This window comes from Brevibacillus sp. NL20B1 (genome assembly GCF_018195675.1).
In the GTDB taxonomy this organism is placed as follows: Bacteria; Bacillota; Bacilli; order Brevibacillales; family Brevibacillaceae; genus Brevibacillus; species Brevibacillus aydinogluensis.
The window spans coordinates 1-57671 of the sequence record NZ_JAGTPT010000015.1 but is presented as its reverse complement, the minus strand read 5'-3'; the positions used below and the strand labels follow the sequence as shown (position 1 = coordinate 57671).

Here is a 57671-nt window from a genome sequence, read left to right as displayed (position 1 = left end):
AGTTTCACAAATTGCTCGTACGTCATGTACTCGGTCAGCTTCACTTCCGCGTTATGTTCTTCCAGGTATTTATCGTCAAGAACACCGCTTTTGGTGGCTTTGAAGGACTGGCTATGCACGGCCAATTTGTCAGCGTTCCCTTTTAGAATGGGTTCAGGATTTTTGTCGAGCGGCTTACTGTCGGCTTTTACCTCCGCGTACGCTTTCGGAGTGACTGCGTCCTCGTTTCCGTCGCCTTGAAATGCGAACGCATAAGCACCGACCGATCCAACCAAAACGAACGCGAGAGACAGCGAAAGTATCTTCCTGTTCATTTTGTTCATCTCCTTCCCACAGCTTTAAGACGTCAGGAAATTCCTATTCGTTCCAGTTCATTTTCGGATGTTCCCCTTACGCCGCCGTGTTGCCCGCTGTCATTGGTTGTTTTCACTGCCGTTCCGTTTACAAGTGAAAAAGAAGTGAAAAAGGAACCGCTTGACGTCCATCGCGGTTCCCCTGTGATTTTTGTATGGTGCGCTTTAGCGCAGACGATCAAATTGTTTGGCCCTCGGCTTGCGCGGCCCGAACATAGAGCGGCTGATATCGTTTACCCTGTGGAAGGAATCGAACATCTGGTCGAGCACTTCCACCAGCTCGCGAATCTGCACCACTTTGCCGTAGACACCGTCAAAATGGTGGCGAATCGTTTTGCTGTTCAGTCGTAACAATGACCGCACCTCCTTCGGTTCCTCTCTTATCACCCTATGCCGCATGGGCCTGAAAGGAAATGTGGAGGCAGCAGCCGCTATCGCCCATTTTTGGCGGCAGGTGTGCCGATCAAGTGCCAGCTGTTTGAAATGCGCGTCACTTCCTGGCCGCTCGCAGCCCGTGCCCAACAAGGCTGGTTACAGCTCGTACAGTTCAGTACGCCGATCGGCAAACACGGGAATCCGTCCCCGCACCTCGTCCACCAGCGCGAGGTCCAGCTCGGCGAACACAATCTCCTCCTGCTGCATCCCTTCCGCGATCACTTCCCCCCACGGATTCACCACCATCGAATGGCCGCAAAACGTGTTGCCGCCACCCTCGCCGACGCGGTTGCAGGCGACGACGTACATCTGGTTTTCGATCGCGCGCGCAATCAGCAGTTGGCGCCAGTGATCCAGCCGGGGGTGAGGCCACTGCGCGGGCACGCACATGACTTTGGCCCCTTTGAGCGCGTGGACGCGCAGCCACTCTGGAAAACGGATGTCGTAACAGATGACAGAACCCGCCGTCTGTCCGTCCAGTATGTACAATCCAGGCTTCTCTCCCGCCGCCAGGTACTTTTCTTCGTCCATCAGGCGAAACAGATGAGCTTTGGAATAGGACCCCGCCAGGTTTCCTTCCCGGTCAAACACAAACGTGGTGTTGTAGACGCGCCCGTCGCGGCGTTCGGCAACGGAACCGCCGATGACGTGGGCCTTCAGTTGCACGGCAACTTCCCGCAGCAGCGTTTTTGCGCGCTCGCCATTGTCATCTGCGATTTCGTCCAGGCGGGTCAGATCGTACCCCGTATCCCACAGTTCAGGCAAAACCACCAGATCCGGCTGCTGCTTGGCCTCCGCCAATTGGTTTACCAACCTGCGCACCGTTGCCGCATTCAGGTCAGGCCGGCCGAACGCGATATCCATCTGCAGCAAGGCAACATTCCACTTCATGCTTCTCCCCCCTATTAATATTGTCTTTATCGTAGCTTTCCGCTATCGGGAGTTCAAGTGTAATCTCGCTCGGCGCATGCGTCCGGTGCAAAAAAACCCCCGAGGAAATTCCTCGGGAGACGAACGGGTCGTTTACGAACGAGGGCGCGGGCGGCCTTCCAGACGGGTGACGCGCACTTCCAGGCGTTCCACACGGCGGTCCAGTTCGCGCACCTGTGCCTCCAGGCGGCGCAGGCGGCGGTCTACGTCATCACGCGGCGGTGTCGGCGATTCGCGGATTGGAATAAAAAGCGTCTGGCCAATGTAGATAAAGAATGGAGGCTGAAGGTTGTTGGCGCGGATCAGATCCTGCACCGACACTCCAAAGCGGGCAGCGATTGAATTTAGCGTGTCGCCGGGGCGGACTACATAATTCACGCATGACCATCTCCTTTTGGGATAGTAATTCGTTAATAACCTATTCCTGCCTGCGAAGCGAGGAGATAAACCAATACCCAATTTCAGCAGATTGGTCAAACACCCATGAAATTCGCCGTGACAGGCTCTGCCCATTCGATGTCGGCAAATGCCAGCGGTGAGGCAACGGATGAAGGTTGTTTCTTCAGAACGTCCCTTGGTTGCGGATGAAAAAAACCTTTGGCCCCCGCAGCAGGTGACCAAAGGTTTTTGACCGTATATCCGTTACGATTTGAAGACTGGCTCGGCAAACTGCGCCAGCTTTTCCTTCGAGCTTTTTTCCACATCGGCATGCAGGCTGTTGCCGTGTGCGTCCATCGTGACGATGGCGGCAAAGCCCTTGACGCGCAGGTGCCACATCGCTTCCGGAATGCCGAATTCCATAAAGTCGACGCCTTCCACTTCTTCAATACAATCGGCATAGTACTGAGCCGCACCGCCAATCGCATTGAGGTAGACGGCACCGTGTTCCTGCAGTGCCTTCAGCGTTTTGGCTCCCATGCCGCCTTTTCCGATGACGGCGCGGATGCCGAATTTCTTGATAATGTCGCCTTGGTACGGCTCTTCGCGAATCGACGTGGTCGGACCGGCAGCCTTTACGTGCCACTTGCCCGCCTCGTCTTTCAGCATCACCGGACCGCAGTGGTAGATGATGCCGCCGTTCAGGTCGACCGGACAGTCGTGATCCATCAGATACTTGTGCAGGGCGTCGCGTCCCGTGTGCATCAGACCGTTGATGATGACCACGTCGCCCACTTTCAGGCTGCGGATCTGCTCTTCCGTGATCGGCGCCTCCAGCACCACTTCGCGGCGTTCGCCGGCTGGCTGCTCGATGCTGGTCGGCGTCATGTCCATGGAGACCGCTTCATCCATGTACAGATAGCGGATGATCTCGCCCGTTTCTGCGTTGAGGCGCACACCCTGACGGCGGAACGCCCAGCAGTTGTATGCAACGGAGACGAAGAAGCTGGCCGGCAGGCGGTTTTCTACGCCGATTTTGCAGCCGAGGAGCGTGGAATTGCCGCCGAAGCCCATCGTCCCGATCCCCAGTTGGTTGGCCGCTTCCATGATGTAATTCTCCAGCTCAGCCAGGGTCGGGTTTGGATTGACATCGTCAACGCGGCGGAACAATTGATGCTTGGCCAGCGCGTAACCGGACGTCCGGTCGCCGCCGATGCCGACGCCGATGAAGCCGGCACTGCATCCCTGTCCTTGGGCCTGGTAGACGGCGTGCAGGATGCACTTGCGAATGCCATCCAAGTCGCGGCCGGCCTTGCCAAGCCCCTCCAGTTCACAGGGGAGCGAGTACTGGATGTTCTTGTTTTCGCAGCCGCCTCCCTTGAGGATCAACTTGACTTCGATCTCGTCTTCTTCCCATTGTTCAAAGTGAATGACCGGCGTACCCGGACCCAGGTTGTTTCCGCTGTTTTCACCGGTGAGGGAGTCCACGGAATTGGGACGCAGTTTCCCGGTTTTGGTCGCTTCGGCAATCGCTTCGTGAATCGCTTTTTTGATCACCAGTTGATTGACGCCGACCGGTGTTTTGATTTCAAAGGTAGGCATGCCGGTATCTTGGCAGATCGGCGAGACGTTTTCCTCCGCCATTGTGATGTTTTGCGCAATGGTGGACAAAGACAGAGCGGCACGAGTGCCCATATCTTCTTTCGCTTTCGCAGCGTTGATCGCGCGGCGCACATCCGGTGGCAGGTTGGTGGACGTCTCCGTAATCAGTTCCAGAATGCTTTGTTTTAGCTTTTCCATCTATGTCGCCCCTTTTTGACCAAGTGGTGTGTGCGAGGTAGCGTAAGCCGCCTACTATTATATCACACCCGCCCCCCTCTGTCCGTAGATTGTATGCACTTACATGGAGGAATGGAAAAAAGCAAGCATCATCTTTGACTTGTGAACCGGTGCAAACGGGATTATCATGTCAAGAGGGGCAGATCGACATAAAAAGAGTTCTCGCTAAGAAACAGGAAAATCAGCGCATTGGAAGAATATGTTAATACGAAGGACAAGGTTTGTTCATAGAGTAGAGAGGTAGGGTCATGAAAGAAAAACAGCTTGTACGAAACATCACCTACTTGCTTCAGGCGAAGATCGACTTCATCCTGCTCGTCGCCATCTTTGCCTGGAAAGTGCCGTTGTTTTACCGCATCGTCAACATGAATCTGGACATCATCGTGTACGCCATCTCCCTGTTGGCCGTGGCAACCCTGTTGATCTGTCGCAACGCGCTTCCGTTTGCCTTCCGATTCGCGTATGTGATGCTGGTCGACCTGGTGTTGAGCACGCTGATGTTTATCGATTCCATTTACCTCAGCTACTTCCACGACGTCACGTCGGTCAGCCTGCTGCGCCAGATCGGGCAGGTGAGCGAACTTGGCGGCAGCATCTGGACGCTTGTGGACGGAAGATATGCCTTCTATTTTGCCGACATTCCGCTGCTGATACTCTTGTACTATACCAAGATGAAGCAGATGCTGTCTGCACATCGCGGACCGGTCTGGAAGACGGCAAGCCGGATATTTGCGATGGTGATCGTGTTTCTGCTGGTGTTTGGTTCCACGATCAACATCGAGCGGACACTGGCAAAGGTGCCTTCCCTGCTGGACTCCCGCTATTCCAACAAGGCGGTCTTAAAGGAATTGGGCATCTACCACTATCACCTGTTTGACGTCTATCAATACGTGAACCGCGCCCTAAAGAACCGAAAGGCCACACCGGAAGAGATCAACGACGTGAAGAACTGGTTTGCCGCTGAAAACGTCAAATGGCAGACCGGTCCCCTATTCGGAAAGGCCAACGGGCAAAACCTGATCGTCATCCAGGAAGAATCGCTGCAGGCGTTTGTCGTGAATCTGAAGATCAACGGTCAGGAGGTAACGCCCAATCTGAACAAGCTGATTCGCGAAGGCGTTTACTATTCCAACTACTACGACCAGACGTACCACGGCCGCACGTCCGACGGCGAATTTACCTCGCTGGTGTCGCTCTACCCGTCTTCGGTGCCCGGTAGCATCTACTTTAACTTTGCCGAAAACGAGTTTGATTCGCTGCCCAAGACGCTCAAGCAAGCGGGGTACACCACCTTTTCGGCGCACGCCTATGCCGGCTCCTATTGGAATCGCGCGGTGATGCACCGTAATCTCGGTTTTGAACAGTCCATGTTTATGGAGAGTCTGGAAAAAGGCGAAAAGGTCGGCTGGGGCTTGTCAGACGGGGACTTTTTCAAGCAGATGGGCGAAAAGCTGAAGGAACTGCCGCAGCCTTTCTTCGCCTTCCTGGTCTCGCTGTCCAACCACCATCCGTACAACGAAGTGCCGGCTGCCTACAAAACGCTGCAGTTGGGCGAGCTGGAAGGAACGATGATGGGAGATTACCTGCATTCCGTGCACTATGCAGATCAGGCGCTCGGCGAATTTATTGAATCGCTGAAAAAAAGCGGACTGTACGACTCCTCCGTGCTGGCTGTGTACGGCGATCACGACGCCGGTCTGCCCAACGAGGAATTGGCGCGCATCGGCATTCAGCCGCAGTACGGCCAACAGTACGACAAAGTGCCCCTGGTGATTCACAGCTCTGCCCTGGGCAAGAAAAACGGGACCGTCGACGAACAGGTTGCCGGCCATCTGGATTTGACTCCTTCGCTCCTGTACCTGTTGGGCATACCTCAGGAAGGCCATTACTTCATGGGACAGCGGCTCTTCGATGTCCCCTCCGGCAACAACAAGCTGGTGGTCTTCCGGGACGGCTCCTACGTGACGCAGAACCATGTGTTCGTGGTTCAGAACGGCATGTTGGAGGAGGGGCGGTTTCTTGACAGAATCAGCGGCAAACCGGTCGACAGAGAAATGCCTCAACAAGATACGCTGGCGGCACAAACCCGGCTGCGCATCTCCGATTTGATCCTGGAGAGCAACCTGATTCCTTCCTTACAAGCAAAACAAGAACAGCAAAGCAGCGACGATTGACTGGACTCCTGCCGCTGACAGGACTCCTGCGCAAAAACCCGGCATGTATGCCGGGTTTTTTGCCGTTTTGGACGTGCTGAAACAATTTTTGTCGCTCTCCCGTCTTATGAGTATCGAAAGGGGGATGTGCATGAAAAAACCCGTCACGTGGTTCTTGGCCTGCGTTCTCCTGTATGCGGCCATGCCTGCTTTCGTCGCCCCGAGCGGGAACAGCATCCAACAGGCAGCCGCTGCAGGCGCAGATGAGCTGCCTGTCATCGGCACGTACGAGCATCTGAAACAGCTGCTGAAAACCAATTGGGAGCATTTCTCCTTTGCAGAAGCGCAGAAATCGGCGGCCGCTGCCCCTCCTGCTGCGGGCCGCGCCGACAGAATCGCTGCCTATTCCGCAACCAACGTCCAGGTGCAGGGCGTCGACGAAGCGGACGTGGTCAAGACGGACGGCACCTATCTGTATCAGGCGACACCAGATGACGTGCGGATCATCCGGGCCTCTCCCGCAAACGCCATGAAACTGATGAGCCGTCTAACCTACCAGGACGGTCAGTTTCGTCCGCTCGAACTCTACGTGGACGAGAAGCGGCTGATCGTGATCGGCCACTCGAACGCTCCCGCGCTGAGCGGGAATTCCCGCCTTGCCGCCCACGTGCCGGCGGCAGTGCAGGCGCTGGTGTATGACATCAAAGACAAGCAGAACCCGAAATTGACGCGGCGGTTGGAGCTGGACGGCGAGTACCTCTCCTCGCGCAAAATCGGGTCCAGTCTCTACCTGATCGCCAACAAGCGAATCAATCCCCACCTCATCCTGGAACAAAATGAAGAAGCGCCGGGACCTGTCTACCGCGACAGCGCTCGCGGTGATGACTATCAAACCATTCCCTATCAGGAGATCCGCTATTTCCCGGAGGCGATCCAACCGGCATACCTGCTGGCAGCGGGCATCAATCTGGATGATCCCCGTCATCCCCTGTCGGTGCACGCCTATCTGGGTGCGGGCGAAAACATCTACGCCTCTCCCAGCAATCTGTACGTCGCCGTCACCGCACAACCGGCTCCTGCCGAGGGCGTCAAAGCGTTCAAACGGGCACTCCTGCCCCAACCGCTGCCGCCCGACAACACAAGTACGGCCGTGTACCGGTTTGCGCTGAAAAACGGAACGCTCTCCCTTGACGGCAAAGGTATGGTTCCCGGCCGCATCCTCAACCAGTTCTCCATGGACGAACACGGCACATACCTGCGGATCGCCACCACCAGCGGCGATGTCTGGCGCACAGACGAAGGCATCTCGAAAAACAACCTGTACGTGCTGGACGAACGGTTGAACATCACAGGCAAGCTGGAAGGGATTGCACCGGGGGAACGCATCTACTCCGTCCGCTTCATGGGTGAACGGGCGTACATGGTTACGTTTAAAAAAGTGGACCCGCTGTTTGTCATCGACCTGAAGCAGCCCAATGCGCCCACTGTTTTGGGCGCGCTGAAAATCCCCGGCTACAGCGATTACCTGCATCCCTACGACGAGCACCACATCATCGGCTTCGGCAAGGATGCCATCGCTGACAAGGAATGGGCCTACTACCAGGGGATGAAAGTGGCGCTTTTCGACGTCACGGATGTGAACAACCCGAAGGAAGCGTTCAAGACGGTGATCGGCGATCGCGGCACGGACTCGGACCTCTTGTCCAACCACAAGGCGCTGCTCTTCTCTTTGGAGAAGCACCTGCTCGCCTTTCCGGTTACGGTGCGTGAGCTGACGGACGCACAGAAGACAGCCGGCGACTTCCGCGGGTACGGGCAGTTTGTTTTCCAGGGGGCGTACGTCTACCGGCTTGATCTGCAGCACGGTTTTACGCTGCGCGGCCGGATCACGCACCTGAGCGCGGCCGATTACAAGCAGGCCGGCGTCGACTGGTACGAGAGCGAGAAAAACGTACAGCGCATCCTCTTGATTGGCGATACGCTGTACACTGTTTCCCGCGCTGCTGTCGAGGCCCACGACCTGTCCACAATGCAGAAGCTGGGCAGCCTCTCTCTTTTCCAATTGCCACAAATATCTGTCACGTCTGCAAGATCTGTGCTAAGATGATTAGCAGATGCAGCAGTGAGAAAGGGTGTCAACCGCTTGGAATATTTAGACCTGAACGTCACATCGACACTGTCCGGCGTAGCGGCCGTGCTGCTCGTGGCTTTCTTCAGGCTACACTGGCCGTTTCGCTTTCAATACATTGGCAATCTGTACAAACGCCATCCGGAAAAGCGGATGCGCTGGCTGGACGCCTCCTACCGGCGGAACCGCTCCCGTTCCGTGGCGATGCTGGACAAATCAACGCACGAGATCATGGCCGGCAACTACGAACTGGCGGAAAGATACATTGTGCAGGGACTGAACATCTGCAAGGAACAGCCGTCCCTGTTTAACCAGGCGTTGATTCACTATCTGTTTTTCAATCTGGCCTACGTCTACTTCAGCCTCGGGCGTTACAGCGAAGCCCTGGAGATCGCCTTTCGCGTCTATCAGCGCGATCACGGCATGACCGACTCGCTCGGCGTGATCGCCTGCTCCCACGCCCGGCTGGGGGAAATCGACAGCGCGCTGGAAGCCTTTCGCCTGATCGACGGCAGACGTTCGTCGCGCGACTGGAAGTTGTTTTGTCTGGCCGAAATCGAAGCGGCCAAAGGCAACTACGAGCGGGCCATCACCCACGTGCACCAGTTGATGACCCATGCCGGTGTCGCGCTCTGTCTGAACCGGGCCGAGCTGGAAAAGCGGGTGCAAGAATGGACAAAAGCCTCTACCCATGCCGGGTGAGGCTTTTTTTTCGCTTGCTGGCGCTTTTTACGGCTGGCGGGCCAAGGCGATCAGTTCCTGCAGAAACGGAGCGATGTCGCCCGAAAGAACGGTGCCATGACCGGTGGCGAGCTGCTCAATCGGCCAGCTGAGCAGCATTTCCAGGCCTTCCGCCATGCCGGCCGCCTTCTCCGGCTCCTGCTCTTTCCAGCGAAGGAGAAACTGCCGCCACGATTCCCGCAGGTCCGCCCCGTAATCGACCACTCGCTGCATCGGCTTGGCAAAAAAGCTGAGGTGATCGCCGATAAAACAGACTTTGGTTTCGGGGTCAAAAAAAGCGACGGAACCTGCGGTATGAAACGGAAGTTGGCGAAATTGCAGCAGCGGCAGGTCCCCGCCGGTACCGGTAAATGTATGTCCGAACAAGGTTTGGGAAAAATCGTCCAGCTCGTAATAGTCATCCAGGTGAATCCAATTGTGACGGGAGGGGAACAGGTCGGCGTTTCCGATGTGGTCAGCGTGTCGGTGCGTGAAGTACACGTAACCGATTTGCTCCGGTTTGACTCCAATCTCCGCAAGCGCCTGCTGAAAATAGGAGCGGTGCTTGCGCAGATGGGAGTCAATCAGCACAAACGCGTTGTTTTTGGCGATCACATAGCTGTTGATGTAGCTTTTCCACGCTTCTTCATAGGTGAGAATGGCCCAGGTGGAATCGGCTATCAACGCGGTTACATTGGTCAAGCCTCCATCTCTCCTCTCCTTCCAAAATGTCATTGATTCTACCTAGTATTATACACGAATGCGGAGAGGCATGCCGTCGAAAAAGCGGCTAACAAGCGGACGACGTCTCTGCCAGACTGACCCAGGTCCTCCCCTGTGCCTGCCGAATCGCGATCGGCACACCGAAGAAGCGGCTCAGTTCGGCTTCTGTCAAGACGTCAGCCGTTCGCCCGGCCCGGTCCACCTCGCCGTTTTTCAGCAGCAGGGCATGCGTGAAGCACGGCAGGATTTCTTCGATGTGATGGGTGACGTACAAGAGCGTGGGACCGTCCGGCTGACGAGCGATCTGGCTGATCATGTCCAGCAGCTGTTCCCGGGCCAGCAGGTCGAGACCGGTACACGGCTCATCCAATATCAAAAGGCGCGGCGATGCCATCAGCGCCCGGGCGATCAGCACCTTTTGCCGTTCTCCCTGGGAGAGCGTCCGGTAGGGGCTGTGGATGAGCGATGCACACCCAAACATCTCCAGCAGTTCCGCTGCCTTTTGCAGATCACCCTCCTTAGGCGCCGTGTACAACCCGATGCTCGCCTCCCTGCCGCTGAGGACGACCCGCAGTGCCGTCTCGCGTTCGTGCAGTCGGGCCATCAGTGCTGAGCTGACCCAGCCGATTGATTTTCGCACCTCACGGAGGTCCACCGTGCCGTAGCGCTGGCCCAATACAGAGACCTGCCCCGCCGTCGGCCACTCGTAGCCGCAGATGATGTTCAGCAGGCTGGTCTTGCCGGAGCCGTTCTGCCCCACCAGACACCAGTGCTCTCCTTGTTTTACCTGCCAATTGATCCCGCGCAGGATATACCTCTCCTCTCGCTGCCAGGAAACATCCCGCAGTTCGATGGCCAGCTGTTCGTTCATCTCTCTCCACTCCTTTACGCGAAACATTTTGATTATTATGAGTATACAAGGATACGAGCGGAATCGCACGAATTTCTTTTTCCATCAAGTGCAGAGGAACATCTGCCAACCAGTAAAGACAAAACAGCCCTCCCGGCAATGAAGACTGCGGGATGGCTGTTTTTGGCGGCTGCCGGTTTCTTTAGGCCAATCCGTTATGTTCCAGGCAGGTCTGCTCCGTTCCCTGCGGCGCTTCCTTGATAAACCGCTCGTAAGGCAGATAAACCGCCAAAAAAAGCGTAAAGACATAGAGCAGCATCTCCACCACTTCCAGCAAACTGGTGACGAATCCGGTGCCGTTTACAAGCTCGGCCGAGTAATACAGCCAGGGAACCAGCCAGGTGGTCACACATGCAGCCGTCCCCACCTTAAACGGCGCCTGCTTCACCTTTTTTCCCGACAGGTGAACGATGAGACTGAACGTAACGAAATGGCACATCACGTTGAGCAGGGTCATCACCAATTGACCGGTTTGCTCGGGCGGCAGCGAGGCGGCCTGCCACAGCGTCACCAAAAGCGGCTTTACGGCGGGCTCGATCGCTTGAAACGCCAGCACGCACAAGGTAAACAGCAGGGAACTGAGGACAATCCCCAATAGCGAATACTGAGCCCATTTGCCCCAGGCCATCTTCCCTTCCCGGTTCCACCGCTGCTTGATCAAACTGTACGACATTTTCACAACGACGCCCTCCCTGGGTCAGTAAAGTTGAAAGCTTGACAGCAGACTTAACGTCATCAGGACAGCAAACAGATACGTCACCCAATACGCTTCCCGCCGCAGGATCAGCGTCAGCAGCAACAGGGTAAAGAAGGCGGTGCTGAGGGTATTGAGCCGCTCCAGCCGCATCTGAAACAGCGACAGTCCGTGGTACAAAAACAGAAAGAGGAAAAACAGCACAAACGAGATGCGCTTGATCCACAGGGACGCGGCGGAACCAAACGCAGTCTCATGCACCCGCCAGGTCCCCATGTAATCCGACACCTTGTCTGGTTCGGGTTTTCCGGAAAACCGGACATATGCCGGCTGCAGGTAGGGCGCGTTTCCCTGCTGGGATCGGTAGCCCCAGGCCAGCATTTCTCCCCCGACCATGAACGACTGGTACCCCTCAGGCACGGGGGGCTGAGTGTCATCCGGGTAGGCGGGGATCAGCGGCAGACTGCTGTCGAAGCTGAAGATGATCCGCTTGCCTTCCAGATTGCCGAAATAACTGCGGCCTGAGCTTCTCGTCCCGTAGCGGGTGACGAAGGCGAGCTGTTTCACCGGATTTTTCATCACGGCGGCTACGCTGGCATCAACCGGAATCCAGCCTACCCCGTCGACGAAAAACTCGTTCCACGCATGCGGCTGGAATGTACCAGTCGCCCATGCGCCGATCACCGTCCGGCAGGGAATGTCCAACGACCGGCAATAGGCTGCGAACAAAAACGCAAACTCGCCGCAGTCTCCTTTTTTGTGGCAGCGCATCGCCAGCGCGCCCCGTTCCTGCGGCGGCCAGTGATAGCGATAATGAGCGACAATGTGGTCAAATAATCTGCGCGCCTGTTCGATCGGCTCGCGAGCGTCTCCGACGATGCGCAGCGCCTCTTCGCGAATCTCATCGGTCACCGGTACGAGCGGGGTGGAGCGCAGGTAAAACTGCCGCTCCTCATCGGTCAGTACCGCCGCCCCGTCCGTTTCGCGCACCGTCTGGTCCCCCGACGCTTTAACAGGGACAAGCCGCGTCTCGTACGCGTCAAAGGAAAACGAAAGCACGACCCGCTGCCCCGCGCCAATTTCATAGTAGGCGAGCGGGTTGCCGGTCGGCAGCAGAGCCGTTTCCTGCGGAGGCGTCTGCGACAGGATGCGGATGTTGCGCTGTGACATACTGGGTGCGGGCAGGGCCAGCCACAAATCCACCTGCGAACGCTGCCGATTATCGTACGTGTAGTCGATCCGATATGTTTTTGTCTTCTTGTACACGAGCTGGTACCGCTGTTCCATCATAGCCCTCCTTTTGTTCTTGCTGCGCTCCTGCCGTATGCGAACGAGGCCGTATCACGCCTTGACTTACGCGTCCTTCTGGTTACGCGTCCTGTTTGGCCGGGCGCGCTTGCGGCAAATAGCAGGCGTCATCGCAGCCGCCGGCAGGCAGGATCGTCCGCCGGGAAGCGACGAAATCATACGCCTTCTGGCCGATGCCGAGCAGGTTGGCCAGGCACAGGAGCGGACTGATCGGCCACATAGGCACCAGCCGCTTGCTGATCTGGATGAAGGCGTGGATGCCGTCACGCATGACCATGTCGTTCACCCGCCTGCTGTGCATCCGCTGTTCCGCCTTTTGCGGGTCCAGGCCGTACATGTCGCAGACGCCAGGTTCCCGGAACGAGACAAAGCGCAGCAGTCCGAACCAGTCGAGCTTCTTCAGCGTCCGGACCGAGGCTTGACACATCGGGCACCAGCCGTCGTAAAACACGATCACCCGCTGAGCCCGTACCGGCTCCATGCGCCCGAGCCTACGGGTGCGGGTCAGAAGCGCCAGACGGACGCGGCGCCACAGCCGGGCCAGGCCATTATGCATGCGCAGGTACTCCCGGTCGGTAATCAGCAAAAAGTCGATCATGCACATAATCGCCGAGAAGGTGATCAGCCCCATGACGACGGCGATGCCGGTGTGAAAGGCAATCACGCCGCCGACGACCAGGTACTTCGTGATGCGGTTGAACAACAGGAACGGAAACGCCAGCTTGACGATGATTGCAGCGTATGTCGACAGCACGATGAGGACGTCGTTATGAAGGATCAGGTCTCGGAAAAACGGGTGGCTGTACTCGTCCACCTGCAGGATATAGTACACCGCCGTTCCGTTGTGCCAGACCTCCCCCATCACCTGGTACAGGCCGGAGGCGAGGTACATGATGCACAGGTTGACGATGCAGAACAGCACGGCGAAGTTGTGCAGCACCGCCTTGATTTTGTACCACATGGTGTGTTCCACCAGCGGACGACGGCGCCAGTATTCTTTTGCATCTGCGGAAAAGTAGGCGGTCGTGTTGGCAAACAGCAGATAGAACAGCACCAGCCGCAGGATGTTGTCGCCGCCGTCTGAAATGAGCACGTTGCGGTCCATCAGCGAGATGGTGAAGATAAAGTTCAGCACCGAGATGATGCGCCCTTTCCAGCCGATCAGGTAGAGGATGGTGACGACAATTCCCAGGTGATAGATCAGGTCAAAATAGGCCAGCGAAGGACTGAACATGTACAGCGAGTACGAATGGTCTTTCATGGAAGCGGCCACGTAGGTCTCGTGGTCAATCAACCCCGCGTCCGACCAGAGCAGGTAGCGCTGCGCGTAATGGATCAGGTACATGTACAGAATGATCAGGCCAAATCCGATTCGCGCCAACGACGCCCCGATCAAAAACTCTTCGCGGTACAGCCAATCCAACCAGTGACGCTTGGTGTTGGCGCGCAAGGCGTTACCCATGTACGGACTCCCCCTTCTCTATCAGATTGAAGACACCACAGGTTCATATCGTTTCCAGTCAAACTCCACGTACTGACTTTCGACCTCATAGTTGGGATTGTGGCGTTCCGAAAACGGCTTGCTGGAGCGGATGAGGACACGCAGGCGAATCGAATCCACGTCCTGGCCGGCAAAGTACTTGGGTACATTGGAAAAGCCGTAGCGGTACAACAGGTGCACCCCTTGTTTTCGATATTCATCCAGAAGCTCCAGATCCTCTTTGGGGAGCTTCAGATCTTCCTTGTTTCGCTTTTGTTTCTTTTCTTCAAACATGTTGATCACGTCATCCTGATGAAACGCCTGCGTGAACGCGCCCCCGCCGAAACGCATGATGCGGTTGATGGGCGAAAAGCGATCTTCCCAGTTGGCGGTGATCAGCGGGGTGGTGATGTCGACCCAGTCGCTTTCCACCAGGCTGCCGTTGGCGTCCTTTACTTTTGCCTGTATGTAAATCGTTCTGTTATGGCTCACCGGATTGGGAGCAAACAAGTGCCAGTTTTGCGAAAAAAGCGGATGGGTATAGCTGTCGACGATGTGCCGCCATTTGTTTGTCAGCGGGTTAAACGGTATCACGTGCAGCAGGACCATGCTGAAATGCCACAGCATCAGGGCAACCAGCAATACGGGAAAACACACAAGCAGTCGCTTTTGCCATTTGCCGAGTTCCACGCGAATTGACCACCTTTCCAGACAGGTTGGAGAAGGGAAAAGAGAGGGAGAGTCCTAGACACGGACGCTCCCCTCTTTTTTGTCAGTCAAACCGGGTTTAGTTGTCAAACACAACTTCCAGGTTTTGGTTGGCGTGCAGAGGCACAGTGGACCATCTTTGTTGATACTTTTTGTGCGCCCATGCAGCAGCTTTCTCGCCGACGTATTTCCCGACACCTGCAGCTACGCCGGTCAGGGCGGCTACGCCGATGGCAGGAAGAACTTGCGGCTGGACGGAACCGACCTTTTCAACCGACGCGAAGTTGGCAGAGGTTTGAACGTTGGTGGAAGCCGCGCCGACCGATGCGGACAGCATGCCGCCGGACACGAGGGTAAGAGCAAGGGCGACCGTGACGACCTTTTTCACGAACAATAACCTCCTCATTATTGATGAACAGATAAAATCGATGTGTGTTCCCTTCATTCATCAATCCGCCCTAAGCCGGGTGGGCTGGCCAGCCTTTTTTCAAGGAAGTACACGAAAAGACACCCTTATCCTTATTTGGCGAATTTTTGAAGATGCGGGAACAATTTCATTATAGACCACTTGTCCAAACGACGTAAATTTCTAATTTTCGCATTTTACTAAAAATAGTTCTATTCTCTCATAATTGCATCTGAACGTATGACTGTCAGCACAGAAACAGCCCCTCCAAGATTGGAAGGGCTGGTCGTTTCCGCTCATTTTTCAAACCGTGACTCCTGTCGCTTAATCTCCTCCTCCGACGTGTCGAGCGCTGCCTGCGGCCCCGGGAAGTGACGGCGATAGTAGGCCAGATCCATGACCAGCAGGAGCAGGAACATGCCGATCAAGGCGAAACCTGCGTTTTGATTGGGCGGAATTACCATTACGATGCTGATAAAGACGATCCAGATGAGACTGATCACGTTAATCGGCTTGCTCCATGTACCGAGATTCCACGGGCCGTAATGCTCGGGCCGGAACAGACCTTTTGCCTCCGCCCGCAGTTTCAGGTAGAGCGGGATGCCGTAGGCAACGTACAAACCGACGACGCTCACCGCGGTCAGAAAAGCGAGCGTGGTGTAGCTGGTATCCGGATTGATCCGTTTCAAAATGTAGTCGAAAAGTGCCAGGGCAAAGGACAGGATAACCACCAGCCAGATCGCCTTGGCCGGCGTGCGGTACCGGACGGAGATTTGTGCCCAATGGCGGCTCCACGGAATACCCTTGTCGCGGGAAAACGCGTACAGCATCCGGGAAAACGAGGTGACAGACGAGAGGCCGCAAAACCACATCGCAAACGTCACCAGCCAGAGCAACGCCGTCCCGAACGTCCCGCCCAGCGCTTCGCTGATGACGTAGATAAAGGCGTTCTCCGCCCCGCTCGCGGCGGCCGCGTCCTTGATGGAGAGAGTCACAAAGGCCAGCATCACAAATCCGAAGATGAATGAAAAGGCTACGGAACTGAAAATGCCCCAGGCGGCGCGAACCCGCGGGTTGATCGTTTCCTCGATCGTGTGGGCGGATGCGTCGTAGCCGGTAAATGTCCACTGCGCCTGCAGCAGACCGATCAGGAACGCCAGGGCGTACGGTTTGTCAGAGAACGTCTGCCCCACCTGGAACAGATAGTCCAACGGCTGCAGTTCGTGCCGGGAGAAGAAGGCCAGGCTGCCTACCAGAATGACGACGACGCCGATGTGGTACCAGGCGGAAAAGTCGTTCAGCCTGGCCACTAGGCGAATCCCGATGTGATTGAACACGCCGTGCAGCAGCAGGGTGATCCCAAACAGCACCAATGTCGTCGTCTCCGTGGACGTATACCCGAACGTGCCGGCCAAAAGCGGATCGGCAAACAGGGCGAACGAGTAGTCAATCCCGGCGACGATCCCGATCTGGCCGATCAGGTTGATCCAGGCGGTGTACCATCCCCAGCGCTTGTTGGCGAGGATGGCTGCCCAGTGGTACAGCGCCCCCGCAGTCGGGATGGCGGAGGCCAGTTCGGCCATGGAAGCGGCGATCAGCAGGACGAACAGGGCGACGATCGTCCAGCCGAAGCCCATCATGCCCGGCCCGCCGTAGGTAAGGCCGTGGCCGTAGAGCGACACCGCTCCGGTGAGAATCGAGATGATGGAAAACGAAATCGCGAAATTGGAGAATCCCCCCATGTCACGCAGCAGTTCCTGGGCATATCCGAACCTGTTCAGGTCCTTCTTGTCCTCCAGAATCTGTTGCTGTTTGTCTCGTTGCATCCGCGACTCCTCCTTTCGCTCAGGTGTTCCGGTTGGAACCGATAAAACTCTCGTGCCGGCTTTCGTCAAACCGGCGAACGCTTTCATTGGCGCGGTAGCCGATCGCGACTGCCACACCGATTGTCAGCAGTAACAGGACCAGGCCCAGCAGCAGCATCCCGCTTCCCTCCCCCTGTCGTTATGAAGAACGTCCCGGACCAGCCGGGCTGCTTAAAAGTAGTTGCAAGTGATGCCGCCGTCCACGTTCAGAATCGCCCCGTTGGTCCAGTCGGACTCGTCGGAGGCGAGATAGACGGCACAGTGAACGATGTCTTCCGGTTTGCCGAAACGGCCGGACGGCTGCCGGCTCAGACGGATGCGCCGGGCCTCTTCGTCGTTTACCAGCCATTCGGTCAACAGCGGCGTTTCGATCGGACCGGGACAGATGGCGTTGGCACGGACTCCTTTGGGACGGAATTGGATGGCCAGTGAGCGCGTCAGCGAAACGACCGCCCCTTTGGAAGCGGTGTAGGCATCCTGCGGGACGCTGCAGCCCATGAAGGCCACAAATGAGGCAATGTTGATAATCGAGCCTTTGCCCTGCCGGATCATCGCCGGAATCACGTGCTTGCACATCAGAAACGTGCCGCGCACGTTGACGGCCATCACGCGGTCCCACACCTCGACGGGCGTATCCAGGACGGAGTGATCCTCCGCAGGCATGATCCCCGCATTGTTGTACAGAACGTCAATCCTGCCATACCGCTCCAGGGTGGCGTTTACAGCCGCCTTGACACTCTCCTCGTCAGCCACATCGCAGACGAACAGCGACGCGTCGCCGCCCGCCGCCTGTACCCGTTCCACCGTCGTCCTGCCAGCCGATTCGCTGATTTCAAAGACGGCCACCTTGGCTCCTTCAGCCGCAAACATGGCTGCCGCCGTTTGTCCCATGCCGCTGCCTGCTCCGGTGATGACGCACACTTTGTCCTGCAAACGCATATTTGCCTCCTCCTCATCCCTGTTCGAAATAACGGGCCCGCTCCCACGCCGTCACCACGGTGTTGAACGCCTGCTGTTCCACCCGGGCCATGTTGTAGTAGTGCTCGGCAACCGTTTCGCCAAATACGCGGCGAACCGCTTCGCTCTCCCGCCACAAATTCATCGCCTCGTAAAGCGAGTACGGCACCCGCGGAACGCCCTCGGCCAAGTAGGCGTTGCCCCGCCACTCCCCTGGCAGCGGCAGCCTTTCCTCCACGCCGAGCAGACCTGATCCGATCATCGCTGCGTACGCCAGATACGGGTTGATGTCCGCGCCCGGAATCCGCGACTCGATCCGCAGGCTGCTGCCCTCACCCACGATGCGGAAACCGGCGGTACGGTTGTCGCGGCTCCACACTGCGTGCACCGGTGCCCAGCTATCCGGGGCATAACGCTTGTACGCGTTGACTGTCGACGCATAGAAAAGCGAAAACTCCCGTACGTGGGCCATCACTCCGGCGAGGAAATGCTGCATCAGCGCCGACATGCCGTACGGCTGGCTCTGGTCATCAAAAAACAGATTGGACCTGCCGTCTGCATCCCACAAGCTGAGGTGCAGGTGGCCGCTGGAGCCGGTCCACTGGTGGTGGGGTTTGGCCATAAACGTAACGGCGCAGTCTTCCAGGATGCAGATTTCCTTTGCCCCGTGCTTGAACAGCACGTGCCAGTCGGCCGACTGCAGCGCATCCGCATAGTGGATGTTAATCTCGTGCTGGCCGACATACGCTTCTCCCTTGGACGATTCGACGGGAATGCCCGCTGCCAGCATCAGATTCCGAATTTTCCGTAAAATGTGTTCATTTCTCGTTCCCTGCAGCAGATTGTAGTCCTCGTTGTAATGGCCGGCCGGCTGCAGCTCCTCGTACCCGCCGCGATGAATCTCTTCGTACGTCTGCCGGAACAGGTAAAACTCCAGTTCGCTCGCCATGAACGGCCTGAATCCCAGCTTTGCCGCTTTTTTCAGCTGCTGTTTCAGCACACTGCGCGGCGCGATGGGAATCAACTGGCCGGTCTGTTCATCCACTGCGTCGGCCAGGACGAGTGCCGTCTTCTCCTGCCAGGGCACGATTCTAAGCGTGCTCCAGTCAGGCATCGCCAGCCAATCGCCATACCCGCTCTCCCAGTTCATCAGCGCGTAGCCGGGCGGCGTATTCATCTCCATATCGGTCCCCAACAGGTAGGTGCAAAAGTGCGTCCCTTTGCGCAGACCGCTGCGCAGGCAGTAATCGGCCGTCAACCGCTTTCCCATCAGACGTCCCTGCATGTCGACGATGGCGATCATCAAATTGTCAATCTCGCCTCTGCGCATGGCGTGCTCCAATTCTTCCACGCTCAGCAGTCCTCTTGCTGATTCCGTCATCGATACCCACTCCTCTCTATGGCATCGTCAGGTTGACCTTCCCCTCTCAATCAGGCAGTGTCAAAGCAACGTATTTGACGTCCATGAATTCGGCCAAGCCGTGATGCCCGCCTTCGCGCCCAACGCCGCTTTCCTTGATCCCGCCGAACGGCGCCTGCGGAACGCTGAGCGACGTGCCATTTACCGCCACCATGCCAAACTCCAGCGCTTCACTCATCCGCCAGGAGCGGCCCAAATCGCGCGTGAAGACGTACGCTGCCAACCCGTACGGGGTCTCGTTGGCCCAGCGGAGCACCTCTTCCTCTGATGCAAAACGGACAATGGGGGCAATCGGGCCGAAAATTTCCTCGCGGGTGACGGCCATGGCACGGGTGACGCCGTCCAGCACGGTGGGTGCAAAGAAATGGCCGCGAGCATACGCCCCCGCCGTCAGCCGGTAACCGCCCGTCAGGACGCGCGCGCCTTTTTCACGGGCGTCCGCCACCAACTGCTCTGCCCGGTGAACGGCGTTCTCGTCGATCAGCGGCCCCACCTGCACGCACGGTTCCGTCCCCGCACCCACCCGCAAATGGCGCACCCGGGCGACGATCCGCTCGGTCAGCGCGTCTGCGATCTCCTGGTGGGCGTAAATGACGTTGATCCCGTTGCACATCTGTCCGGCATTTTCAAACTTGTTGGCGACGATGGCTTCGGCTGCCCGCTCCAGATCGGCATCGGGAAAGACGATCACCGGGGCGTTTCCGCCCAGTTCCAGCGAAAGCCGCTTGACCTGGTCGGCCGCCCTGCGCATCAACTGCTTGCCCACTTCCGTAGAGCCGGTAAACGAAATTTTGCGTACACGGGAGTCAGACAGCCACGTGCCGCCAATCGCATCGGCCGCGCCCGTCACCAGGTTGGCCGCTCCGGCGGGCAGCCCCGTCTCCATCAGACGATCGAACAGCGCTACGGCAATCAACGGCGTCTGCCGTGCCGGCTTCAGCACTGCGGTGCATCCCGCCGCGAGCGCCGGAGCCATTTTGCGCGCCACCATCGCGGCCGGGTAGTTCCACGGCGTGATCAGCGCGGCTACACCTACGGGCTGGCGCAGCACCATGATGCGCTGCTGGTGTCTGGAGGCGGGAATCACCTCACCGTATGCGCGTTTTCCCTCTTCGGCGTACCAGCGGATAAACGCAGCGGCACCTTCGAGCTCGTCACGCGCTTCATCCAGCGGCTTGCCCTGTTCCGCTGTCAACAGTTCCGCCAGCACGTCCCGGTCCCGGACGATCCGCTCGGCCCACTCCATGAGGTAACCGGCGCGCGTTTGGGCTGGAAGCTGAGCCCATTGCGGAAAGGCCTGTGCCGCCGCATCGACGGCCAGCCGCGCTTCTCGTTCGCCTCCCAGCGGCACCCTGCCGACCATCTCTCCCGTCGCGGGATTCGTCACGTCCAGCGCAGTCGGCAGGCAGTGTTTCTCCCCGTTGATCCAGCAGTGATTCCACTGATCCTGCAATCCGTTCGTCACTGCCATTCCTCCTCTCGGCACGACATTTCTACAGCTTGTGCAGCGATTAGTACATTGTACGTGCCATTTGACCGGCTATACCTGAGAAGTGAGCCAAGCAGACAATCCCATATTTTTACATAAAAGCAGAGCAGCCCCTGTCGGGCTGCTCCGCACAAACTGAAGACAACGTGCTTTTTTATCGTGGAGGTTGCATGGAGGTTGGCAAGGCCTGCACACCGATCAACCGAAGGTGGAGAAAAAGGACATGGCATGGAGTGATGGACCAAGCGAGCTCCTTTGACGACCTGCCCAGCGGAAAAACGAAAGACGCGGGGAAGACAGGGGGTACAGGTCTCACTTCCTCGAAATACCCAGATGTTTGCCCCCTGCCCGCGTCGCGTTTTGAAGCGGACGCTATCTACTTTCTTTGCTGGTCGTCAAGAGAGCGAGCGGTCCCGATCACCCATGCGCCACGTACTTTGTCTACACGCTGAGCTTTTTTTCTTCCATGACCTCATGGATCAATATGACGCCGTGCGACAGCGTCGTCCCCCCACCGAACGCCCCTGCCACTGCCACAGTCTCGGTAATTTCTCGTTCGCTCGCGCCTTCCGCCAGCGCCGCTTCCAGGTGATAGACAATGCAGTGCTCATTTCCGGCGAACAGCGAGATGCCGAGTGCCATCAGGTGCTTCTCCTTTGACGACAGCTCGCCAGGGGAAAAACACTCGCTGGTAAACCGGTTATAAGCGTTCAGCGCTTCGGGCATCATTCGTCCAAACGCCTGCAATCCTTCCCGATACTGCTCTGACAAGTAGTGCTCCATTTCCAGTCTCCTTTGATGATTCGTTGATTCGTTTGGCAGATAGGTTTCCCCAAACGAACCGCTTCATGCAGGAGCGCGTCACGCAAAAACGCCGCTCACTGGGAACGGCGTCTCTGCGTATTATTTGTTTAGGAGCGGCACCGGCCACCGCAGCCGCAGCCGCAACTGGAACTGGAGCGGTAGGACGACGAGTCGCATCCGCACGAACTGCAACCCGTGCTCTCATACATGCAGCGTTCGTAGTAGTGGCGCATTCTCCGTTTGTGGTGCGAGTACAGTTCGTAGTACTTGCCGTATTTTCGGCGATGATGACGGTACTGCTCGCATCTTTGCTTGTAGTGATGCATCCGCTCCTGGTGGTAATAGAATTTTTCCCAATCGCGGTCGCTGCCCCTCCTTCTGTCATGCCTGCGCCATTCGGAACTGGGCGGGTGCGGCATATTGGGGCTGACGTTCGGCGGCCTGAAGGGCACGTTGGGCCGAACACACGGTGGTCTCCTCGGTATGTTGGGCGATGGCATATTCGGCGACGGCATGTTCGGCGACGGCATGTTCGGCGACGGCATGTTCGGCGACGGCATGTTCGGCGACGGCATGTTCGGTGACGGCATGTTCGGCGACGGCATGTTCGGCGACGGCATGTTCGGCGACGGCATGTTTGGCGACGGCATGTTCGGTGACGGCATGTTCGGCGACGGCATATGTGGCAGCGGCTTTTCCTTCGGCTTCCGTTTGGGCATTGGCATCGCCGGAGGCATCGGCGGAATCTTGCGTCGTTTCTCCACAGTCACACATCCTTTCTGGTAAAATCGCACAGTACATGGTATGACATTCACCCTCTCCGAGAAACGACACCTGCCTACTTATACCGAATTAGCTGAGCCCGTTTTTTGCCTTTGCCGAGCAAACGCCGTGACGGGATTCCCCCTTGACTGCTTGTCTCGATCAGGTACAATTAAAAAAGATGAAATCATCTAAATATTCGAGAGGACAGAAAGTAGGGAAACGCATGCCAGGCGGGCGTCTCGCACGTTTTGCCAACTGCATAGATACCCTGAAAGAGGGGATAGGATCAAACATCCTATCCCCTCTTCCTTTTTGTTCTCTGCTTTGCTAACGCAGAAAAAACCATGTGCATGACACACTAATTGGTAAAAGGAGGACAAACATGAGCAATCAACAAACCGTCATTTTTCTGGATGGCAATCATTTGTCGATTGATCAGGTGACAGCCATTGCCCGCTGCGGGGCAAAAATCCAACTCACCCCCGAAGCGGCAGAACAGGTCCGCCGCTCCCGCTCCCTGGTGGACCGCATGGTGCGGGAACGTCGCGTGGTGTACGGCATTACCACCGGTTTTGGCAAATTTTCCGACGTCGTCATTCCCGACGCGGACATTCACCAACTGCAGGAAAACCTGATTGTCAGCCACGCCTGCGCCATGGGGGAGCCCTATCCGGCAGAGGTGGTCCGGGCGATCATGGCCCTGCGCATCAACGCGCTGGCCAAAGGGTATTCCGGCATAAGAGAAGAAACGCTGCAATTGTTGGTCGAGATGTGCAATCGTGGCGTCCACCCCATCATCCCCCAACAGGGATCACTCGGCGCCAGCGGGGACCTCGCCCCGCTCGCCCACATGGTGCTGGTGATGTTGGGCAAGGGAGAAGCGGAATATCAGGGCAAGCGCCTGTCCGGCGCAGAGGCACTGCAAGCCGCCGGCCTGGAGCCGATCCGCCTGGAGGCCAAGGAAGGATTGGCACTGATCAACGGCACGCAGGCGATGACAGCCTTGCTCGCCATCGCCCTGCATGACGCCCGCATCCTGATGGAGAGCGCCGAGGTGATCGCCGCGATGACCGTGGAGGCGCTGCGCGGCATCCCGAAAGCGTTTGATCCGCAGCTCCATCTCACCCGCCCGCATCCGGGGCAGCAGGAGTCAGCGCGCCGGCTGCTGGCTCACCTGCACGGCAGCGAACGAACAACCGCTCCGGGCGAACTGCGCGTCCAGGACGCGTACAGCCTTCGCTGCATTCCCCAGGTCCACGGAGCGACGCGCGACGCACTGGAATACGTCTGGACGGCCGTCACACGGGAATGCAACAGCGTTACCGACAATCCCATCCTCTTCTCCGACACCGGAGAGGTGATCTCGGGCGGCAACTTCCACGGTCAGCCCATGGCGCTGGCAGCCGATTTTCTCGCCATTGCGATCGCCGAGTTGGCCAACATTTCCGAACGGCGAACAGAACGGCTGGTCAATCCGCAGCTCAGCGGTCTGCCCGGTTTTTTGACGGAACACGGCGGACTGCACTCCGGGTTCATGATCACCCAATACGCTGCGGCGTCGATCGTCTCGGAGAACAAGGTCTTGTGCCATCCCGCTTCAGTCGACTCGATCCCCTCCTCAGCCAACCAGGAGGATCACGTCAGCATGGGCACGACAGCTGCGCGCAAACTGCGCACCGTTGTCGCCAATACGGCCAAGGTGCTGGCGATCGAATACCTGGCGGCTGCCCAGGCAATCGAGTTTGGCAGCGGCCGATTGGGAGAGGGCACACAGCGGGCCTATGAGCTCATCCGTCGCGAAATTCCGCGCCTGACGGAAGACCGGGAGATGCACGTCGACATGGCCAAAGCAGAAGAGCTGATCCGAAGCGGTGTGCTGGTCTGGTAAGGTTTTATGAAACCGCCTCCATCGTTTCCAGACAATGGAGAAGCAGCCGCAGATCTGGTATGCTGAAAGGGGGAGGAAACTGCGGCGGCTCGCAACCAGATGATGCCGTCTGCGGTTGGCCTGACACGTTCATGCCCCTCCTCTTTCGCACCGATTTTACGTGACAGGAGGCGCTTACGATGAACAAGCCGCCCCGCTCGGAAGTCATCCTGCTGTTTGACGGCGTCTGCAACCTCTGCCACGGCGCTGTCCGGTTTATCATCCCGCGCGATCCAGCCGGACAGATCCGCTTCGCTTCGCTTCAGTCGGAGACAGCCCGCCATCTGCTCGCCGGACACAGCTTTCTCGCAGACGAGCTGCGCACCGTCGTGCTGATCGATGGAGACCGGCTGTACACCCGCTCTGACGCAATCCTTCGCGTCGGCCGCAAGCTGAACGGGTGGTGGCCTCTGCTCTCCTCGCTGGGACTAATGATTCCCCGTCCTGTACGGGACTGTGTGTACAACTGGATTGCCCGCAACCGCTATCGCTGGTTTGGACGAAAGGAACAATGCCTGCTGCCCACACCGGAGATCCGAAAGCGTTTTGTGGAGTGAGAAGGTCATGAGACAGGCGAGGTCTTTCCCCGCCCCTCCGACGCGATCCTGTTGACACAAATGAGAACAGCATCCACAGATGACACAACAAAACCCCGCCGGATGTGATGAACATCCGCGGGGTTTTTTCTGCTGTGACAATGCGGGTCAAATGTTTTTCTTGATGTTTAACTGGCCGACGAACGCTTCCGTGCTGCGCTTTCGTTCCTTGCGCATCTGCTTCCGCTCTTCGGCGGTCTCAAACAGGTACTTTTCCTCTTCTGTTTCCGGAATGACCGGCGGAACCGGTGTCGGCTTGCCGTCTTCGTCGAGAGCGACGAAGGTCAGGAACGAGGTAGCAGTCAGGGCACGCTCCCCGGTCATCAAGTTCTCGGATATGATTTTCACAAACACTTCCATCGACGTCGTACCCGTCGAGGAGACGATCGCCTCCAGGCAGATGGATTGGCCCATCTTGACAGGGGTCAAAAAGTCGATGGAGTCGATGGATGCGGTGACGACCGGCCGACGGCAGTGGCGCATGGCGGCAATGGCTGCCACTTCGTCGATATAGGACATCATTTTCCCGCCAAACATCGTATTGTGATAGTTGGTATCGGACGGCAGTACCAGAGAAGCCTGGATGGTTCGGGACTCTTTTGTCGTCTTAGCTTTCATCGCTGTTGCTCCTTTGCCAATCAACTCTAGTTGACGTTCTCATCATACCACAATGCACACAGGTTTCAAGCGCGTGACCATCGTGATCATCCGCCATTTCCTGCCTCCTGTCGCATGCAGCCAAACTGGCCGTTTATTGCAAGTGTACAGAACAGCCGGTTTCTTATCGTTTCAGGACGATCTCAGCTTCCGTGCCGAAAATGGAAAGACGCCCGTCGACAAAAGCGGCCAAATCCTCTTCATCTGCTGGAATCTCCATGAGGATGTCCACGACCTGGTCGCCGTCAATCGCAAACGACATCTGCAAATCCTTTTCCCCAAACTCGTTGTCCGACAGCCGCACGTCACTCAACTCACCGCGAAACTGCGTCACTTCCTCGTCTTCGCCGTCACTGTCCCACTGGGTAAACTGAATCTCGGCCGCCTGCCCGCGAAAGTCCTTTTCCAGAACCGCAATCAACTGAGCGTGCTGGTGAATATCCATGTGACTCCCTCCGTTTCATTATGTGCACAACCCCATCTTACCAGACCCAGCCGCCAAACAAAAATGCCGCCCGGATGAACAGGGCGGCGCAACTGCCGTTCTAGCTAAACTTGCTGATCGTCTGGGCGAGGGCAAAATCCTTACCCGTCAGTCCTTTCGCGTCCCGGGTCGTCAGCGTAAACGTGACCGCCCCGCCGGAGATGAGGATTTCCACATGCTGGCTGTCGTGTTCCAACTGCTCCGCCACGCGGTTGACAAAGCTGACGGCGGAAGCAAAATCGGCACAGTGGTACGTGCGGGCCAACGCCATCCGGTCTTCCACCAGCCTCCAGCCGGGCACTTTGTTCATGTACACTTTCACCTGTTCCAGTGTCAGTCTGGTCATCAGCACGCCCCCTTCGTTCAGTGAACGGAATTATCACCATCTTATTCACTGACACGTCCGGTTAGTCACGCTGATCAGCTCGTCGCCTGACACTTATGGGCGTAGAAAATCATGCGCGGTGACGTTTCCGCTGCGTACGGCCGGAATTCGTAATCGCCGTAAATTTCGATCCGTTCAAAACCGGCCCGGCGCAGCATGGCCGTCATCTCTTCCACGGAGAACAGGCGCACCTGCTCCAGATAGATGCGGGGCTCGGACTGCTCCGCATCGTTGACGACGATCCGCTTTTTGACAAACCCGTCTTCGATCCAGCGCTCTTCCTCAATGAACAAACCGGTGACCTCTTTCGTCGAGCGCGGCACAAGATGAGCCTTGACGTAGGCTGGATTGAGGTAATCAATGACGACTTCACCGCCCGGTTTCAATGCGGCGGCCATGTTGTGGACCACCTGTTCGTTTTCCGCGTCGGAGGTAAAATAACCGAAGCTGGTAAACAGGTTGACGACGATGTCAAACTCTTCCCGAAACGGGATGTGGCGCATGTCGTAGCGGTAAAAACGCAGGTTGGGAAATGAGTTCTGCTCCTCTGCCAACTGCAGCAGGACAGACGACAAATCCACCCCGACCACGTCGTATCCCCGGCGGGCCAACGCTCGCGAGTGACGTCCGCTCCCGCAGCAGAGGTCCAGCACCCTGCCCGTGCGCTTGATCGGCAGCCGCTCCAGCAGATTGGCGATCTCCTCGTCTGCCGAAGCATCGTCGCGGTGTTGATACACCAGCACGTAATCTTCACGAAAGCTGCGTTCAAACCAATCTTCTGCCATTTCTGAGCTCCTTTGATTTCCAAGATGCCACTATTATACCACAGCCGGATTGGTCCAAAGCCCATTCGCTCACCTCGAAGTGCAGCGCAATGCGGAGAACCTCGCCCTTCGCGACAGTACAGGTCCTACGGACTGACAATCGCGCCGATCCGCTGTAAAAAAATCCCCCTGGACGCGGCATGACACACGCCGTCAGGGGGATCACTTCGCGGCCTAGCGGCGGAACGACCGACCCAGGCGGATTTTTTCCGCCACCCGGGACAGGACCACTTCCACCGAGGACTGGTCGGCCACCACGTCGTACTCGTTGATGTTGATCCTCAGGACAGGACAGGCGGAAAACGAGCAAATCCAGGCTTCGTACCGTTCGTACAAATCCCGCCAGTACTCGATCGGGGTGCGCTGTTCCATCGGCCGCCCCCGCTCCTTTACCCGGCTGAGAATCTCCTCAAAACTGCCCTCCAGATAAATCAACAGGTCGGGATGAGGAAAGTACGGGGTCATCACCATCGCTTCAAAAAGCTGGGAGTAGGTCTGGTAATCTTCCTCGGTCATGTGCCCCTGTTCGTACAGCATGCGGGCAAAGATGCCCGTGTCCTCGTAAATCGAACGGTCCTGAACGAACCCCCCGCCGTATTCAAACATGCGCTTCTGTTCCTTGAAGCGCTCCGCCAGAAAGAAAATCTGGAGGTGAAAGCCCCAGCGCGAGAGGTCCTCGTAAAAGCGGCCCAGATATGGATTGTTGTCCACCTTTTCCACGGAGACGCGGAAGCCCAACAGCTCCGCCAGCGCGCGCGTAAACGTGGACTTGCCCACCCCGACCGTTCCGCCAATGGTAATCACCGCGTTACTCGGTATGCCGTATTTTTCGCGAAGATGGCTGTTCCTGAATCCTGACATGACGTAACTCCTTCTCCTGTAGTTGCGGTTGGTCTGCGGAATCGCTCACGATTCCTGCAGCGCCCTGATCTGCGGCCCGATCTGACCGAGCACGTAGGCAAGATCCTCCGGCCTGTGCACAAAATCCAGATCGTCGCAGCGAAACTTGATCACCGGCGTATCGGGATGACGCTGTTCAAACGCTTTCATAAATTCGTCGTAATCGGCGATCAGGTTTTTCATGTACCCCACATCCATGTTGCGCTCCACGTCCCGGTCGCGCATCTTGATCCGCTTCATGACGGTGTCGATCGAAGCGGTCAGGTAGACGACCAGGTTGGCTTGCGGCAGGCCTTCGGTGAGAATGTCGTAAATCTTTAAATACTTTGGCAAATTTTCGCCGTCAAGGGTCCTTTTGGCAAAGATCGTGTTCTTGAAAATGTTGTAATCGGACACGACGGACACGCCCTGCTGCAGGTACTGGGAGCGGATGTCCTGCAGCTGCTTGTAGCGGTTGCAAAGAAAAAACATCTCCAATTGGAAACTCCACTCCGCGATGTTTTCGTAAAATTTCCCCAGAAACGGATTCTCGTAGACGATCTCTTCCAACAGCCGCAACCCGAAAGCCTTGCTGATTTCCCGGGACAGCGATGTTTTGCCGATACCGATCGGCCCCTCGACGGTAAGCAAAATGGGTTTCATGACTATGTACAAATCCTTTCCCACGATATGAGAGCACTCCATATTGTAGCATGGACGGTCATGGTTTGTCGAAAAGATTCGATTCACTTGGGAAACATGGGCAGCATACTGCCTGAAGGCCGGCCGGGCGTGCTCCCAGGCCGGCCGTGCATGCTCGATCGATCTTCGGCGGCGTCAGGTAAAGTACTCGATTTTGGCCTGCGGAAACAGCCGGGCAATTTCCTGCTCCAGGTGGGTTTGCAGTTCCTTGGCCTGTTCGTCCGGATAGACGTATTTGCCTCTGCCGTACTTCCCCCACTTGTATTTGCGATCGGCTTCATTCATCTCCAGGCGGGTTTTGGGATATCGCTGCAAGATGAGCTTCTTGGCCACGGTGGTAAAGCGGTGCTGGATCAGCTCAAACGTCAGGTCCTCCAATGCCTCCGGTGCCAACTGCTGCCGTAGCCTCTCCAGCAGATCGGTGTAGCCCGCTTCCCATCCGTCAAAGCGGTACAGCGGCGCCAGAATGAAGCCGAGGGGGTAGCCGGCCCGGGCCACTTTTCCGGCCGCTTCCAGTCGCTGTTCAAAACTGGACGTGCCGGGTTCAAAGTTCTTGATCACGTAGTCCGCATTCATGCTGAAGCGAAAGCGGGTATGCTTGTTGTGTCGGGCGTCGAGCAGGGAGTCTACATGATGAAACTTGGTGACGAACCGCAGCCTCCCCAGCGGCTGATCGCCGAAAAACTCGATGGCCCGCTTCAGACTGCCGGTAATGTGCTCGATACCGACCGGATCTGACGTACAAGCGGCCTCAAACCGGGTAATCTGCGGAGCTCGCTCGCGGATGTACCGCTCGGCCTGGGCAAAGATTTCGTCCGTGTTGACGTAGACGCGGATGTACGGCTTGGTGCCGATGTTGGTGTTCAGGTAGCAGTAATGGCAGTGGCCAGCGCAGCCGGTGGCAAGCGGCAGGGCGTACTCGGCAGACGGCTTGGACTGCTCGAACTTCAGTGTCCTCCGCACGCCCACCACCAAGGTCCGCTTGGCATTGCGGTACTGTTGCACCTCTGTCTCTCCCGGAATGCCGCGCACCTGATTGTGACTGGTCGTCATCCGGATAGGCAGGCCTTGTTGTTGATACCGCCGGTACAGTTCCCGGCCCAGCGGATAGTCCAGCGCGGCCGGTTCAAAGAAGACGAAATCGGGCTCAAACAGGTTGGGATCGCTGCCGGCCGTTGCTTTCGCCTTGTCCAACGTCATCGTTTCCATGGCTGGTTCCCTCCTCATGCTAGTATCTCCTGCCCGCCAACATCTCCACCGCGGAGAAACCTGGCTGCCACTTACTGCACGTTTGTGTGAAGCGGCGCAGCCACTGCTCGGCCTTTTCCCGCCCCTCCGCAACGGTTCAATCTGGACAGCGGATCAACCACGCGCAGGCAAAACCGTTTGCCGCTCCCGGGCGTCTAATAAGACGGGAGGGGTTGACGTGAACCTGGAACAGCTTGTCGCGGCCGCGCAGCGCGGAGACGACGACGCGTTTTACCAATTGATTCGCGCACACAAGGAAAAACTGTACAGGGTGGCTTACGCCTTTTTCCGCAACGAGACGGACGCCCTGGAAGCGCTGCAGGAAGTGACCTGTCGAGCCTACCTGAAGCTCTCCAAATTGAAAACTCCCGCCTACGTCTCCACCTGGCTGACACGGATCATGATTCACACCTGCATTGACGAGCAAAAGCGAAAGCGGCGCTGGCAGTTGGAGCCGACCGAGCGGGAGGCCGCCCATGTGGAGGACACCGACAGCCGGCTGCAGATCGACGAGGCTCTGTCCCGCCTGGCTCCGGTCCAGCGCCAGGTGATCATATTGAAGTACTTTGAAGATTTGACCATCCGGGAAATTGCCTCCCTGCTCGGTCACCCGGAAGGCACAATCAAGACGTGGCTGCACAAAGCGCTCGGCGCCCTGCGCGAAGATCTGGGAAAAGGATGGTGATCACGGTGCGTGACTGGGAGCAAACGGAACAGCAGCTGTCCGAGATCAGGGAGCGGTACCAGCATGTGGCGGTCCCGGAACAGGCAGATCGTTACATCATGGCCGGCATGGCAGAAGCCCGGCGGCGGCAGATGCGCACGCAGCGGCTGCACCGGATTGGCTGGTCTGCGCTGACCGCCTGCGTGCTGATGCTGGGGCTGGTCTTCTCCATCCGCCTCTCCCCAGCCGTCGCCGCCTACGTCAGCCGCGTTCCCGGCTTGAAGCCGCTGGTGGAGCTGATCCAGTACGACAAGGGACTGCAGATGGCGGCCCAGCACGGTTTGACGCAGCAGGTTGGCCGGTCGGCCGTCCGCGGCAAGGTGAGCTTTACGGTGGATCAGGTGTTGATGGACCAAAAACGGATGCTGATTGTGTACACGATCAAGAATGCGGAGCCGGGACATGTGACGAAGCTGGAAAAATTGGAACTGTACGATCCGGAGGGAAACCAGTTGAAGGCAGGCTTTTCCTGGTCACACAAGCCTGCTGACAAGGAGGCGGTCGTGAGCCAAAACAAACTGGATGTCTACTGGCAAGATGACGTCCCGATCCCGGACCGCATCACCGCCAAGGTCACCCTGTCCGTAGACAATCAGGTATGGGAACCCTTGTCCGTGGACATCCCGATCGACAAGTCCACATATGCCGACCTGACAGAAAAAGTATATCCCGTCAACAAAACCGTGATCGTGGACGGTCAGGCCATCACGGTGGAGCGCGTCACCGTCTATCCGACGCAGACGGAGGTGGCCATCCGCTTCGACCCGAAAAACAGCAAGCGCATCTTCGGCTTTGACAACCTTCGTCTGGTCAATGAAAAAGGGGAGTCATTCGCCTTCTGGGGAAACGGCGTATCCAGCCATTCGGTCGATGAGGACAGCGTGGTCTACTACCTGGAGAGCAGCTACTTTACCCCGCCGGAAAAGCTGTATGTCACAGCCGACGGCATCCGGGCCCTGGACAAGGAGAACTTGCACGTGGTCATCGACGCGAAAACCGGCCGGCTGCTGCAGGCGCCGGACGACAGACTGCGGGTGGAAGCCCTGCGGCAGAACGAAGACGTGGTGGGGCTGGACCTCGCGCTGAGGGTGGAGGAGGGCGATCTTCACCAGCTTCACCCGTTAGTCCGGGATTTGTATGACGACCGGGGCAACGAGTACGAGCATGTTCAGGGGACTTCCTACGCGTACGGCGGCGTCCAGTATTTTGGCGAACTGTTCAAGCGGAAAACAGAAAAGGGTGTTCCATCAACGTATCGATTTACCCTGTCCGATTATCCCGCGAAACTGAATGGGGACTTTACCGTTGGCATCAAATGATCGGCTGCGGCCGGTGGAACGCACTACGGACTTTAAAAATGATTTTCAGGCCGAAAGGCCTGCCCATTCATCAACCGAAGCGGAAGACAATGGGCATCGCATGGCGGGATGGGCCAAGCGAGCTCCTTTGACGACCGACTCAGCGGAAAAACGAAGACGCGGGAATCAACAGGGGACACAAGTCTCACTTCCTCGAAATACCCAGATGTTTGTCCCCTGCCCGCGTCTCGTTTTGAAGCGGACATCATTCGCTTCTTTGCTGGGCGTCAAGCGAGCGAGCGGGCCCGCTCTCCCATACGCCGCGGACTTTGTCTGCAAACTGAGAGCTCGAGGAGACCTCGAGCTCTTGCCGTAGTTTTATTCAATGGCTGCCCAGTGATTGGTCGGGCCGTGCCCGCCGCCGATTTGCGGTGCGGTGGCGATCGCCTGGACGATGAACCGGTTGGCCCGCTCCACCGCTTCCACCAACGGTCTTCCCTTGGCCAGTTCCGCCGTCAGGGCGGCGGAAAAGGTGCAGCCGGTCCCATGGGTGTGACGGGTTTGAATGCGGCTGTGGGCGATTTCGTAAAACGCTTGTCCGTCGTACAGCATGTCGACGATCTCATCGCCGTCCAGGTGTCCGCCTTTCATCAGGACATGGCGTGCGCCCAAGGCGTGAATCGCCTTTGCCCCCTCCCGCATGTCGGCTGGTGTGCGGATCGTCATGCCGGTCAGGCACTCTGCTTCCGGCAGGTTGGGCGTCACCACTTCGGCCAGCGGGAGCAGGTGTGTTTTCAGCGCCTCAATCGCTTCGTCCAAAAGCAGCTTGGCGCCGCCCTTGGCGACCATCACCGGATCGACCACCAGCTTTTCCAGGCGAAACGCGCGCACTTCCTCCGCCACCGCCCGGATGATCGCGGCGTCAAACAGCATGCCCGTCTTGGCCGCGTCCGCGCCGATGTCACGCAGGACTTCGCGGATCTGCTGCGTCACCGCTTCAGTCGGCAGCGGGTAGACCCCTGCCACTCCCAGCGTATTTTGCGCTGTCACCGCCGTAATGGCGCTGGTGCCGTAGACGCCGAGCTGATGAAACGTCTTCAGGTCCGCCTGGATGCCGGCGCCGCCTCCGCTGTCCGAACCCGCGATGGTCATCGCTTTTGCCACCGTGCTCATGTCTTCTCCTCCTGTCAGTCTGTCACTCTTACCCGAGTATACCATCCGCCCGGTTCCTTCGGTATACTAGATTACGAGATCTCAAGGATCAGGCAATTGGAAGGGAGAGGTGGCATGACGTACCGCAGCCTTTACTGGCTGACCGTTCTCTTGCCGCCATTCATCATCGGCGGCTTTGAATTTGTCCGGCACGATTTTCTGCTCGATTACCTCTCGATGGAAGCGGGCAATGTCTATATCACGATCCTGACCCTGTTGCTGTCGTTTTTGTTTGCCACCTGGATGTTCCGCAAGATTGAGCGGATGAATGCCAAACTGGTGGAAGAACAGGCGCGCCGCGCTGTGTACGAGGAGCGGGAACGGCTGGCGCGGGAACTGCACGACGGCATCGCCCAGTCACTCTTTTTCCTCAACGTCAAACTGAAACAGGGACAGCTCGAGGATGCGCGCGTCGCTGTTTCGGCCATTGACAATCACGTACGGCAGGCGATTTTCAACCTGCGCTCCCTGCCGGAAGAAGGCAGCAGCCTCACGCAACGTGTGGAAAAGTGGCTCTCCCAGTGGAGCGCGCTGTCGGGAGTGGATGTGACGCAGGAGGTGCAGCTTGTGGATGGCATTTTTTCACCAGCCGAAGAAGTACAGTTGTTCGGCGTCATCCAGGAGGCGTTTGCCAATATCCGCAAACACGCCAATGCCCGCCACACGTGGCTGAAGCTGGTCGGCACCGAACCTGGAAACTGGCAGCTTGTGATCGAGGATGACGGCATCGGAATCCCGTCGGTTGACGGCGAAGCGAAAAAATACGGCTTGGCGATGATGGCCGAGCGAGCCAGGCAGTTGGGCGCTGCCATCGTCATCCGCCAGCGCGCGGAAGGCGGCACGCACATACAGCTGACGGCCGGAAACGGAGGAATCGGGAGATGAGCGCATACCGCGTGTTGATAGCCGACGACCACCCCATGGCGCGGATGGCCATTCGCAGCCTGTTGGAACAAGATCCGTCCTTTGAGGTGGTTGGCGAGGCGACCAACGGAGAGGAAGCATACACCCTCTGCGGACAACTACAGCCCGATCTGGTGCTGATGGACATCAACATGCCCGGGTGGAGCGGCCTCGAAGCCACGCGAGTGGTGAAAAAAGCCTACCCGCACATCAAGGTGGTGATCCTCAGCGTATCCGACGATGTCGGCGACCTGATCACCGCCATCCAGTTCGGTGCCCAAGGGTACCTTTTGAAAAACCTGGAGCCGGACGACTGGATCACCTATCTGCATGCCCTCCTGGGCGAAGACAGCGACGTCTCCCGCGAAATGGCAACGCGGCTGTTTCACCACTTCCGCCAGGAGCAACGACTGGACGAACCGACGCCGGACGTGCTCACCCCGCGCGAACGGGAGATTGTCAAGTACGTCGGTGCAGGCAAAACCAACCGGGAGATCAGCGACGCACTGGTGATCGCGGAAAACACGGTGAAAAATCACATCAAAAACATCTTGGAAAAACTGCAGTTGGCCAATCGGGTACAGCTGGCCGCCTATGCAGTCCGCCACCATCTGCTGAAACAATGACGGGGACAGGCAGCACAATCGCCTGTCCCCAGCGCTTTTCTAAGGGACAGCCCTTTTAGACTCCTCATCACACACGGAAATTGGCGGAATTTTACAGCAACACTTTTTTTTCCAACCATTCCGTTTTATAATAGCTGCAAGAGGTGATCGCGTGAGCACCAGGGAATGGCTCAAGTCATCTACGCTCGTCGCATGCGGGATAAGGATTGCCGCCGGATAGCGGGGGCCCCGCGTGCAGCTGAAGAATGACGCGGACGTCATCACATGATTTGGCGCTCGGTGGCGATCGCGTGCGACACCTCATTTTCTCAGGCGTGGAGCGCCGCCCGCAAAGTTGCTCCTGTTCGCTGCAGCCATTCCGGCATGATTCCCGAGCCAGCTCGTTTCTCCTCCGCTGCCCGGCTCCGGAATCGCTTCCTCTCCCTATCGCTGCATCCTATCCATCACTCATCCAAACCGAACCGTTTCGCCCACACCTGAATAGGAGGTGATCTCCCCGTTCTCGGTCCGTTTTCACATCGGTTGACGTTGCCGCTTGTCCGGAGAAAATCTCTTGATGATGGGAGGCGCTACGGATGAAACAACCTGATTTTTCCAACCTGCAGGCGTGTATTGAAGAGGCAAAAACGGCCGCATTGGATACAAACCCGGGACCGGCCGACCCGACGGATTACCGGCAACTGTTGATTCGCCTGGAGGCCGCACGGGACAAACTGCCGCCGCTCTATCGGGAGAAAGTGTTTCAGCCAATCGCGCGCACACTGGACGAGCTCTCCGAGTCCGGATTTGCCGAGCTGCTCAAACGTGACCCAAACCGGGAACGGGAAGCCGGTCTGCTCATGGACATCGTCCAGGCAATCCTGCAAAACGGGGAAGGATACGAACAAACCGCAACAGATGCCTTCCAGGAAGTAGTCAGCGACTTGTACGACGGTTTTCTCAGTGCGGGTGACCGGGCCGGAATCAAACCGCCGGACCGCAGCGTAATCGCTCCGCTGGTCAAATGGGGACGGCCCCAATACGGACCGTACACGTGGCCAATTGACGCCGCAGCCCATTTTGGACTGGAGACAGGCATTGTAAACCTTCCCCCTTCCCATGCCAAGCAGGGACTGCTCGCCTGGTCCGCCCTCGCCCACGAAACGGCCGGACACGACATACTGCACGCCGATACGGGGTTGCTGCAGGAGCTGTCACAGGTCGTCCGCCAGGAGCTGCTCGGGCAAAAGTTCAGCCGCAGCTTGGCCGAGTACTGGGCGCTCCGCATCGATGAAACCGCCTCCGACGTGTTGGGCGTGCTCAACATGGGGCCAGCCGCGGGCATTGGCTTGATCGGTTACTTCCGCGCCTTGAACGGCGCTTGGGGAGGCACACCGAAGCTGCGCAATACGGGTCCCGACTACGATCCTCACCCCGCCGACATCCTGCGCGGATACTTGGCCGCCGAGACGGTCCGGCTGCTCCGTTTTGACGGTGCGTCGATCTGGGCAGATGCCCTCATGGCAGAAACGGACAAAGATCTCGGCACGATCGTATTGGGCCGTACAACCATCGACGCTGATACGGCAAAGCGTTCCGCCGCCGCAGTAGCTTCCGTCATCGCGGAGTCGCCGTTGAAGAGCCTGGAAGACCACGCACTTGCCCAGATCCAGAACTGGCACGACCGCGACGAGCAGATTGCTGCCAGCATTCGCTCCCATCTCACCTCCTCCGGCGATCTGAACGAATGCTACATGTCGGGATTGTACGCCGCCCACGTGGTGGCAGCTGCTGTCACCGGTGCTTTGGAACAGGGCGCCAATATCCAGGAGATTTTCCAACGCATGATCACCGTGCTGAAAGGCATGCACGATGCCAATCCAGCATGGGGACCGCTGTATGTCAGACATCCGGGCGATCTCCAGCCCCATCGGGTCTACACCCGGCCTGCCGCCCAATCGGTTGCCGCCGGCTGATCTGAGATACAAGTCGGCTGATCCGAGATACAACAGGACGTCTAGGAGACATTTTGTTCTGACTATTTAGAATTAACAGCCTCTTTCGAGAAGCATGGCTCCGCCGAAACGCGGAAACATGCTTCTTTGCTTGCCGATGTTGCGGCATGGCTCTGTGTGCAGCCGCCCGGAAGTGGCAGAAGATGCAGTCAAATTACATAAATATATGATTGAGTGTTCATATGTTAATGTGTTATCATTTTCTTGCCATCACTTGTGGAAAAGGGGAAACATTGCATGAACGCGTATGATGTGCTGGTAATTGGTGCCGGTCAAGCGGGGTTGGCCATGGGCTACTACCTGCTGCAAGCGCGGCTCCGTTTCCTGATCGTCGACCAGTGCGAGCGGGTGGGCGATCGCTGGAGGCAGCGGTACGACACGCTGGTGCTGTTCACCCCGCGCTCTTTAAGCGACCTGCCCGGCCTGCCCTTCCCCGGCGATCGTGACGGACTGCCTGGGAAAAACGACGTGGCCGACTATCTGGAACGGTATGCCGCCCACTTCTCCCTGCCAATCCGGACAAAAACGCCCGTCTCGTCGGTTGAGAAGTACGGCAATGGATTTCTCGTCACCAGCGGACAGGAGCAGTGGTTCGCCCGGCAGGTCGTGATCGCTACGGGACCGTTTCAGTCGCCGTGGATCCCTGAGATCCATCGCGATGCTGCCCCTGATGTCGTCCAATTACATACGGATGCGTACAAAAACGAACACCAGCTCCGCCCCGGCCCAGTCCTGGTGGTCGGAGACGGCAATTCAGGAGTCCAGATCGCCGTGGAACTTGCCGCTTCCAGACCGGTTGTTCTCTCCATCGGGCGACAGCGTTCGTTTCTTCCCCAGCGCCTTTTGGGAAAACCTATCTTTTGGTACTTCAAGCTGTCCGGACTACTCTCCATTCCCGTCACCACCCTGCCGGGCCAATGGCTGAGCAGGCAGCCCGATCCGATCATTGGCTGCAAGCGCCAGTTTCAATATCTAAAGCAGCAGGGACGGCTGCGCGTAACGGGGCGGACCATCCGCCTGTCAGGCAATACCGCAACCTTTTCAGACGGCAGTCAGGCGGAAGCTGTTAATATCATTTGGGCAACCGGGTTTCGCTGCACGTATGACTGGCTTCATGTCCCGGGCGTATTGGACGCAAACGGCCGTCCGATTCACCGGCGAGGCGTCACGCCAACCGCCGGCCTCTACTTTCTCGGCCTGCCATGGCAATATCGCCGTTCTTCCGCTCTTTTGGGCGGGGTTGGCGAGGATGCGCGTTACCTGCTCAGGCACATCCTGCACACATCGGGCCGACATCCTGTGACGTAAGGGGGAATCCGCATGGGTCTGCATCACCATCACGGCCATGCCCATGACCACGGACACGGTCATCATCACCATCACCATCACGGCAAAGGGGCCAGCAAGCGCGCCTTGCTGATCGCGTTTTTGATTATCACCGCCTTTCTCGTCGTGGAAATCGTCGGCGGCATCCTGACCAACAGTCTCGCGCTCCTGTCTGACGCCGGCCACATGGTCAGCGACGCCTCTGCCCTGCTCTTGAGTCTGATCGCGCTGCACGTGGCGGCCCGTCCTCCTTCCACCCAGAAAACGTTTGGGCTGCACCGCCTGGAAATTCTGGCTGCCTTGACTAACGGTGTCACACTGGCCGTGATCTCGCTGGCAATCCTCTGGGAGGCGTACGAGCGGCTGCGTACCCCTCCCGAAGTGGCGAGCAGCACCATGATCCTGATCGCCTCGCTGGGGCTTGTCGCCAATATCGCTGCCGCGTACGTGCTGATGCGCGGCGACTATCGGGAAAACGTAAACGTGCGCAGTGCCTTACTGCACGTGCTGGGCGACCTGCTAGGCTCCGTCGGGGCCATCATCGGCGGTCTCCTGATGCTCTGGTTCGGCTGGTACATCGCCGACCCGCTGATCAGCATCGTCGTCGCCGTCCTGATCCTGTTCAGTTCGTGGCGCGTGACCAAGGAATCGGTCAACATCCTGATGGAAGGATCGCCGGCCCACATTGACGTGACCCGCGTCAGCGAACGCCTGCTGCAGCTCGACGGGGTAAAGGGTGTGCACGACCTGCACGTCTGGACCGTCACGTCAGGATTTGATTCGCTCACCTGCCATCTCACCGTGGAGGATGACCGGCCCAGTTATCCGATCCTAAACGAAGCGATTCGGTTGTTGCACGATGAGTTTGGCATCTCCCATGTGACCATTCAGATTGAAGACGATACAGTGTGGCATGCCGAACTGGCCTGCGAACACAGGGAACCGGCGAAGTGCAGCCATGAGCACGACCATCCCCATTCGTAAAACAAAAATCTCCTGCGCTTTTTAACGCAGGAGATTTTTTGCCAGGATCAGTCTTCCATCGTGGACAGGTCGCCGGTCGGCAGGCCCAGTTCCCACGCTTTGAGCACGCGGCGCATGATCTTGCCGGAACGCGTCTTCGGCAGCTTGTCGCGGAATTCGATTTCGCGCGGCGCGGCATGGGCGGCGAAGCCTTCCTTGACGAATTTGCGGATGTCTTCCATCAACTCTTCGCTTGGTTCGTAGCCCGCACGCAGGGAGATAAACGCCTTGATGATTTCCCCGCGCACCGGATCCGGTTTTCCGATGACGCCCGCTTCTGCCACTGCCGGATGTTCCATCAGCTTGCTTTCCACTTCAAACGGACCGACGCGCTCGCCGGAGGTGTTGATCACGTCGTCAATGCGGCCCTGGAACCAGAAGTAGCCGTCTTCGTCCTTGTAGGCCGAATCGCCGGACACGTACCAGCCCGGGAAGCGGAAGTACTCCTCGTACTTCGCCGGATTTCGCCAGATTTTGCGCATCATGGACGGCCAGCCGGTACGAATGGCCAGATTGCCCATCCGGTTGGGCGGCAGTTCATTCCCCTGATCGTCCAGGATGGCTGCGTAGATGCCGGGGAACGGTTTGCCCATCGAGCCGGGCTTGATCGCCATGCACTTGTAGTTGCAGATGAGCTGTCCCCCTGTCTCCGTCATCCACCAGGTATCGTGAATGCGCTGGTTGAAGGCCCGCATGCCCCAATAAACCACTTCCGGGTTGAGCGGTTCACCGACGCTGAGGACGTGGCGCAGTGACGACAGGTCGTAGCGCTTCACGATTTCGTCGCCGGCCCCCATCAGCATGCGGAAAGAAGTCGGGGCACTGTACCAAACAGTCACCTTGTACTTTTGAATCGTGTCGTACCACTCCTCCGGCTTGAACCGTCCGCCGCGCACCACGTTGGTGGCGCCGTTCAGCCAGGGGGCAAAAATCCCGTAGGACGTACCGGTTACCCAGCCCGGGTCAGCGGTGCACCAGTAGATGTCGTCCTCCTGGAGATCGAGGACCCATTTGCCGGTCTGGTAGTGCTGAATCATCGCGTTGTGTACGTGCAGCACCCCTTTCGGCTTGCCGGTGGAGCCGGAGGTGTAGTGCAGGAGCATGCCGTCTTCGCGATCCACCCATTCGATCTCCAGTTCGGAGGATGCGGATGCCATCGCTTCTTCATAGCTGATTTGCCCTTTCTCCAATTCGTTTGTAGCCCCGACCAGGATGATGTGCTTCAGCGCAGGCAGATCCTTAACCGGAATGCGCGGCAGCAGCGCAGGCGTGGTGACAATGGCCACCGCTTCGCTGTCCTCCAGCCGGTCGCGGACAGCGGCTTCCATGAACGCCTCAAACAGCGGTCCCACGATCGCTCCGATTTTCAATGCCCCTAAAACGCTTACATACAGCTCCGGCGAACGAGGCATGAACACGAAAACGCGGTCTCCTTTGACGATGCCCAGGCTGCGCAGCACATTGCCGAACTTGTTGGATAATTCGCTCAACTGTGCAAACGTGTAGCGCTCATCCCTGGTCGCGTCGCTGTACAGCAGGGCGATCTTGTCTCTTCGTTCCGTCTGCAGGTGGCGGTCAATCGCCTCATACGCGATGTTGACTTTTCCTGTTTCATACCAGGAAAACTGCTTTTCCACGTCTGCCCAGTTAAAATTGGCGTAAGCCTCGTCGTAGTTCTTCAGGTTGTACTGTCCTTCCGCGGGCGGAATCAGGTCGACTTTCATACTCTCTCACTCTCCTTGTGTGACTGAAGGATCACTGCTTCATTCAGCTTTTTCATAATATTTCTGCACTTCTTGACAAATTCCTCCTCCCAGAAACCTACTTATCAGAAAACGCCAGAAATCTTGTATAATGATCAGGTAGTTTGCTAGAAAGCGGAGGTGACAGCAGATGTTTTGGTTATTGATTGTGTCGCTTTTTGCCGTTTTACTTGCGCGCGCCTACCGCAATACGTTTGATCTGAACATCCGCCGCGTCAACGTGGCCGTCCAGCCGTCGGAGTGCCGCGGCGAGTCCGGCAGCTTCAAGCCGCTCACCGTGCTGCATCTGTCCGACCTTCATATGGAGAATATTTCCATCCCCGCAGAGCGGATCATCCGGGACTTTTCCGGACAGCACATTGATTTGATTGCGATTACCGGCGACCTGTTGGACCGCCATAAAAATATTCCCAAAGCTGTAGCCTACGTGGAAACCGTGATGAAATTGAACCCGCGTCTTGGCACCTTTGTCGTCTTCGGCAATCACGACTATGTGCTGGCGCCCCCGAAGCTTGGGCAGCTGAAAGCAGAGCTGGAGCGGATCGGCTGTCGGGTGCTGGTGAACCAGCACGTGACACTCATCCACGACGGAATGCCACTGCACGTGATCGGCGTGGACAACTACTCCACCGGCCACAGTGATCTGGCTGCATCATTTCGGCATGTGCCGACAGATGGCGTGCGCCTCGTACTGACGCACGATCCCAACCTCGTCCTGGAGATGCGGGACTATTCGTATGATTATCTGCTGTCCGGCCACTTTCACGGCGGACAGATCCACTGGCCAAAGCCGTTTCATCTCGTCACGATGGGCCAACTGCCCAAGCTGAACATGGTAAAAGGACTGCATCACTACGACGGACGCCCCTTTTACATCAGCGAGGGATTGGGGCAGACGGGGCTGAACATTCGCCTCCGCTCCCGTCCGGAGATCACGCTGCACACGCTGGTTCCTGCCGGCGCGCCGTCTGCTCTTCCGACTGCGGAGACGGCTGCTGCCGCTCAAATGAAAGGCTCCGCTGCAAAACCACACGCCGCAACCAATCCGGGCAAGGTTGCGACTGAAGCCGGCCGCACACTGGCCCTGGAGTAATGTATAATGATGGCATCTCGCAGTGAAACGGGGTGCCGAAGATGGACGCATGGAAACGGGATGTGGAACGAATTCGGCAGGCGACAGGCCTGCCGATCGCGTATCTGAACGTGGCACAGGAAGAGATCGAGGCCGTCCGTGCCGCACAGGAGCAGTCCGGCTGGGAAATCGTCCAAAGCGGGTCTTTCGCCGGCCGGGCGTTGATGGTAGCCATACGGCCGGCACAGTGGCCCGATGCCGCACGTTCGCTGCTGACGCTGCTGTTGACCAAGCCGGAACAGGCCGGCCCCGCCCAGGAACAGGTCACCGCCTGGTTGACGGAAGTGGCGGCGGGCCTGCCCGCTTCTCCGCCCGACGGACTGGAACAGCACTGGGCGTGGCGGGAGAAGCGGGTCTGCTTCCTGTTGGAATCCACCCGAAGCGAGGGACTGTTTGAACTGGCCATACTGCAGCCGCTCCTGCACGATTTTTTCAAAGGGGCCCTCGTCTCGCTGTTTCCGCTGCCTCCTTCACACCTGCTCCTGGCCGTTCCCGTCTCCGCCCTGGATGGCGGCGATGCGGAAAACTGGCTGGAGTGGGCCTATGGCCTGCACGACCTCATCTCCACCGAGTTGATGGAAAACGTGCGCGTCATTCTCGGACCGGCCGTGGAGACACCTGTCCTCCTGGACCAGGCGCTGACCGACTGCCTCCGCCTCTCCCGCGCCCTGCAAAAATACCGGCCGAAAGTCATGGTAGCGGACAGACGGCAGTACCCGCTGGAACAGTGGGCCGCTTCCCTGCCTTCCGACATCGCCTCTCTGCTGGGCGATACACTCTTGCATATAATGCCGGCACCGAAGCTGAGCCGCGAACAGATCCAGACCCTGGAGACCTTGTTTGCCCGGCAGCTGAATGTGAGCGAAGCCGCCCGGCAGTTGTATCTGCACCGCAATACCCTGATCTACCGGCTGGACAAGCTGACGGAAGAGACCGGTCTGGACCCCCGGCAGTTTCCCGATGCCGTGCTTCTGCAGTTGTTTCTCCTGTTTCGGCAAAATTGACCAAACAATTCGTACAATTTGACCGTAGCGCTGCCCATCCCCTGCTGGTAACATATGGGCTACAGCGAAGAGGAACGACAGCATTGCAACTTTCGGGAAGACGGAGGTGCCGGAGTTGGCAAAAGTGACGCTCCATCACGTGTACAAACGGTACAGCAATAATGTCACCGCGGTACACGATTTTCATCTGGAGATCAAAGACCGTGAGTTTCTCGTACTGGTCGGTCCGTCCGGATGCGGGAAATCGACCACGCTGCGCATGATTGCCGGACTGGAGGAAATCTCCGAAGGCGACTTGTACATCGGGGACCGGCGGGTCAATGACGTGGCCCCCAAGGACCGCGACATCGCCATGGTGTTTCAAAGCTACGCCCTCTACCCGCACATGAACGTCTACGAAAACATGGCGTTTGGCCTCAAGCTGCGCAAGTTTTCCAAAGCGGAGATTGACAAACGCATCCAGGAAGCAGCGCGCATTCTCGACATTGCCCATCTGCTCGACCGCAAACCAAAGGCGCTCTCCGGCGGCCAGCGGCAGCGCGTCGCTCTGGGACGAGCCATCGTCCGCGAACCGCAGGTATTCCTCATGGACGAACCGCTGTCCAACCTGGATGCCAAGCTGCGCGTCCAGATGCGCACGGAAATCCTGAAATTGCACCAGCGGCTCAACACCACCGTGATTTACGTGACCCACGACCAGACCGAAGCGATGACCATGGGCGACCGCATCGTCGTAATGAAAGACGGCGTCATCCAGCAGGTGGCCACCCCGACCGACATTTACAACCACCCGGTCAACCAGTTCGTGGCCAGCTTTATCGGGTCCCCGGCGATGAACTTCATCAAGGGGCGCATCGTCGAACAGGACGGAAAGCTGTTCTTTGAAGCTGCCAACCTGCGGATTCGCTTTCCGGAAGACAAGGCGAAGGTGCTGCGGGAGAAAGGATATGCCGACAAGCAGGTCACGTTTGGCATTCGCCCGGAAGACATTTACAGCGACAACCAGTTTATCGAAGCCAATCCGTTTGACAGCAACGTCACGGCAGAGGTGGACGTCGTCGAGAACATGGGCTCCGAACTGTACGTCTACTTTTCCAATGTCGGCGGCACACAGCTTGTAGCTCGCGTCGACGCCCGCGAAGGCATCAAGCCGCGGATGTCCGTCAAACTGGGCATGGATTTGTCCAAGTGCCATGTGTTTGACAGCGAGACGGAAACGGCTGTATTCTAAATGAAAAAAAGAGAAAAAAAGGGATGTCTTTGCAGGCACTCCCTTTTCCTGTTTTGTAGAGAGGAGAGAAACATGTCATACAAAATCGTGTTTTTTGACATCGACGGGACGCTCTTGAATACGGATCACACCATCCCCGAGGAGACGCGGAGGGCTGTCAGGCAGCTGCAGGATAACGGCGTTTTGGTCGCGATTGCCACAGGCCGCGCGCCGTTCCACCTGCTGCCGGTTGCACAGGAACTGGGGATCGATACCTATGTCGGGTTCAACGGCTCGTACGTGGTTGCAGATGGCCGGCTGATCCGCGAGACGCCGCTGTCCAGGAAAACGCTGGCCGACCTGGAAGCGACAGCCCACACCAACGGCCACCCGATGGTATTCCTCAGTGCCGATACCTGTTATGCCAACACCGCCGACCATCCGCACGTAATCGAGTCGTTTCACTCCCTGCGCCTGGCGCCGCCCGTATGTCGGCAGCGCTACTGGGAAGAGGCTTCGATCTACCAGGCGTTCCTCTACTGCGGCGAACAGGAGGAACACAATTACTTCACCCGCTTTCGTGACGACGTGTCGTTCGTCCGCTGGCACCGCGTCGTCCTGGACGTGCTTCCTCCTAACGGCTCCAAAGCGCGCGGCATTGAAGCGGTGCTGCGTCATTACGGACTCAAGCCGGAAGATGCGGTGGCGTTCGGCGACGGCTTGAACGACAGGGAAATGCTAGCCTACGTCGGCATGGGTGTGGCGATGGGCAACGCCCACGAGCAGGTGAAGCCGCTGGCAAACATGGTGACCCGCCACGTCAACGATGCGGGCATCCACTACGGACTGCGGCAGCTCGGCCTGATTTAACCGATACCCTCCTCGTTACATCCACCATCCAGGGAAGCATGTCAGCTTTTTCCGTCATAATCACTCCCTCCGTGCGCACGCTATGTCTATACAGCATGGAGGGAGTGAGTTTTTTTGCGAGTCTTACCCCCGATTATCGCAGCGATTGCTCTGGTCGGGCTGGCCGTGATCCCGCTTCGCTGGCATCAGCAGCAGGAAATGCGCGAACCTCACCCCCAGGTAACTTCGCTATCGGCACATATTCCGCGGATCAACTACATTGAACAGGTTAAAGACACGCGGCGCGGGTTGGAAAAAAGCGCCCATATCAAAACCCTGCACCACAATACGCGCGACCGCAGCCACTATGTAGAGCATGAGGTCGTCGTCCGCTTTTCTCCCCGCCCTGACCAAGCGGCCCTCCAAAAGCTGCTGGATTCGGTCGACGGCAGGATCAAGCGGGATTTTGGGCAGGCGATGATTATCAAGTCGCGCAGTTTGACCACCCAACAGCTGATGAAAAAGCTGGCCGAGCATCCCGATTCCGTCTACGCGGAACCCAACTACCTGCTGCTGCCCAACCGTCGGCCCAACGACCCCTATTACCGTGAGTATCAATGGAACCTCCCCCTGATCGGCATGGAACAAAGCTGGGACATCAGCCAGGGCTCCAACGACGTCGTGGTGGCGGTCATCGACACGGGCATTGATTTGCGCCATCCGGAGTTCGCCGGCAAACTGGTGGAAGGCTACAACGTGCTGGAAGACAACAACGTCCCCCAGGACGACAACGGTCACGGCACCCACGTCGCCGGAGTGATTGCCGCCAAAACCAACAACGCCGACGGTATCGCCGGCATGACCTGGAACAGCAAGCTGATGCCGATCAAGGCGATCGGTGCGGACGGGGCCGGATCCGCATTTGACATCGCCCAAGCGATCTATTGGGCGACCGACCACGGCGCCGACGTGATCAATCTGAGCGTGGGCAACTACACCTCCTCGGCCGCCTTGAAAGAAGCGTGCCGTTACGCGTATGACCGCAACGTGGTGCTTGTAGCCGCATCCGGCAACGACGCGACCAACCAGCCCAGCTATCCGGCTGCCTACGAGGAAGTCTTGTCCGTGGCGGCTGTCGACCATAACAAACAGCGGGCCGATTTTTCCAACTACGGGGACCATGTGGATGTGGCCGCACCGGGCGTCGACATTCCCAGCACTTACATTCACAACGACTACGCCGCCTTGTCCGGCACTTCCATGGCGTGTCCGCACGTAGCGGCGCTGGCTTCGCTCATCCGCTCCGTCAGTCCTCACCTGACAAACAAAGAGGTCATGCAGATTATTCGCGAGACCGCGGTCGATTTGGGCCCTCCCGGCAAGGACAAGCTGTACGGGTTTGGCATGATCGACGTGAATGCAGCGCTCAGGCAGGTGCAGCCGGCAACCACACGCCAGGTGCAGGAGCCGGATACCTTTGGCGAACTGCTGAACAAGTTTTTGCTCCGTCTTCGCTTTGGACTGTAAGAACGAGTGATTCCAACGAGTGATTCCGCAAAAATGAGTGATTCCGACCAGGAGGCGTTTTGATGAAAGCGTGCATCGTGTTTGCCCACGAAGGAACCAAAAGTTTTGCCCATCAAATCTTGCAGCGCATCGTCACTGCTTGTGAAGCAGCCGGCATTCGTCCGGTTGTCCGCGACCTGTACCAAATCGGGTTTGACCCGGTCTTTGACGCGGAGGACATGCACCTGGCCAGCCAAGGCCGGGCCCGGGCGGATGTGGAAGAGGAACAGCAACTGATCACCGACGCCGACCTGCTGGTCATGATCTACCCGGTCTGGTGGTGGTCACCGCCCGCCATCCTGAAAGGGTACCTGGACCGCGTCTTTACGGACGGGTTCGCGTTCCGCTACGGCGATGACGGACCGGTCGGCATGCTGAACGGAAAACAGGCGCTCGTCTTTACCACCACCCGCGAGTCGGAACAGGAGATGCGCGCCGACGGGTTTGACGAGGTGGTACGCAAACAGATTGTGGACGGGACGCTGAAGCTGATCGGCTATGACGTGACCTATCGCAACTTTGCTGCCGTTCCATACGTGAGTGAAGCGGAACGGGCCGCCATGCTGGAGGAGGCGGAAGCGCTGGTTCGCCGCATCCGGCAGCCCGTTGGGGTGTAAGGCATCGCGCAGAATTGACGCTAAAAGCCCTCCCGGCAGCGGCACGAGATGATCCGTGCCTGTCTGCCTCGGGAGGGCTGTGTTTGATTTACGCTTTTTGCATCCGTTTCTTTGTAATATAGTCAGTTTCGTAGTACTGCAGATCGTCACGCAGCTGCTCAAACACCTTGGACAGGGATATGGTCAGCTGTTTGAGCTCAGGGGTTACCTCTTTGCGGAAGATAATGGCGTCATGACCGGTGTACGAATAACGCCCGTCTTCGTCGTACACTTCCCCTTTGGGGTAGTAGAAGTTGTTCACACAGGAGTGATACACCTGATACAACACTTCTTCGGCAAACTCCTCGTTGAACTTGGCTCTCCGAAGCGCCACGCCCAGCCGCTCGTACGCATTTTCGCAGTAAACCAAAAGGTGCCGCAAATCGGAGAGATAGTCGCGGTAGTAAGCCTCGTACTCTTCCGGATCGCCGGATTGCGCCACAAGGCCCGCCAGTGTGACTTGGTTGAGAAAGCGCTCCAGCTCCATGCTTACCTTCTTCAACTTCGTGTACGTGTCCTCGCACAATTGCTTCAGATGAGTCGCTGACATAGTGCCCCCCTCGCGTAGAAAATCTGCCTTTTTCTGAATAGTATAAAGGATATCTTATTTACAGCACAAGAATTTCTTTTCAGCATATCCTGCTACGCACGAGTCGACTCCGCTTCGGGAAGCGTCACTTTCCGCGTCTGGAACTGGTAGGCGATGTACGCCGCAAACAGGCCGATCAGCGTCATAAACGCCAGGACTGCCAGATCATGTGTCAGGTAGGACAGGTCGTGTCCCTTGTTTAAAATTTCCCGGACGCCGTTGAGAAAATACGTGAGCGGCAGCGACTTGCCAATGGCCGCAACGGCCGCCGGCATGGACATCAGCGGCCAGGTGTACCCCGACAGCATGAACGACGGCACTGCAATCAGCATGGCGATCTGAGTGGCCTGCAGCTGGTCTTTGGACCAGAACGAGATGGCGAATCCGATCACCACCACAGCGAGGTTAAAGACGGTGCCCACGATCAACAGATGGGCGATGCTGCCGTAATACGGGATCTCAAATCCCTTTAACAATAAAGCAAATACCAGCATCAGATTAAAGGTGGCCACCAGCATATAGGGCACTATCTTGCTCAGGGCAATCGTCCAGAAGCCGTTTTCCCTCAGGGACGACGCCCATGTCCCGGCTTCTTTTTGCTGGGCAACGGAGAGGGCTACGCCCAAAAACAGCACCTGCTGCAGCACCGTTCCGCCCAGACCGAAGACCATGAACGTCAGGTAACTGAACGTCGGATTGTACAACACGCGATAGCGGTAGTCGATCCCCGTGAACAGGTTTTTTCCTTCTTCTCCCCAGCCGCCCTGGGCCTCCAGCTTCTTCAGCGTGACGCCGGCCGAGACCGACTTGATCACGGTGTTGGCGGCCCGGACGGCAGTGTTGGAAATCAGCATATTGCTGCCGTCGATGACAGTCAGCACCTCTGCCTCACGTCCCGCTTTAACGTTTTTCTCCAGATCAGCGGGAATGATCACGGCCATGTTCGCCTGTCCCCGGTCAATCAGGTCCATCGCCTCTGCTTCCGTGCCGACGAAGTGGGTGATGCGGAACGTCTGGTCCACCTCAAAGGCGCGGTACAGCTCGCGGCTCAGCTCTGTCTGGTCTGCATCAACCAGCACGGTGGGAATCTCCATCACCTTTTTTTGGCTGTACAAAAACCCGAACAGCGTCATGTACAAAAGTGGTACGACGAACAGCACCAGACGGATCGTCTTGTTTGTATAGATGTTGCGCCACTCCTGAAGGAGCAGGCGGGAGAAATTACTCACCGCCACCAGCCCCTTCGATGTTCCATTCGACCGTCAAGCCCGGCCGCAATTCAGGATCGGTCACCGTCATTTTCACCTGGAAGGAACGGATGTCCCTGTCGCCCAGCTCCTGGGTTGCTTTCTTCACGGCAAAATCAGCTGCAGGCGCCACACTGACGATCGTCGCCTCCACGTCGCGTTTCAGCGCCGGCACGTAAAGGGTCGCCTTGTCGCCCGCCTTAACCGTGGACAGAGCGTACTCGTTCACGTAAAACTTCACAAAGTTATCTGTTTTTGCCTGCAGCGTCACAACCGTATAGCCCTGCGCCACCAGTTCCCCTTTTTGCACGGCAACTGACTTGACGATGCCATCCACCGGCGCGGTCAGCTTGGTGTTGTTCAGGTACGCGTTAATCTCGTCGAGCGCCCCTTTGGCCTGCTGCACGCCTGCTTCCGCCGATCTGACGTCGAGCTGTTTTACCCCCACCTGTCCGCGCGATGCCACCGCTTGATCGTATGCGGCTTTTGCCTGCTCCCACTGTGCCTTGGCCGCTTCCAGCTGCTCCTGGCGCGCTCCGGTCTCGGCCATCTTGAGCTGTTCGTTTACAGCTTTCAGTTCGGCCTCCGCTTGTTCGTACTGCATCTGCGCCTCTTCCACTTTTGCCTGCGGAACGGCTCCTTCTTCAAACAGCTTTTTCATTCGCTCCAGCTGCGTGGCTGCGATCTCCTTGGCTGTCTGAGCCGCCTGCTGCTTCGCCTTTAACTGGGCCACTTCCTCGGAGCGCGCCCCGTTCTTGCTGGCCTCGTACTGCGCTTTGGCCGCGTCCACTGCCGCTTTCGCCTGTTCCACCTGCGCGCTTATGGTGCTGTCAGTGATGGTCACGCCTTTTTTCGCCTGTTCCAGACGGACAAGCGCCAGACGATAGGCGGCCTCCGCCTGTTCCCGTTTTGCCAGCAGTTCATCGCTGTTCAGCGTGGCCACCAACTGCCCCGCTTTTACCTCGTCTCCTTCCTGTACGGCGATCTCAGCAATCGAGCCGCCCATCTTAAACGACAAATCCACCTCGGTCCCCTCGACTACACCGGTCAACTGCGCTCCACGCTGTCCCGCCACGTTGACCGCTCCCGGTCCCAACAAATACGTTCCCAGCAAGACAATGCCAGTCAAGAAACCGGCCATCCCAATCCATGCTCGTTTGTTCATGGTTGTTCTCCTCTCCTTGTGATATGTCTGTTACCTGTGATGTCGTCAGCGCTGAGGCACGCGCAGCACGCCGGACAAAAGCAGCCGAAGCGTCTGCTCATCCGCGGCCGTCGCCCGTTCCTTGCGAAAGTGCCTGCGCAGCACGGTAATCCCGGCCATGCCGAACAGGGCGGATACCAGCGACCACACGTCCGCCTCCTCGGCGACATGTCCGGCCTGCTTCAGTTCGGCCCAGTACCTTTCCATCGTGCTGAAATACCCGGCCAGCAGTTTGCCGATCATCTGATCCCGCTGCTCGTGGCCGGTAAAAAAGCTCAGCAGGAGGAGACACAGTTCCCGGTGTTCGGAAAAGAAGCGAAGATGCTCATCCAATACGCCAATCATGCGCTGATCCAACGGCACATCGCCGCGATTCATCACGCTGTCCACGGAATCGATCAGCATCTTCACCCCTCTTTCAATCACGTACAGAAACAGTTCCTCCTTGGTGGAAAAGTGGTAGTACAGCGTGCCTTTGGCCACCTGTGCCACCTCGGCAATCGCGTCCATCGTGGTGTCGCTGTACCCGTACTGGGCAAAAGCCTTCAGTGCTCCCTGTGCAATCTGATCTTTTTTGGATCGGGCCATCCCTCCTCATCCTCCTTTGCGTTTTTAAACTGACTGGTCAGTACAAAAATGAGTGTACGACTTTTTTCCTTTTTCGTCAAGTCTCTTGCAAAAAAGCAGACCGCCCGGCAGGCGGTCCTTCCCTGTTTTCGCTGTTTTCCGTCGTCCCGGCCTGCGAGCACTGCTCCCAACGATCAGGCAACCGCCCGGCATTTGCGTCGTGGTACCGCTCTGTTCATGCACCGCCCCGTGCACAGTCAGCAGATTACCCTGAGGTCCGAATCGTCAATGGACGAGTTCAAACCCTATTGACGTATAACCGATGTCGTTCAACAGTGTCTGGAACTCCTCATCCCTTACCGTTTCTCCGCGCAAAATCCGCTCGTGCAGGTCGGCTATTCGCTGGTAGATGGCCTTGTTGGTGGAGACGTACATAATGTTGAAACGGGTCTCCGCCTGCAGCCTGCTGCGCATCGCTTTTACCACTTTCATCTGGATGTGGTCAGTGTGGCCGTTATCGATCCGATTCGGCGAGCCAGGCTCATGGGGGATCGTCGGATTCGGGTTGACCTGGTCCGGCTTGGGCGTATCGGCCGTCAGCACGCCAATCAGCAGATTGTCCTTGAACGCCAGCACCTTGATGTCCTGCACGCCGGGAATTCGCTCTGCGTGGCGTTCCAGCAGGGCGAGCAGATGAGGCTCGCGGCGGTGGATGTTCTTTTGGTAGATCATCGCTGCCGGCCCCTTGTCCCGTCCGAGGTTGTCACTTTTCAGGTTGATGCCGTACGGGTCAAAACGCGCCTGCTGGCCCGTGTAGTCTTCCGTCCCCTGCTGTTTGTTTGGCGTACAGCCGGCGATTCCCACGGCCAACCATAGGGCCGCGCACAGCACTCCCACTCGCTTCACGCAAAAAACACCTCCTTACCCCTAGTGTGTGGTCTGAGAGGTGTTCTTACTCTGATGGAGCGTTCCTTATCTTCCCTTTTTATCACACCGCTGCTGGACAACCGGGCACACGCTGCCAAGCCTTTCAGCCGCCTGCCGCTCCGCTTAGACTCGTTTCGACACGGCTGCCTGTCCATTTGCAAAATTTTGCAGGAAAAGACCGCAACGTTTCGATAAATGCGGCGTCAAAAATAAATGAATGCATCTGTACGGACGGCAGGTGACTCAGCAGGCTAGAGAACCGCAGGCATTTCCACGTTTTTTCTTCGTAATTGTCCTCAAATTCGGGATTGTTACTGGATTGCAACCATTGCGTTAGCAGATACCGATACAATAGACGTACAACAATGTCAGTTCATCAAGAAAGAGGCCGAAAATCATGAAAAAACTGCTCCCTTTACTCATCCTCGCACTCATTCTCACCATTATTCCTCCAGGCGGCAGTTCCGCCAACACTGCTGTCATTCAATTGGGAAGCGACGTGCTCTTTAATCAATTCCACCACGTCATTCAAGGCAAAAAGGTGGGCCTGGTCACCAATCAAACCGGTGTCAACAGCCAGGGAATCAGCACGATCGACATGCTGCGGCGCGACCGTACCGTCACGCTGACCGCGCTGTACGCCCCCGAACAAGGACTGGATGGAAAAACGCCTGCGGGGCAACAAACCAGCACGTACTTTCACCCTGTCTACAGTATTCCGGTGTACAGCCTGTACGGCTCCACCCCCATCCCCACAAAGGAGATGCTGTCCAACATTGACGTGCTGGTCGTCGACCTGCAGGACATCGGTTCCGCGACCTCTCCCTACATCTCTACACTTACGGCCTGCATGACTGCTGCCAAACAATTTGGCAAACCGCTCATCGTGCTGGACCGGCCAAACCCGGTCGGCGGCACCATCGTGGACGGTCCACTGCTGGAGGCACCGCACCGTTCGTTCATCGAAGGCGCTCCCCTGCCACTGGCGCACGGCATGACCATCGGTGAATTGGCTCGGTTTTTCAACCGCAGCATCAACGCCGATCTGACCGTCATTCCCATGCAGGGGTACACCCGTCAAATGCTGTACCAGGATACCGGACTGCCCTGGATTCCCAGTTCCCCCGAGACTCCCGACCTGGCCGCCGTTTTCGGCTACATGGCAACCGGCCAAGGCGAAGGAACGGGAATCACGCCAGCCGACAACTTTACCTGGATCGGCGGAGAAGGCATTGACTCCGATGCGTATGCGGATCTGCTGAACGGCGCCCTGCTTCCCGGGGTGATGTTCCTGCCGCAAGACAAGGAAACGCGCGGCGGGGTGCGCCTGCACATCATCGACCCGTACCGGTTCAATCCGGCGAAGACAGGCATCTACACGCTTGCATACGCCAGCCAGTTGAATCATGATCTGGTGCCGAAAAGCGGCCTGACGAGCAGCGTGAGTCAGCACCTGGCGCAGGGATTGTCTCCGCAGGCGATCGAAAGCACGTACGCTGACAAACTGGCGGCATTCCGCGAACAGCGAAAAGCGTTTCTCATCTACGGCGATCAACCGTACGAACCGGCCGAACCGATCCGCAGCAAGCCCGCTTCGGACGCGCAGCCGCAGCAGCCCCCGGTCAGCAAGCCGGCGCAAGGGCAGCAAGCTCCGGCGAATCAGCCGCAGGCTCCGGTAAATCAGCCGCAGGCTCCGGTAAGTCAGCCGCAGGCTCCGTCGAAAAAACCTGTGCCGCCCACAGAAAAACCGGCAGCCGTCACACCGGCTCCAGCCGGTGCTGAACAAACTGGGACACAGACGCCAACGACCAACCCGCCCGCTCCTTCGACAGCAGTGCCGGGCACACAGCCGACCGAGAGCAAACCTCCGCAGGACAAAGTGGCCTATCTCACCTTTGACGATGGCCCCTCGCCGGTTACGAGCCAGATCCTGGACATCCTGAAACAGCATCAGGTGAAAGCCACCTTTTTCGTAGTTGGCAAAAATGTTCCCGGCCGTGAAGCTGTGCTGAAACGGGCCATCGCCGAAGGACACGTGGTCGGCGGTCACACCTATTCGCACGATTACCGTCTGATCTACAAGGACATCGCGTCTTTCTTTGCCGATCTGGAAAAAGGCAACCAGCTGATCGAGAAGGCCACGGGCGTCAAGCCGACCGTGTTCCGCTACCCGGGCGGCAGCACCAACACAGTGAGCAAAAAGTACCAAAATCCAAACGTGTACAACAACAGCCACACGGTCATGCAGGACATCAAGGCGGAAGCGGCCAAACGCGGCTATGTCTTCATCGACTGGAACATCTCCAACGGCGATGCCAGCAGCAATCACTACACGCCGGAGAGCGCGCTGGCCAATGTGAAAAGCCAGGTAAAGCACCAGCGGGAAATCGTCGTGCTGATGCATGACGCCTCGACAAAAGCGGCAACGGCCCAATCGCTGCCGGCAGTCATTCAATATTTGAAGCAGCAGGGCTACCGATTTGACGTTATTCGCCCCGACAAACCGACAGTCGCCAACGTGAAGTAACGGCAGCCAACCATCACCAGCTCCCTTTCGAGGGAGTTGTTTTTTTGTTTGGGGGCACAATAAGCGGGGAGCCGGACAACTCCTGCCGGCGTCCGCAGCAACACGGAATAACGGGAGGAAGATCATGGGAAACTACAAATGCTGCCACTGCGAGCATGAAACAGACAGCATTCACCTGATCACGTACTTCCAGGGCAAGCAGGAACGCGAAGAACTCGTCTGCGACACCTGTTACGCCGAGTGGCTGGAAGGGTTGAAAGGTTAAAGACAGTGCCCTACATGCTTAATTGCTCTCCCGGCGGCGACGGCAAGCCGTCGGGATCGGGAAAACACGCACGCCTTTAACCCCCGGATCGGCATGCCCGGGGGTTGGGGTGCGCAAGTGCAGCTGTCCCAGCTAGTGCGCTTACGAAACAACCTGATTATGGTCATCTGCCGCCAGCGACTTGTAACGGAGACGCAGCTCCCGTTTCAAAATTTTCCCGCTCGGATTGCGCGGCAGGCTGTCGGTAATAACCGCGTATTTGGGCGCCTTGAACGAGGACATCCGTTCCCGGCAAAACGTCAAAATTTCCTCCGCGGTCAGCGTCTCGCCCGCTTTCGGCACCACCACTGCCGTGACCGCTTCGATCCAATAGGGGTGCGGAACACCGATCACCGCTGCCTCTGACACTTTTGGATGGCGGTAGATCAATTCCTCTACTTCCCGGCTGGCGACGTTTTCCCCGCCGGTTTTGATCATGTCTTTTTTGCGGTCCACAATGGTGATGTATCCCTCTTCGTCCATGATGCCGAGATCGCCGCTGTGAAACCATCCATCACGAAATGCTTCCCGCGTTTTTTCCTCGTCGCGGAAGTAGCCGAGCATCGCATGGCTGGTCCGATGCACGATTTCCCCCACCGTTCCCGGAGGCACTTCGCGTCCGTGGTCGTCAATGATTTTCGTCTCCACGTTGAGCGCCGGTCTCCCGGCCGAACCTGCCTTGAGCAGTTGGTCCTCCGGCTTTAGCACGGTTGCCAAGGGAGCCACTTCCGTCTGTCCGTAAAAGTTGTAAAACCGTGCGTTGGGCAGCCGCGCGTTCAGCTCCTTGAGAATTTCCACCGGCATGATTGCCGCGCCGTAATAGCATGTTTTCAAGGAGGAAAGATCCCGTTCGAAATAATTCTGTATAGTATGTAAATTTAAACAACATTTCCCGGGCAAACCCAATAAATAAAAAAGGTCCCTGACCATGTCGATCAGGGAGAAGAACTCAAGGTTATGAGGTTGTCTTCTATATCATAGTATAGATAACTGTATATCTACAACCAGCATATTATTCCAATCAATATATGGAAAATGAGCGCTCACTGGCATAAAGCCGATGCGGGTCATAAGTCCTGCCCGCTCAACGTTTGCAAAAAAAGAACGGCGACTCGATCTGCAGTAGTAAGCCGCCGCAGGCCCCCAAGAAACACGGGTGCTTCGTCTACAGGATATATCAATGAGTACATACGAATCGATAGCAAATGGATGGATAGCGATGAAAACTTTGGCCCATTTTCCAAGAAAACCGTCCCCGGTTTGGTTCGTCCGACGCTTCACGCGGCTTATTCCTGCACGATCGGGGTCGGCTCCACAATGGACAGCGGGACTCCGTGCATGCCAAAAATTTGCCGGACCTGTATGTACTGGTGTACCGGCAGGTCTGGGAACAGAAAGGCGACTTCCCCGGTCGGCAGTGAAGTAATCATGCGCGGGATGGACCGCTTGTTCAATTCGCGGCGGATGGATGCCGCATCACGCCATGAAGCGGCGAAATAAATCGTGGGTGTAAAGGGTTCGGCATTCACTCTCAAAACACGCTCCTTTTTATGCTTCCTTTCTTATATCGGCGAAAATGGCCAACACTATAATTGTAATATATTACCAGCTAATTGGCACGTGCGTCCTTCCGTTTGCAGACAAACGGATGTTATTGTGTAACACCTTTCGACGTACTGGACTCAATTGTAAAAAAATATAAAATATCCAAAATTGGTGTTGACAATCTATTCCAGTTGCTTACCCTGATAAGGGAAACCATTCCGCTAAGGAGCATTTCGGGACCATGAAAAAGAAAATGATCACATTTGGCGGCGTCATCGCTGCTGTTCTTTTCGCCCTCCTGGCTGTCCATCATTTTTATACACGCGAAGTTGACACAAGTAAGGAACCAGATACCAGCAAAAAGGAACCGGCGGAATATTTACATATTACGGCCACCGCTTACAATAACGGGCAAAATGATGATGACGGGATTTCGTTGGTGTTGTACCTGTATTCCATTCGGGATCAAACCATGTCCGAAATCGCGAGGTTTCCGATCGACCCCGATTATCCGGTGGCTTTTGCCGATCTTCACGACAATAAGGTGTATTTTAGTGACAGCAATCCAGGGGAAGACTTTGATAATCTGAGAACGCCGAAAGTTAGGGAGGTTACATTTATTCGCCCTAAAACCCTGTATTTGATGGATTTAGATTTTGGAAATTATCAGCCGATCTACCATACGGATCAATTTGAAATCAGACTGACCAGGCAGCTTGACGCAAACCGTATCTTAATGACTTGGGATCCATTTATGGGTGCATCCAAACCCAGAACGTTACGAATGTTGTATCTCGACACTCAAAAAGTCGAAGATTTTGATGTTCCGGGTATTAAGGAAGTGAAATCCTTTTATCCGAGGGATAATGCTGAAGGAATATTTATTTTAGGGAGGGATCTCAATAACACATACGGTCTGTTTTATTATGACCTGGTTACCAAACAGGTAAGCAATCTATTTGAAAAGTACCCGCTTCCAAAAAATCATCGCAGTCTGGTCGACTTCGTTTACAGTATGAATTAAATCCCCGCCATGCCTCTGGCGGGGGTTTTGCGAAGGAGGCGTATTGCAATTGAAAAGAAAGCTATTTTTCCCTATTGGATTAATTGTTATGGCGCTGATTGTCGCTGGGATTTTCTATTTTTTCATTGAAAAAAATAAACGGTATTCATTTAGTGAAATTGTAAGCATCCATGAAGGAGATATTGCTGCAGTATTAGTGGATTCTGACTCAACAACAGAGTTCATCAGAGATCAACGTGAAATAAAAAAGTTTATGGCTTCTTTTTCAAAGGTGGAAGTAAGCA

At 57.2% G+C, this 57671-nt stretch carries 58 protein-coding genes (1 of these 58 running past the window's edge); 23 read left to right on the top strand and 35 right to left on the bottom strand.

The features are described 5' to 3' along the window. The 5 genes from KDN35_RS11930 to KDN35_RS11910 form a co-directional block, all read right to left on the bottom strand. On the bottom strand, nt 1-314 hold the 5' portion of the coding sequence (locus KDN35_RS11930) for a hypothetical protein (RefSeq protein ID WP_171566511.1). The gene continues 184 nt to the left of window position 1, outside the view; the window shows 314 of its 498 coding nt (coding positions 1-314); the start codon lies at nt 312-314; its stop codon lies beyond the left edge, outside the window. A gap of 204 nt (nt 315-518) precedes the next feature. After that, complete coding sequence (locus tag KDN35_RS11925; protein WP_171566510.1) at nt 519-707, bottom strand: hypothetical protein; 189 nt, start codon at nt 705-707, stop codon at nt 519-521. Nucleotides 708-884: 177 nt separating this feature from the next. Then, nucleotides 885-1679 (bottom strand): carbon-nitrogen family hydrolase, encoded by a 795-nt coding sequence (locus KDN35_RS11920; protein WP_171566509.1) that lies wholly within the window; start codon nt 1677-1679, stop codon nt 885-887. A 132-nt stretch (nt 1680-1811) separates the two neighbouring features. After that, entirely contained in the window at nt 1812-2096 is a 285-nt protein-coding gene (locus tag KDN35_RS11915; RefSeq protein WP_171566508.1) for a LysM peptidoglycan-binding domain-containing protein, read from the bottom strand. Between the two features lie 264 nt (nt 2097-2360). Next, nucleotides 2361-3896 (bottom strand): fumarate hydratase, encoded by a 1536-nt coding sequence (locus KDN35_RS11910; RefSeq protein ID WP_212132787.1) that lies wholly within the window; start codon nt 3894-3896, stop codon nt 2361-2363. 287 nt (nt 3897-4183) lie between these two features. On the opposite strand from KDN35_RS11910, the gene KDN35_RS11905 reads away from it, so the two are divergent. The 3 genes from KDN35_RS11905 to KDN35_RS11895 all read left to right on the top strand — a co-directional run bounded on the left by KDN35_RS11905 (nt 4184) and on the right by KDN35_RS11895 (nt 8918). Next, on the top strand, nt 4184-6109 hold the full coding sequence (locus KDN35_RS11905; protein WP_171566506.1) for an LTA synthase family protein: 1926 nt from the start codon (nt 4184-4186) through the stop codon (nt 6107-6109). A gap of 130 nt (nt 6110-6239) precedes the next feature. Beyond that, nucleotides 6240-8195, top strand: a complete 1956-nt coding sequence (locus KDN35_RS11900; protein WP_212132786.1) for a beta-propeller domain-containing protein — start codon at nt 6240-6242, stop codon at nt 8193-8195. 36 nt (nt 8196-8231) lie between these two features. After that, nucleotides 8232-8918 (top strand): tetratricopeptide repeat protein, encoded by a 687-nt coding sequence (locus KDN35_RS11895; RefSeq protein ID WP_171566504.1) that lies wholly within the window; start codon nt 8232-8234, stop codon nt 8916-8918. 27 nt (nt 8919-8945) lie between these two features. Here KDN35_RS11895 and KDN35_RS11890 read toward each other — a convergent pair whose 3' ends face one another. The 14 genes from KDN35_RS11890 to KDN35_RS11825 all read right to left on the bottom strand — a co-directional run bounded on the left by KDN35_RS11890 (nt 8946) and on the right by KDN35_RS11825 (nt 22152). After that, nucleotides 8946-9638 (bottom strand): MBL fold metallo-hydrolase, encoded by a 693-nt coding sequence (locus KDN35_RS11890; protein WP_171566503.1) that lies wholly within the window; start codon nt 9636-9638, stop codon nt 8946-8948. Nucleotides 9639-9726: 88 nt separating this feature from the next. After that, nucleotides 9727-10530 (bottom strand): ABC transporter ATP-binding protein, encoded by an 804-nt coding sequence (locus KDN35_RS11885; RefSeq protein WP_409978419.1) that lies wholly within the window; start codon nt 10528-10530, stop codon nt 9727-9729. Between the two features lie 181 nt (nt 10531-10711). Next, nucleotides 10712-11248 carry a hypothetical protein gene (locus KDN35_RS11880; RefSeq protein ID WP_212132785.1) on the bottom strand — a complete coding sequence of 179 codons (537 nt, stop codon included), beginning with the start codon at nt 11246-11248 and terminating at the stop codon, nt 10712-10714. Nucleotides 11249-11266: 18 nt separating this feature from the next. After that, nucleotides 11267-12550 carry a transglutaminase-like domain-containing protein gene (locus tag KDN35_RS11875; RefSeq protein ID WP_171566501.1) on the bottom strand — a complete coding sequence of 428 codons (1284 nt, stop codon included), beginning with the start codon at nt 12548-12550 and terminating at the stop codon, nt 11267-11269. A gap of 82 nt (nt 12551-12632) precedes the next feature. Beyond that, nucleotides 12633-14033, bottom strand: a complete 1401-nt coding sequence (locus tag KDN35_RS11870; RefSeq protein ID WP_212132784.1) for a DCC1-like thiol-disulfide oxidoreductase family protein — start codon at nt 14031-14033, stop codon at nt 12633-12635. A 21-nt stretch (nt 14034-14054) separates the two neighbouring features. After that, on the bottom strand, nt 14055-14741 hold the full coding sequence (locus KDN35_RS11865; protein WP_171566499.1) for a DUF5819 family protein: 687 nt from the start codon (nt 14739-14741) through the stop codon (nt 14055-14057). Between the two features lie 97 nt (nt 14742-14838). Beyond that, the gene (locus KDN35_RS11860; protein WP_171566498.1) at nt 14839-15147 is read right to left on the bottom strand and encodes a hypothetical protein; all 309 of its coding nucleotides are present in this window, start codon (nt 15145-15147) and stop codon (nt 14839-14841) included. 314 nt (nt 15148-15461) lie between these two features. Continuing rightward, a complete protein-coding gene (locus tag KDN35_RS11855; RefSeq protein ID WP_212132783.1) occupies nt 15462-16991 on the bottom strand; it encodes an amino acid permease in 1530 nt (509 codons plus the stop codon). 19 nt (nt 16992-17010) lie between these two features. Next, nucleotides 17011-17148 (bottom strand): hypothetical protein, encoded by a 138-nt coding sequence (locus tag KDN35_RS11850; RefSeq protein ID WP_171566496.1) that lies wholly within the window; start codon nt 17146-17148, stop codon nt 17011-17013. 53 nt (nt 17149-17201) lie between these two features. Beyond that, a complete protein-coding gene (locus tag KDN35_RS11845) occupies nt 17202-17969 on the bottom strand; it encodes an SDR family NAD(P)-dependent oxidoreductase (RefSeq protein ID WP_171566495.1) in 768 nt (255 codons plus the stop codon). A 13-nt stretch (nt 17970-17982) separates the two neighbouring features. Then, nucleotides 17983-19368, bottom strand: a complete 1386-nt coding sequence (locus KDN35_RS11840; RefSeq protein WP_212132782.1) for a glutamine synthetase family protein — start codon at nt 19366-19368, stop codon at nt 17983-17985. 46 nt (nt 19369-19414) lie between these two features. Further along, entirely contained in the window at nt 19415-20872 is a 1458-nt protein-coding gene (locus KDN35_RS11835; protein ID WP_409978418.1) for an NAD-dependent succinate-semialdehyde dehydrogenase, read from the bottom strand. Between the two features lie 465 nt (nt 20873-21337). Then, nucleotides 21338-21679: a carboxymuconolactone decarboxylase family protein gene (locus tag KDN35_RS11830; RefSeq protein ID WP_171566492.1), complete on the bottom strand. Its 342-nt coding sequence runs from the start codon at nt 21677-21679 to the stop codon at nt 21338-21340. A gap of 128 nt (nt 21680-21807) precedes the next feature. Continuing rightward, nucleotides 21808-22152 (bottom strand): hypothetical protein, encoded by a 345-nt coding sequence (locus tag KDN35_RS11825; protein WP_212132780.1) that lies wholly within the window; start codon nt 22150-22152, stop codon nt 21808-21810. A gap of 31 nt (nt 22153-22183) precedes the next feature. Between KDN35_RS11825 and KDN35_RS19905 the strand changes: the two genes are divergently transcribed. The 3 genes from KDN35_RS19905 to KDN35_RS11810 all read left to right on the top strand — a co-directional run bounded on the left by KDN35_RS19905 (nt 22184) and on the right by KDN35_RS11810 (nt 24949). Beyond that, on the top strand, nt 22184-22486 hold the full coding sequence (locus KDN35_RS19905) for a hypothetical protein (protein ID WP_249179061.1): 303 nt from the start codon (nt 22184-22186) through the stop codon (nt 22484-22486). Nucleotides 22487-22847: 361 nt separating this feature from the next. Next, a complete protein-coding gene (gene hutH / locus KDN35_RS11815; protein WP_171566489.1) occupies nt 22848-24353 on the top strand; it encodes a histidine ammonia-lyase in 1506 nt (501 codons plus the stop codon). A 179-nt stretch (nt 24354-24532) separates the two neighbouring features. Further along, on the top strand, nt 24533-24949 hold the full coding sequence (locus KDN35_RS11810) for a thiol-disulfide oxidoreductase DCC family protein (protein WP_171566488.1): 417 nt from the start codon (nt 24533-24535) through the stop codon (nt 24947-24949). Between the two features lie 147 nt (nt 24950-25096). Here KDN35_RS11810 and KDN35_RS11805 read toward each other — a convergent pair whose 3' ends face one another. From KDN35_RS11805 to splB, 7 genes are all read right to left on the bottom strand, one after another. Further along, entirely contained in the window at nt 25097-25606 is a 510-nt protein-coding gene (locus KDN35_RS11805; RefSeq protein ID WP_171566487.1) for an acyl-CoA thioesterase, read from the bottom strand. 163 nt (nt 25607-25769) lie between these two features. Beyond that, nucleotides 25770-26090, bottom strand: a complete 321-nt coding sequence (locus tag KDN35_RS11800) for a hypothetical protein (RefSeq protein WP_171566486.1) — start codon at nt 26088-26090, stop codon at nt 25770-25772. A 100-nt stretch (nt 26091-26190) separates the two neighbouring features. Then, a complete protein-coding gene (locus KDN35_RS11795; protein WP_171566485.1) occupies nt 26191-26475 on the bottom strand; it encodes a 4a-hydroxytetrahydrobiopterin dehydratase in 285 nt (94 codons plus the stop codon). Between the two features lie 74 nt (nt 26476-26549). Then, nucleotides 26550-27299, bottom strand: coding sequence for a class I SAM-dependent methyltransferase (locus tag KDN35_RS11790; protein ID WP_171566484.1), 750 nt, complete (start codon nt 27297-27299; stop codon nt 26550-26552). A gap of 213 nt (nt 27300-27512) precedes the next feature. Then, nucleotides 27513-28199 carry a deoxynucleoside kinase gene (locus KDN35_RS11785; RefSeq protein ID WP_171566483.1) on the bottom strand — a complete coding sequence of 229 codons (687 nt, stop codon included), beginning with the start codon at nt 28197-28199 and terminating at the stop codon, nt 27513-27515. A 45-nt stretch (nt 28200-28244) separates the two neighbouring features. Then, nucleotides 28245-28880, bottom strand: coding sequence for a deoxynucleoside kinase (locus KDN35_RS11780; RefSeq protein ID WP_212132779.1), 636 nt, complete (start codon nt 28878-28880; stop codon nt 28245-28247). A gap of 174 nt (nt 28881-29054) precedes the next feature. Next, a complete protein-coding gene (splB, locus tag KDN35_RS11775; RefSeq protein WP_212132778.1) occupies nt 29055-30128 on the bottom strand; it encodes a spore photoproduct lyase in 1074 nt (357 codons plus the stop codon). Nucleotides 30129-30345: 217 nt separating this feature from the next. Between splB and KDN35_RS11770 the strand changes: the two genes are divergently transcribed. Together KDN35_RS11770 and KDN35_RS11765 are read left to right on the top strand one after the other, a co-directional pair. After that, the gene (locus KDN35_RS11770) at nt 30346-30852 is read left to right on the top strand and encodes a sigma-70 family RNA polymerase sigma factor (RefSeq protein ID WP_171566480.1); all 507 of its coding nucleotides are present in this window, start codon (nt 30346-30348) and stop codon (nt 30850-30852) included. A gap of 5 nt (nt 30853-30857) precedes the next feature. Further along, nucleotides 30858-32210 (top strand): DUF4179 domain-containing protein, encoded by a 1353-nt coding sequence (locus KDN35_RS11765; RefSeq protein WP_349290978.1) that lies wholly within the window; start codon nt 30858-30860, stop codon nt 32208-32210. A 357-nt stretch (nt 32211-32567) separates the two neighbouring features. Here the strand turns inward: KDN35_RS11765 and thiD are convergent, their stop codons facing one another. Next, complete coding sequence (thiD, locus tag KDN35_RS11760; protein WP_171566478.1) at nt 32568-33362, bottom strand: bifunctional hydroxymethylpyrimidine kinase/phosphomethylpyrimidine kinase; 795 nt, start codon at nt 33360-33362, stop codon at nt 32568-32570. Between the two features lie 114 nt (nt 33363-33476). Here thiD and KDN35_RS11755 point away from each other — a divergent pair, with 114 nt between their 5' ends. The 5 genes from KDN35_RS11755 (at nt 33477) to KDN35_RS11735 (ending at nt 39234) form a co-directional block, all read left to right on the top strand. Then, nucleotides 33477-34286, top strand: a complete 810-nt coding sequence (locus KDN35_RS11755; RefSeq protein ID WP_171566477.1) for a sensor histidine kinase — start codon at nt 33477-33479, stop codon at nt 34284-34286. Beyond that, complete coding sequence (locus KDN35_RS11750; RefSeq protein ID WP_171566476.1) at nt 34283-34930, top strand: response regulator; 648 nt, start codon at nt 34283-34285, stop codon at nt 34928-34930. Before KDN35_RS11755 ends, KDN35_RS11750 begins: the two co-directional genes overlap by 4 nt. 575 nt (nt 34931-35505) lie before the next feature. Further along, nucleotides 35506-36885, top strand: coding sequence for a hypothetical protein (locus KDN35_RS11745; protein WP_171566475.1), 1380 nt, complete (start codon nt 35506-35508; stop codon nt 36883-36885). 276 nt (nt 36886-37161) lie between these two features. Next, nucleotides 37162-38232, top strand: coding sequence for a flavin-containing monooxygenase (locus KDN35_RS11740; protein WP_212132777.1), 1071 nt, complete (start codon nt 37162-37164; stop codon nt 38230-38232). Nucleotides 38233-38244: 12 nt separating this feature from the next. Then, the gene (locus KDN35_RS11735; RefSeq protein WP_212132776.1) at nt 38245-39234 is read left to right on the top strand and encodes a cation diffusion facilitator family transporter; all 990 of its coding nucleotides are present in this window, start codon (nt 38245-38247) and stop codon (nt 39232-39234) included. A gap of 47 nt (nt 39235-39281) precedes the next feature. On the opposite strand, the gene acsA is transcribed toward KDN35_RS11735, so the two are convergent. Continuing rightward, nucleotides 39282-40997 carry an acetate--CoA ligase gene (gene acsA / locus KDN35_RS11730; protein ID WP_171566472.1) on the bottom strand — a complete coding sequence of 572 codons (1716 nt, stop codon included), beginning with the start codon at nt 40995-40997 and terminating at the stop codon, nt 39282-39284. A 169-nt stretch (nt 40998-41166) separates the two neighbouring features. Between acsA and KDN35_RS11725 the strand changes: the two genes are divergently transcribed. The 6 genes from KDN35_RS11725 (at nt 41167) to KDN35_RS11700 (ending at nt 47414) form a co-directional block, all read left to right on the top strand. Next, a complete protein-coding gene (locus KDN35_RS11725; protein WP_212132775.1) occupies nt 41167-42129 on the top strand; it encodes a metallophosphoesterase in 963 nt (320 codons plus the stop codon). 41 nt (nt 42130-42170) lie between these two features. After that, complete coding sequence (locus tag KDN35_RS11720) at nt 42171-43172, top strand: PucR family transcriptional regulator (RefSeq protein WP_212132774.1); 1002 nt, start codon at nt 42171-42173, stop codon at nt 43170-43172. A gap of 115 nt (nt 43173-43287) precedes the next feature. Further along, the gene (locus KDN35_RS11715; RefSeq protein ID WP_212132773.1) at nt 43288-44403 is read left to right on the top strand and encodes an ABC transporter ATP-binding protein; all 1116 of its coding nucleotides are present in this window, start codon (nt 43288-43290) and stop codon (nt 44401-44403) included. 72 nt (nt 44404-44475) lie between these two features. Continuing rightward, nucleotides 44476-45252, top strand: a complete 777-nt coding sequence (locus tag KDN35_RS11710) for a Cof-type HAD-IIB family hydrolase (RefSeq protein ID WP_212132772.1) — start codon at nt 44476-44478, stop codon at nt 45250-45252. Nucleotides 45253-45366: 114 nt separating this feature from the next. Beyond that, nucleotides 45367-46758 carry a S8 family peptidase gene (locus KDN35_RS11705; protein ID WP_212132771.1) on the top strand — a complete coding sequence of 464 codons (1392 nt, stop codon included), beginning with the start codon at nt 45367-45369 and terminating at the stop codon, nt 46756-46758. Nucleotides 46759-46820: 62 nt separating this feature from the next. Then, the gene (locus tag KDN35_RS11700; protein ID WP_212132770.1) at nt 46821-47414 is read left to right on the top strand and encodes an NAD(P)H-dependent oxidoreductase; all 594 of its coding nucleotides are present in this window, start codon (nt 46821-46823) and stop codon (nt 47412-47414) included. An 88-nt stretch (nt 47415-47502) separates the two neighbouring features. Here KDN35_RS11700 and KDN35_RS11695 read toward each other — a convergent pair whose 3' ends face one another. The 5 genes from KDN35_RS11695 to KDN35_RS11675 all read right to left on the bottom strand — a co-directional run bounded on the left by KDN35_RS11695 (nt 47503) and on the right by KDN35_RS11675 (nt 51966). Next, nucleotides 47503-48003: a DUF3907 family protein gene (locus tag KDN35_RS11695; protein WP_035298197.1), complete on the bottom strand. Its 501-nt coding sequence runs from the start codon at nt 48001-48003 to the stop codon at nt 47503-47505. 92 nt (nt 48004-48095) lie between these two features. Next, nucleotides 48096-49271, bottom strand: coding sequence for an ABC transporter permease (locus tag KDN35_RS11690; RefSeq protein WP_171566465.1), 1176 nt, complete (start codon nt 49269-49271; stop codon nt 48096-48098). Next, the gene (locus tag KDN35_RS11685; RefSeq protein ID WP_171566464.1) at nt 49264-50454 is read right to left on the bottom strand and encodes an HlyD family secretion protein; all 1191 of its coding nucleotides are present in this window, start codon (nt 50452-50454) and stop codon (nt 49264-49266) included. Before KDN35_RS11685 ends, KDN35_RS11690 begins: the two co-directional genes overlap by 8 nt. A gap of 45 nt (nt 50455-50499) precedes the next feature. Continuing rightward, a complete protein-coding gene (locus KDN35_RS11680; RefSeq protein ID WP_171566463.1) occupies nt 50500-51081 on the bottom strand; it encodes a TetR/AcrR family transcriptional regulator in 582 nt (193 codons plus the stop codon). A gap of 264 nt (nt 51082-51345) precedes the next feature. After that, nucleotides 51346-51966 carry a YhcN/YlaJ family sporulation lipoprotein gene (locus KDN35_RS11675; RefSeq protein ID WP_212132769.1) on the bottom strand — a complete coding sequence of 207 codons (621 nt, stop codon included), beginning with the start codon at nt 51964-51966 and terminating at the stop codon, nt 51346-51348. Nucleotides 51967-52384: 418 nt separating this feature from the next. Between KDN35_RS11675 and KDN35_RS11670 the strand changes: the two genes are divergently transcribed. Together KDN35_RS11670 and KDN35_RS11665 are read left to right on the top strand one after the other, a co-directional pair. Next, on the top strand, nt 52385-54514 hold the full coding sequence (locus KDN35_RS11670; RefSeq protein ID WP_212132768.1) for an exo-beta-N-acetylmuramidase NamZ domain-containing protein: 2130 nt from the start codon (nt 52385-52387) through the stop codon (nt 54512-54514). A gap of 124 nt (nt 54515-54638) precedes the next feature. Next, on the top strand, nt 54639-54779 hold the full coding sequence (locus KDN35_RS11665) for a hypothetical protein (RefSeq protein WP_171566460.1): 141 nt from the start codon (nt 54639-54641) through the stop codon (nt 54777-54779). 141 nt (nt 54780-54920) lie between these two features. On the opposite strand, the gene KDN35_RS11660 is transcribed toward KDN35_RS11665, so the two are convergent. Continuing rightward, nucleotides 54921-55748, bottom strand: coding sequence for an AMP-binding protein (locus KDN35_RS11660; RefSeq protein ID WP_349290977.1), 828 nt, complete (start codon nt 55746-55748; stop codon nt 54921-54923). A 356-nt stretch (nt 55749-56104) separates the two neighbouring features. Then, nucleotides 56105-56347 carry a hypothetical protein gene (locus KDN35_RS11655; RefSeq protein ID WP_171566458.1) on the bottom strand — a complete coding sequence of 81 codons (243 nt, stop codon included), beginning with the start codon at nt 56345-56347 and terminating at the stop codon, nt 56105-56107. Nucleotides 56348-56604: 257 nt separating this feature from the next. On the opposite strand from KDN35_RS11655, the gene KDN35_RS11650 reads away from it, so the two are divergent. Further along, a complete protein-coding gene (locus KDN35_RS11650) occupies nt 56605-57387 on the top strand; it encodes a hypothetical protein (protein ID WP_212132767.1) in 783 nt (260 codons plus the stop codon). 88 nt (nt 57388-57475) lie between these two features. Beyond that, nucleotides 57476-57671: hypothetical protein (locus KDN35_RS11645; RefSeq protein WP_212132766.1), on the top strand; the 196-nt coding region annotated here is incomplete at its 3' end.

Excerpts from the sequence above, each read along its gene's own strand:
- KDN35_RS11850 (WP_171566496.1), bottom strand. The coding sequence starts at position 17,148 with ATGCTGCTGCTGGGCCTGGTCCTGTTACTGCTGACAATCGGTGTGGCA.
- KDN35_RS11720 (WP_212132774.1), top strand. The coding sequence starts at position 42,171 with ATGGACGCATGGAAACGGGATGTGGAACGAATTCGGCAGGCGACAGGC.
- KDN35_RS11855 (WP_212132783.1), bottom strand. The coding sequence starts at position 16,991 with ATGCAACGAGACAAACAGCAACAGATTCTGGAGGACAAGAAGGACCTG.
- KDN35_RS11900 (WP_212132786.1), top strand. The coding sequence starts at position 6,240 with ATGAAAAAACCCGTCACGTGGTTCTTGGCCTGCGTTCTCCTGTATGCG.
- KDN35_RS11700 (WP_212132770.1), top strand. The coding sequence starts at position 46,821 with ATGAAAGCGTGCATCGTGTTTGCCCACGAAGGAACCAAAAGTTTTGCC.
- KDN35_RS11875 (WP_171566501.1), bottom strand. The coding sequence starts at position 12,550 with ATGGAACAGCGGTACCAGCTCGTGTACAAGAAGACAAAAACATATCGG.
- KDN35_RS11740 (WP_212132777.1), top strand. The coding sequence starts at position 37,162 with ATGAACGCGTATGATGTGCTGGTAATTGGTGCCGGTCAAGCGGGGTTG.
- KDN35_RS11905 (WP_171566506.1), top strand. The coding sequence starts at position 4,184 with ATGAAAGAAAAACAGCTTGTACGAAACATCACCTACTTGCTTCAGGCG.
- KDN35_RS11830 (WP_171566492.1), bottom strand. The coding sequence starts at position 21,679 with ATGGAGCACTACTTGTCAGAGCAGTATCGGGAAGGATTGCAGGCGTTT.
- KDN35_RS11710 (WP_212132772.1), top strand. The coding sequence starts at position 44,476 with ATGTCATACAAAATCGTGTTTTTTGACATCGACGGGACGCTCTTGAAT.
- KDN35_RS11665 (WP_171566460.1), top strand. The coding sequence starts at position 54,639 with ATGGGAAACTACAAATGCTGCCACTGCGAGCATGAAACAGACAGCATT.
- acsA (WP_171566472.1), bottom strand. The coding sequence starts at position 40,997 with ATGAAAGTCGACCTGATTCCGCCCGCGGAAGGACAGTACAACCTGAAG.
- KDN35_RS11680 (WP_171566463.1), bottom strand. The coding sequence starts at position 51,081 with ATGGCCCGATCCAAAAAAGATCAGATTGCACAGGGAGCACTGAAGGCT.
- KDN35_RS11920 (WP_171566509.1), bottom strand. The coding sequence starts at position 1,679 with ATGAAGTGGAATGTTGCCTTGCTGCAGATGGATATCGCGTTCGGCCGG.
- KDN35_RS11780 (WP_212132779.1), bottom strand. The coding sequence starts at position 28,880 with ATGAAACCCATTTTGCTTACCGTCGAGGGGCCGATCGGTATCGGCAAA.
- KDN35_RS11885 (WP_409978419.1), bottom strand. The coding sequence starts at position 10,530 with ATGAACGAACAGCTGGCCATCGAACTGCGGGATGTTTCCTGGCAGCGA.
- KDN35_RS11805 (WP_171566487.1), bottom strand. The coding sequence starts at position 25,606 with ATGAAAGCTAAGACGACAAAAGAGTCCCGAACCATCCAGGCTTCTCTG.
- KDN35_RS11725 (WP_212132775.1), top strand. The coding sequence starts at position 41,167 with ATGTTTTGGTTATTGATTGTGTCGCTTTTTGCCGTTTTACTTGCGCGC.
- thiD (WP_171566478.1), bottom strand. The coding sequence starts at position 33,362 with ATGAGCACGGTGGCAAAAGCGATGACCATCGCGGGTTCGGACAGCGGA.
- KDN35_RS11735 (WP_212132776.1), top strand. The coding sequence starts at position 38,245 with ATGGGTCTGCATCACCATCACGGCCATGCCCATGACCACGGACACGGT.
- KDN35_RS11845 (WP_171566495.1), bottom strand. The coding sequence starts at position 17,969 with ATGCGTTTGCAGGACAAAGTGTGCGTCATCACCGGAGCAGGCAGCGGC.
- KDN35_RS11650 (WP_212132767.1), top strand. The coding sequence starts at position 56,605 with ATGAAAAAGAAAATGATCACATTTGGCGGCGTCATCGCTGCTGTTCTT.
- KDN35_RS11750 (WP_171566476.1), top strand. The coding sequence starts at position 34,283 with ATGAGCGCATACCGCGTGTTGATAGCCGACGACCACCCCATGGCGCGG.
- KDN35_RS19905 (WP_249179061.1), top strand. The coding sequence starts at position 22,184 with ATGTTGGGCGATGGCATATTCGGCGACGGCATGTTCGGCGACGGCATG.
- KDN35_RS11910 (WP_212132787.1), bottom strand. The coding sequence starts at position 3,896 with ATGGAAAAGCTAAAACAAAGCATTCTGGAACTGATTACGGAGACGTCC.
- KDN35_RS11785 (WP_171566483.1), bottom strand. The coding sequence starts at position 28,199 with ATGTCAGGATTCAGGAACAGCCATCTTCGCGAAAAATACGGCATACCG.
- KDN35_RS11695 (WP_035298197.1), bottom strand. The coding sequence starts at position 48,003 with ATGTCAGCGACTCATCTGAAGCAATTGTGCGAGGACACGTACACGAAG.
- hutH (WP_171566489.1), top strand. The coding sequence starts at position 22,848 with ATGAGCAATCAACAAACCGTCATTTTTCTGGATGGCAATCATTTGTCG.
- KDN35_RS11790 (WP_171566484.1), bottom strand. The coding sequence starts at position 27,299 with ATGGCAGAAGATTGGTTTGAACGCAGCTTTCGTGAAGATTACGTGCTG.
- KDN35_RS11840 (WP_212132782.1), bottom strand. The coding sequence starts at position 19,368 with ATGACGGAATCAGCAAGAGGACTGCTGAGCGTGGAAGAATTGGAGCAC.
- KDN35_RS11870 (WP_212132784.1), bottom strand. The coding sequence starts at position 14,033 with ATGGGTAACGCCTTGCGCGCCAACACCAAGCGTCACTGGTTGGATTGG.
- KDN35_RS11755 (WP_171566477.1), top strand. The coding sequence starts at position 33,477 with ATGACGTACCGCAGCCTTTACTGGCTGACCGTTCTCTTGCCGCCATTC.
- KDN35_RS11685 (WP_171566464.1), bottom strand. The coding sequence starts at position 50,454 with ATGAACAAACGAGCATGGATTGGGATGGCCGGTTTCTTGACTGGCATT.
- splB (WP_212132778.1), bottom strand. The coding sequence starts at position 30,128 with ATGGAAACGATGACGTTGGACAAGGCGAAAGCAACGGCCGGCAGCGAT.
- KDN35_RS11810 (WP_171566488.1), top strand. The coding sequence starts at position 24,533 with ATGAACAAGCCGCCCCGCTCGGAAGTCATCCTGCTGTTTGACGGCGTC.
- KDN35_RS11670 (WP_212132768.1), top strand. The coding sequence starts at position 52,385 with ATGAAAAAACTGCTCCCTTTACTCATCCTCGCACTCATTCTCACCATT.
- KDN35_RS11800 (WP_171566486.1), bottom strand. The coding sequence starts at position 26,090 with ATGGATATTCACCAGCACGCTCAGTTGATTGCGGTTCTGGAAAAGGAC.
- KDN35_RS11795 (WP_171566485.1), bottom strand. The coding sequence starts at position 26,475 with ATGACCAGACTGACACTGGAACAGGTGAAAGTGTACATGAACAAAGTG.
- KDN35_RS11745 (WP_171566475.1), top strand. The coding sequence starts at position 35,506 with ATGAAACAACCTGATTTTTCCAACCTGCAGGCGTGTATTGAAGAGGCA.
- KDN35_RS11660 (WP_349290977.1), bottom strand. The coding sequence starts at position 55,748 with ATGGTCAGGGACCTTTTTTATTTATTGGGTTTGCCCGGGAAATGTTGT.